Origin of the sequence: Arthrobacter sp. W4I7 (genome assembly GCF_030816215.1) — a bacterium.
Taxonomy (GTDB): Bacteria; Actinomycetota; Actinomycetes; order Actinomycetales; family Micrococcaceae; genus Arthrobacter; species Arthrobacter siccitolerans_A.
The window spans coordinates 2521681-2579351 of sequence record NZ_JAUSXU010000001.1 but is presented as its reverse complement, the minus strand read 5'-3'; the positions used below and the strand labels follow the sequence as shown (position 1 = coordinate 2579351).

General features: G+C 62.8%; 52 protein-coding genes and 3 pseudogenes (2 of these 55 only partly in view). 35 read left to right on the top strand and 20 right to left on the bottom strand.

What is annotated here, in order from left to right; genetic code table 11:
• On the bottom strand, positions 1 to 407 hold the start of the coding sequence (locus tag QF047_RS11770) for an alpha/beta fold hydrolase (RefSeq protein ID WP_307277164.1). Its footprint begins 901 nt before the window's first position; only the first 407 of its 1308 coding nucleotides appear in the window; the start codon lies at positions 405 to 407; its stop codon lies off the left edge, out of view.
• A gap of 667 nt (positions 408 to 1074) precedes the next feature.
• Between QF047_RS11770 and QF047_RS11765 the strand changes: the two genes are divergently transcribed.
• Positions 1075 to 1248: a hypothetical protein gene (locus QF047_RS11765; protein WP_307277160.1), complete on the top strand. Its 174-nt coding sequence runs from the start codon at positions 1075 to 1077 to the stop codon at positions 1246 to 1248.
• A gap of 169 nt (positions 1249 to 1417) precedes the next feature.
• Here QF047_RS11765 and QF047_RS11760 read toward each other — a convergent pair whose 3' ends face one another.
• Together QF047_RS11760 and QF047_RS11755 are read right to left on the bottom strand one after the other, a co-directional pair.
• Positions 1418 to 2032 (bottom strand): TetR/AcrR family transcriptional regulator, encoded by a 615-nt coding sequence (locus QF047_RS11760; RefSeq protein ID WP_307277157.1) that lies wholly within the window; start codon positions 2030 to 2032, stop codon positions 1418 to 1420.
• Between the two features lie 451 nt (positions 2033 to 2483).
• Positions 2484 to 3104 (bottom strand): TetR/AcrR family transcriptional regulator, encoded by a 621-nt coding sequence (locus QF047_RS11755; RefSeq protein WP_307277155.1) that lies wholly within the window; start codon positions 3102 to 3104, stop codon positions 2484 to 2486.
• Positions 3105 to 3253: 149 nt separating this feature from the next.
• Here QF047_RS11755 and QF047_RS11750 point away from each other — a divergent pair, with 149 nt between their 5' ends.
• The 3 genes from QF047_RS11750 to QF047_RS11740 all read left to right on the top strand — a co-directional run bounded on the left by QF047_RS11750 (position 3254) and on the right by QF047_RS11740 (position 7182).
• The gene (locus QF047_RS11750; RefSeq protein WP_307277153.1) at positions 3254 to 4564 is read left to right on the top strand and encodes an MFS transporter; all 1311 of its coding nucleotides are present in this window, start codon (positions 3254 to 3256) and stop codon (positions 4562 to 4564) included.
• A 108-nt stretch (positions 4565 to 4672) separates the two neighbouring features.
• Positions 4673 to 5971 (top strand): alpha/beta fold hydrolase, encoded by a 1299-nt coding sequence (locus QF047_RS11745; protein ID WP_307277152.1) that lies wholly within the window; start codon positions 4673 to 4675, stop codon positions 5969 to 5971.
• Positions 5968 to 7182 (top strand): cytochrome P450, encoded by a 1215-nt coding sequence (locus QF047_RS11740; RefSeq protein WP_307277150.1) that lies wholly within the window; start codon positions 5968 to 5970, stop codon positions 7180 to 7182. The genes QF047_RS11745 and QF047_RS11740 overlap by 4 nt, the downstream gene beginning before the upstream one ends.
• Before the next feature lie 261 nt (positions 7183 to 7443).
• Here QF047_RS11740 and QF047_RS11735 read toward each other — a convergent pair whose 3' ends face one another.
• Entirely contained in the window at positions 7444 to 7887 is a 444-nt protein-coding gene (locus QF047_RS11735; RefSeq protein WP_307277149.1) for a hypothetical protein, read from the bottom strand.
• A gap of 1065 nt (positions 7888 to 8952) precedes the next feature.
• Between QF047_RS11735 and QF047_RS11730 the strand changes: the two genes are divergently transcribed.
• Complete coding sequence (locus QF047_RS11730) at positions 8953 to 9804, top strand: MaoC/PaaZ C-terminal domain-containing protein (RefSeq protein ID WP_307277147.1); 852 nt, start codon at positions 8953 to 8955, stop codon at positions 9802 to 9804.
• Positions 9805 to 11394: 1590 nt separating this feature from the next.
• Here QF047_RS11730 and QF047_RS11725 read toward each other — a convergent pair.
• From QF047_RS11725 to QF047_RS22365, 6 genes are all read right to left on the bottom strand, one after another.
• Positions 11395 to 12501, bottom strand: coding sequence for a Zn-dependent alcohol dehydrogenase (locus QF047_RS11725; RefSeq protein ID WP_307277144.1), 1107 nt, complete (start codon positions 12499 to 12501; stop codon positions 11395 to 11397).
• Positions 12502 to 12597: 96 nt separating this feature from the next.
• Positions 12598 to 14259 (bottom strand): NAD(P)/FAD-dependent oxidoreductase, encoded by a 1662-nt coding sequence (locus QF047_RS11720; RefSeq protein WP_307277141.1) that lies wholly within the window; start codon positions 14257 to 14259, stop codon positions 12598 to 12600.
• Positions 14260 to 14267: 8 nt separating this feature from the next.
• Positions 14268 to 15200, bottom strand: a complete 933-nt coding sequence (locus QF047_RS11715; protein ID WP_307277138.1) for an alpha/beta hydrolase — start codon at positions 15198 to 15200, stop codon at positions 14268 to 14270.
• Between the two features lie 353 nt (positions 15201 to 15553).
• Positions 15554 to 16654 (bottom strand): helix-turn-helix domain-containing protein, encoded by a 1101-nt coding sequence (locus QF047_RS11710; RefSeq protein ID WP_307277134.1) that lies wholly within the window; start codon positions 16652 to 16654, stop codon positions 15554 to 15556.
• A gap of 249 nt (positions 16655 to 16903) precedes the next feature.
• A complete protein-coding gene (locus QF047_RS11705; RefSeq protein WP_307277131.1) occupies positions 16904 to 17140 on the bottom strand; it encodes a hypothetical protein in 237 nt (78 codons plus the stop codon).
• A 655-nt stretch (positions 17141 to 17795) separates the two neighbouring features.
• Positions 17796 to 18035, bottom strand: coding sequence for a transposase family protein (locus QF047_RS22365; RefSeq protein ID WP_373427765.1), 240 nt, complete (start codon positions 18033 to 18035; stop codon positions 17796 to 17798).
• Between QF047_RS22365 and QF047_RS11700 the strand changes: the two genes are divergently transcribed.
• From QF047_RS11700 to QF047_RS11685, 6 genes and pseudogenes are all read left to right on the top strand, one after another.
• Positions 18027 to 18206 (top strand): hypothetical protein, encoded by a 180-nt coding sequence (locus tag QF047_RS11700; RefSeq protein ID WP_307282135.1) that lies wholly within the window; start codon positions 18027 to 18029, stop codon positions 18204 to 18206. The two genes, QF047_RS22365 and QF047_RS11700, sit on opposite strands and share 9 nt — an antisense overlap.
• A 231-nt stretch (positions 18207 to 18437) precedes the next feature.
• Positions 18438 to 18596 (top strand): annotated as a pseudogene (locus QF047_RS22360) (helix-turn-helix domain-containing protein); the annotation flags it as partial.
• A 145-nt stretch (positions 18597 to 18741) separates the two neighbouring features.
• Positions 18742 to 18873, top strand: a pseudogene (locus tag QF047_RS22355) (IS256 family transposase); the annotation flags it as partial.
• Positions 18874 to 19035: 162 nt separating this feature from the next.
• Positions 19036 to 19920: an SMP-30/gluconolactonase/LRE family protein gene (locus tag QF047_RS11695; protein WP_307277128.1), complete on the top strand. Its 885-nt coding sequence runs from the start codon at positions 19036 to 19038 to the stop codon at positions 19918 to 19920.
• Positions 19921 to 20025: 105 nt separating this feature from the next.
• Positions 20026 to 20568, top strand: a complete 543-nt coding sequence (locus tag QF047_RS11690) for an alcohol dehydrogenase catalytic domain-containing protein (RefSeq protein WP_307281911.1) — start codon at positions 20026 to 20028, stop codon at positions 20566 to 20568.
• A gap of 18 nt (positions 20569 to 20586) precedes the next feature.
• Positions 20587 to 20964, top strand: coding sequence for a zinc-binding dehydrogenase (locus QF047_RS11685; protein WP_307281908.1), 378 nt, complete (start codon positions 20587 to 20589; stop codon positions 20962 to 20964).
• A gap of 821 nt (positions 20965 to 21785) precedes the next feature.
• Here QF047_RS11685 and QF047_RS11675 read toward each other — a convergent pair.
• The 3 genes and pseudogenes from QF047_RS11675 to QF047_RS11665 all read right to left on the bottom strand — a co-directional run bounded on the left by QF047_RS11675 (position 21786) and on the right by QF047_RS11665 (position 24442).
• A complete protein-coding gene (locus QF047_RS11675; RefSeq protein ID WP_307277125.1) occupies positions 21786 to 22253 on the bottom strand; it encodes a nuclear transport factor 2 family protein in 468 nt (155 codons plus the stop codon).
• Positions 22250 to 22708, bottom strand: a pseudogene (locus tag QF047_RS11670) (SDR family NAD(P)-dependent oxidoreductase); the annotation flags it as partial. The pseudogene QF047_RS11670 and the gene QF047_RS11675, both read right to left, overlap by 4 nt.
• A gap of 498 nt (positions 22709 to 23206) precedes the next feature.
• Positions 23207 to 24442: an ABC transporter substrate-binding protein gene (locus tag QF047_RS11665; protein ID WP_307277122.1), complete on the bottom strand. Its 1236-nt coding sequence runs from the start codon at positions 24440 to 24442 to the stop codon at positions 23207 to 23209.
• 556 nt (positions 24443 to 24998) lie between these two features.
• Between QF047_RS11665 and QF047_RS11660 the strand changes: the two genes are divergently transcribed.
• Both QF047_RS11660 and QF047_RS11655 read left to right on the top strand, forming a co-directional pair.
• On the top strand, positions 24999 to 27734 hold the full coding sequence (locus QF047_RS11660) for a branched-chain amino acid ABC transporter permease/ATP-binding protein (RefSeq protein WP_307277119.1): 2736 nt from the start codon (positions 24999 to 25001) through the stop codon (positions 27732 to 27734).
• Positions 27731 to 28414 (top strand): ABC transporter ATP-binding protein, encoded by a 684-nt coding sequence (locus QF047_RS11655; protein ID WP_307277117.1) that lies wholly within the window; start codon positions 27731 to 27733, stop codon positions 28412 to 28414. Before QF047_RS11660 ends, QF047_RS11655 begins: the two co-directional genes overlap by 4 nt.
• Positions 28415 to 29024: 610 nt before the next feature.
• Here QF047_RS11655 and QF047_RS11650 read toward each other — a convergent pair.
• From QF047_RS11650 to QF047_RS11640, 3 genes are all read right to left on the bottom strand, one after another.
• A complete protein-coding gene (locus QF047_RS11650; RefSeq protein WP_307277114.1) occupies positions 29025 to 29585 on the bottom strand; it encodes a hypothetical protein in 561 nt (186 codons plus the stop codon).
• A 30-nt stretch (positions 29586 to 29615) separates the two neighbouring features.
• Positions 29616 to 29891 carry a hypothetical protein gene (locus tag QF047_RS11645; RefSeq protein WP_307277111.1) on the bottom strand — a complete coding sequence of 92 codons (276 nt, stop codon included), beginning with the start codon at positions 29889 to 29891 and terminating at the stop codon, positions 29616 to 29618.
• Between the two features lie 99 nt (positions 29892 to 29990).
• The gene (locus QF047_RS11640; RefSeq protein ID WP_307277109.1) at positions 29991 to 30386 is read right to left on the bottom strand and encodes an NAD(P)-binding protein; all 396 of its coding nucleotides are present in this window, start codon (positions 30384 to 30386) and stop codon (positions 29991 to 29993) included.
• 611 nt (positions 30387 to 30997) lie between these two features.
• Between QF047_RS11640 and QF047_RS11635 the strand changes: the two genes are divergently transcribed.
• The 14 genes from QF047_RS11635 to QF047_RS11570 all read left to right on the top strand — a co-directional run bounded on the left by QF047_RS11635 (position 30998) and on the right by QF047_RS11570 (position 46731).
• Complete coding sequence (locus QF047_RS11635; RefSeq protein ID WP_307277104.1) at positions 30998 to 32236, top strand: ABC transporter substrate-binding protein; 1239 nt, start codon at positions 30998 to 31000, stop codon at positions 32234 to 32236.
• A 76-nt stretch (positions 32237 to 32312) separates the two neighbouring features.
• On the top strand, positions 32313 to 33155 hold the full coding sequence (locus QF047_RS11630; RefSeq protein ID WP_307277101.1) for an SDR family oxidoreductase: 843 nt from the start codon (positions 32313 to 32315) through the stop codon (positions 33153 to 33155).
• A 77-nt stretch (positions 33156 to 33232) separates the two neighbouring features.
• Positions 33233 to 33454 (top strand): tyrosine-type recombinase/integrase, encoded by a 222-nt coding sequence (locus QF047_RS11625; protein WP_307277098.1) that lies wholly within the window; start codon positions 33233 to 33235, stop codon positions 33452 to 33454.
• An 803-nt stretch (positions 33455 to 34257) separates the two neighbouring features.
• Positions 34258 to 34695: an SMP-30/gluconolactonase/LRE family protein gene (locus tag QF047_RS11620; protein WP_307281905.1), complete on the top strand. Its 438-nt coding sequence runs from the start codon at positions 34258 to 34260 to the stop codon at positions 34693 to 34695.
• Between the two features lie 22 nt (positions 34696 to 34717).
• Entirely contained in the window at positions 34718 to 35152 is a 435-nt protein-coding gene (locus QF047_RS11615; protein WP_307281902.1) for an SMP-30/gluconolactonase/LRE family protein, read from the top strand.
• Between the two features lie 111 nt (positions 35153 to 35263).
• Entirely contained in the window at positions 35264 to 36886 is a 1623-nt protein-coding gene (locus tag QF047_RS11610; RefSeq protein WP_307277095.1) for an NAD(P)/FAD-dependent oxidoreductase, read from the top strand.
• The gene (locus tag QF047_RS11605) at positions 36883 to 38103 is read left to right on the top strand and encodes a CaiB/BaiF CoA-transferase family protein (RefSeq protein WP_307277092.1); all 1221 of its coding nucleotides are present in this window, start codon (positions 36883 to 36885) and stop codon (positions 38101 to 38103) included. The genes QF047_RS11610 and QF047_RS11605 overlap by 4 nt, the downstream gene beginning before the upstream one ends.
• A gap of 223 nt (positions 38104 to 38326) precedes the next feature.
• Positions 38327 to 39100: an SDR family NAD(P)-dependent oxidoreductase gene (locus QF047_RS11600; RefSeq protein ID WP_307277089.1), complete on the top strand. Its 774-nt coding sequence runs from the start codon at positions 38327 to 38329 to the stop codon at positions 39098 to 39100.
• Positions 39093 to 40004 (top strand): alpha/beta fold hydrolase, encoded by a 912-nt coding sequence (locus tag QF047_RS11595; protein ID WP_307277086.1) that lies wholly within the window; start codon positions 39093 to 39095, stop codon positions 40002 to 40004. The genes QF047_RS11600 and QF047_RS11595 overlap by 8 nt, the downstream gene beginning before the upstream one ends.
• Positions 40005 to 40412: 408 nt before the next feature.
• Positions 40413 to 41966 (top strand): Re/Si-specific NAD(P)(+) transhydrogenase subunit alpha, encoded by a 1554-nt coding sequence (locus QF047_RS11590; protein ID WP_307277085.1) that lies wholly within the window; start codon positions 40413 to 40415, stop codon positions 41964 to 41966.
• A 47-nt stretch (positions 41967 to 42013) separates the two neighbouring features.
• A complete protein-coding gene (pntB, locus tag QF047_RS11585) occupies positions 42014 to 43441 on the top strand; it encodes a Re/Si-specific NAD(P)(+) transhydrogenase subunit beta (protein WP_373427764.1) in 1428 nt (475 codons plus the stop codon).
• Between the two features lie 424 nt (positions 43442 to 43865).
• Positions 43866 to 44054: a hypothetical protein gene (locus QF047_RS11580; RefSeq protein ID WP_307277083.1), complete on the top strand. Its 189-nt coding sequence runs from the start codon at positions 43866 to 43868 to the stop codon at positions 44052 to 44054.
• A 32-nt stretch (positions 44055 to 44086) separates the two neighbouring features.
• The gene (locus QF047_RS11575; protein WP_307277081.1) at positions 44087 to 45553 is read left to right on the top strand and encodes an aldehyde dehydrogenase family protein; all 1467 of its coding nucleotides are present in this window, start codon (positions 44087 to 44089) and stop codon (positions 45551 to 45553) included.
• Positions 45554 to 46065: 512 nt separating this feature from the next.
• A complete protein-coding gene (locus QF047_RS11570; RefSeq protein WP_307277079.1) occupies positions 46066 to 46731 on the top strand; it encodes a TetR/AcrR family transcriptional regulator in 666 nt (221 codons plus the stop codon).
• A 726-nt stretch (positions 46732 to 47457) separates the two neighbouring features.
• Here the strand turns inward: QF047_RS11570 and QF047_RS11565 are convergent.
• From QF047_RS11565 to QF047_RS11555, 3 genes are all read right to left on the bottom strand, one after another.
• Positions 47458 to 47727 carry a hypothetical protein gene (locus QF047_RS11565; protein WP_307277075.1) on the bottom strand — a complete coding sequence of 90 codons (270 nt, stop codon included), beginning with the start codon at positions 47725 to 47727 and terminating at the stop codon, positions 47458 to 47460.
• A gap of 132 nt (positions 47728 to 47859) precedes the next feature.
• Positions 47860 to 48579 carry a nitroreductase gene (locus QF047_RS11560; RefSeq protein ID WP_307277069.1) on the bottom strand — a complete coding sequence of 240 codons (720 nt, stop codon included), beginning with the start codon at positions 48577 to 48579 and terminating at the stop codon, positions 47860 to 47862.
• Complete coding sequence (locus QF047_RS11555; RefSeq protein ID WP_307277066.1) at positions 48579 to 48836, bottom strand: hypothetical protein; 258 nt, start codon at positions 48834 to 48836, stop codon at positions 48579 to 48581. Before QF047_RS11555 ends, QF047_RS11560 begins: the two co-directional genes overlap by 1 nt.
• Before the next feature lie 445 nt (positions 48837 to 49281).
• Between QF047_RS11555 and QF047_RS11550 the strand changes: the two genes are divergently transcribed.
• The 6 genes from QF047_RS11550 (at position 49282) to QF047_RS11525 (ending at position 55247) form a co-directional block, all read left to right on the top strand.
• Complete coding sequence (locus tag QF047_RS11550; RefSeq protein ID WP_307277065.1) at positions 49282 to 50157, top strand: enoyl-CoA hydratase/isomerase family protein; 876 nt, start codon at positions 49282 to 49284, stop codon at positions 50155 to 50157.
• A 56-nt stretch (positions 50158 to 50213) separates the two neighbouring features.
• The gene (locus QF047_RS11545; RefSeq protein ID WP_307277062.1) at positions 50214 to 51041 is read left to right on the top strand and encodes an enoyl-CoA hydratase/isomerase family protein; all 828 of its coding nucleotides are present in this window, start codon (positions 50214 to 50216) and stop codon (positions 51039 to 51041) included.
• 154 nt (positions 51042 to 51195) lie between these two features.
• Positions 51196 to 52341, top strand: coding sequence for an acetyl-CoA C-acyltransferase (locus tag QF047_RS11540; protein WP_307277060.1), 1146 nt, complete (start codon positions 51196 to 51198; stop codon positions 52339 to 52341).
• Positions 52338 to 53141: an enoyl-CoA hydratase-related protein gene (locus QF047_RS11535; RefSeq protein WP_307277057.1), complete on the top strand. Its 804-nt coding sequence runs from the start codon at positions 52338 to 52340 to the stop codon at positions 53139 to 53141. Before QF047_RS11540 ends, QF047_RS11535 begins: the two co-directional genes overlap by 4 nt.
• 122 nt (positions 53142 to 53263) lie before the next feature.
• Entirely contained in the window at positions 53264 to 54067 is an 804-nt protein-coding gene (locus tag QF047_RS11530) for an SDR family oxidoreductase (RefSeq protein WP_307277055.1), read from the top strand.
• A gap of 139 nt (positions 54068 to 54206) precedes the next feature.
• Positions 54207 to 55247 carry a ferredoxin--NADP reductase gene (locus QF047_RS11525; protein WP_307277053.1) on the top strand — a complete coding sequence of 347 codons (1041 nt, stop codon included), beginning with the start codon at positions 54207 to 54209 and terminating at the stop codon, positions 55245 to 55247.
• Positions 55248 to 55259: 12 nt separating this feature from the next.
• On the opposite strand, the gene QF047_RS11520 is transcribed toward QF047_RS11525, so the two are convergent.
• A complete protein-coding gene (locus QF047_RS11520; protein ID WP_307277050.1) occupies positions 55260 to 56147 on the bottom strand; it encodes an alpha/beta fold hydrolase in 888 nt (295 codons plus the stop codon).
• Positions 56148 to 56394: 247 nt separating this feature from the next.
• Between QF047_RS11520 and QF047_RS11515 the strand changes: the two genes are divergently transcribed.
• Positions 56395 to 57420 carry a phosphotransferase family protein gene (locus QF047_RS11515; RefSeq protein WP_307277047.1) on the top strand — a complete coding sequence of 342 codons (1026 nt, stop codon included), beginning with the start codon at positions 56395 to 56397 and terminating at the stop codon, positions 57418 to 57420.
• Positions 57417 to 57671, top strand: partial view of a TetR/AcrR family transcriptional regulator gene (locus QF047_RS11510; protein ID WP_307277044.1) — the 5' end (the start) only. The gene runs 351 nt beyond the window's last position; only the first 255 of its 606 coding nucleotides appear in the window; it begins with the start codon at positions 57417 to 57419; its stop codon lies beyond the right edge, outside the window. Before QF047_RS11515 ends, QF047_RS11510 begins: the two co-directional genes overlap by 4 nt.

The window sequence follows — 57671 nt, the reverse complement described above, 5'->3', positions numbered from 1 at the left end:
CCGCGGAAGGGCTCAGCCGGGGCTGAACGCCGGGTCGGGCCCGTTACGCTCTCAACCAGGACGCGGTAAAGCCGCTGCAAACCGCCCTGATATGCAGTGATGATTCCGGCAAAGTCACCGTCCACAGTCAAGCCACGGGTCCCAGCCATCGTCAGCGTCTCAAACCCCGGGGCCGGTGTGCTTGAGGCAAGGGCCTGGGCCCAAAAGTCCTCTCCAGCTGCCAGCGTCACTGCCGCATCTCCCTCGGCTTGCCGGACTTTGAGTCCGCTCGGGCTGAATTCGAAATCCAGGGACTGGGAGCCCACCTGGACCCGAATAACTGCCGACAGACCCCGCATCTTGTATGCCAGCTCATTATCGGCCAGCACCGCGGTACGAAGAGTTTCAATGTTGATTTCCGGGACCATGGTGTCCTCTCGCTTCCTTGCGTAGCGCGCCATCGCGCCGTGTCAGTATCAGACATTTCGCGTCACTGTGTGACAGAAATACTATATGACACAGCGCACATTTTCGTCAAGGACCGCGTCGTTCGAAAATCTCTGGCCTCACTTTTGGCAAGTACACCTTTGGAGTCGTGCAGACATCGCCCGTTAGTTTGACGCACATCATGGGCAACAAGCTTTTCGAGCAAGGAAGCGCTTTCCTGTCCGTATCAGCACCGGAGCCACGGCCGATGACCAAGCCTTTTTCAGGAGGCGGCCGGACCACACTTCCCAGGTGGCATGGCTTCGGACCGCCTTTGCGCTGGCGGGTGCGGTCACCGCGCCCATGACCGGCAATCTTGCCGAGCATTTCGGCAAGCGCCGCATCCTGCCCGTGACCACCGGAGTCGTCTACGTTGGTCTCCTCAAGCGGTTCCTAGACCCTGCCCGTCTTCCGTCCCTGGCGATCGAGGCCGGGATCATGGGTTTGGCTTCCGCGGCACTTTCCGGGTACCGGCACAGCAGGTGTGCTCCTCGGCCTCAGCCTCGGCCCCATCTGGGAATGGACAACGCGACGCATCCTCGGATTCATCGCTGTACGCCTGGCCCGGCTCGGGCCGTGGTGCATCCAGTCCTTGATACAAACCACTACATGGTCGACCTCAGGGAGCTCGCCACGTTCCTCCTGGCCGCCACTCTTGCCCTCGCCGGCATCGGCATAACCTGCCAGACATGGTTCTACGTCCTTGTCCCCATAGTCGGCATGACCCCGTCCTCGCTCCGCCGGGGGCACATCGGCATGGCCTGGGCATCGAAGTGCGTCTGAAGATTCGGAAGGAAGGCCGCTTTCAGGGGGCACCCGCGCCTGACAGTCAAAAACAGGGCCAATGAGCTCTGGCATTCAGTCCTGAGGCCCTTGGCCGTGCTCACATGTCCCTGCTAACCGTGGACTGCCCAAGGCAACAACTCCTATGTACAGCCTTGGAACTGGCGACTCAAATACTCCGCGTTTGGGTCTGAAATGAGTAAAAAACTTTCGCGAGGGCATCGGGATAGCTGAGGCCGCCGGCATTTTCTTCCGCGGTCAGCCTAAGCAAGACGAACGTCATAAGACCCCACAGGCGGGCGTCCTCCCGGGCAAGATGAACGAAGCGCGAGCCAATGGCACCGCTAATGCGGTCCTGCCAAATCTCCTGGCGGGCAGAAAGACCTGCACGCAAGTTCTCTGAGTCACTACTTAGCCGATTCACCAATGGCAGGAGCTCTGCAAACTCCGTGAACCACTGCAACAGGGCGGCCTTGATCGTATCCACAGGAGCCGCAGCCGGGGCGACCGTTTCAAGGAGCTTTATCAACCGAATATTTGTCTGGTCGGTAACATCCAGCAGGACCGTTTCCTTGGTAGGGAAGTGCCGGAAAAATGTGCGCGAGGTCACGCCCGCCTTCTCCGCGATCTCCGATACGGGTACTTGGTCATAGCCGCGCGAAAGGAACAGTTCCAACGCCGTAGCCCGCAGGCGCTCTGACATTTCAAGCTTCGCCCGCGCACGAGCTCCTAGTCGCGAGGTCTCAAGCGCAAGCTTCATCGGTGCCACCATCTCGGTTGTCACGATTCCTGACTCCTTCTTAAGCAAAGCCGCCAATACAGACGACTTATGTCAGTTTATGACACTTTCACGTCATCGGCGAGAACGTGTGCCCGGCGTGCTAAAAGGGACTTTCTCAACGTGGGGCTGCCGTACCGCGCCCCGCGGGACTCCGCTTTCCCGGTTTTGCCGCCAAAGCGGCCGGCGGCGACGCCGCGAAAGCAATCGCCCTAACTGCGATCGACGCCGCCAGCGGCCCCCTTGTCCGTGCCGGCCCTCTGGAAAACGCCGCCGTGAACCACTGCTAGCTTGCCGACGGCATTCTCGAGGTCTAGAGCGACCCGTACCTCTCGCTGCGCAACATATTGGCGAAACCTGCGGCCCGACGGGGCGTCGGTGAGCAATGACGCGTGAGCGACCTTGGCCGGCCTTCGGGCCTTAGGTTTTCACATCGTTGTCGTGGTTATTGCCCGGGTTATTTCACCTGGAGCTGCTGGATATGGGAAGAGAAGAGTGTGAAGACCTCTGGCACCGCAGTTGAGATGGGAATCTGGTGTCTTAGCGCATAATCCTCGGAACGGAGGAGTAATGCGTAGGCGAGTGACCCCCATAGGAGGACCGCATCGTGGTCGAGCTCAGGAAAATGAGCTGCCAGTGCGGTGGCCAGGTTTGGTTCCCATACAGTCTGCCGCAGGAGCACTGCGGCGCGAAGAGTGTCGGAGTTCTTGGTGAGTAGCTTGACGACGTCGAACAGGTCCGCGAACTCCTCGAACCACTCCGCCAGCGACTGCTGGAGTACGTCAAGAATGCTTGTCGACTCGCATTGGCGTACGATCCGGACGAGTCGATCGTTCGTCATGTCCGTCAGGTCGAGGACGATCGTTTCTTTTGTGGGGAAGTGCCGGAAGAAAGTCCGCGGGGTAACTCCTGCGCGGTCCGCAATCTCGTTCACCGTGACCGCGTCGTATCCCTTTTCCATGAACAGATCCAGCGCGGACGAACGCAGCCGGTCTCCGACGTCGCGTTTGGTCCGTGCGCGGGCGCCGAGCGCGGAGGCCTGTATGGCGCGCTCCAAGGTGCTTTGCAAGTCAGTCATCACTCTCCTTACGACCAACCTACAACGTCCGTGTCACTCTTTCCTCGAAATTTCGTTGAACATGCCATCTAAGCCATGTAGTGTCCCTTGCTAACAGTTACTGACAGTTGCTGACACTTTGGTTCACAAGCTGACAATCATCAAAGACGATGGAGATGAACATGGATAGTCACGGCGGCGCCTCGAAGCTATTAGAGGCACCTATCAGCAAGTCGGCTGATCTTCGAAAGAACTTCTGGGTGCTTTTCGCCTGCTTCCTCGGAACGGGAACTGGCGCCCTGTCGCTGGTGAACTTCACGGTAGGCGCAACGATTCCGATCCTAGAGGCTGAATATGGCTTCACTCGAGCCTCGGCGGCCGCTCTGGTCACCGTGAACGGTCTCGTCGCAGGTTTCATCGGCATCGGCGTTGGCATGGCTATTGATCGGGTCAATCTGCGCGCGGTCTTGGGTGTCAGCATCCCGCTCTTTGCGGCGGGCCAGGTGTTCATCAGCATCGCCTTCGCCAATGATGCCTCGGTCGGCCTCATCCAGTTCCTGTTCGGCCTTGCTGCGTTCCTTGGCGCAGGAACGACCACAGTCGCTTACACCACTGCTATTGCCGGCCGGTTCACCTCGGCCCGCGGACTTGCTTTGGGGCTGATGGGGCTGGGCGCTGGAATATGTTCCATTCTTCTGCCCCCGATGATCATCTCGCTGGAGCCGACGGTGGGCGTTCCTGGGCTGTATCTCATTTATGCTGCCCTGGTACTGCTGCCTTGGCCCTTTGTGCTGGCTACCTTCCGTGCGGATCATCAGGTACGGCTTCCGGACGAGGTCGCCGCTGCCAGCAAGACGAGTCAGTTCGGCGTCCTTCGCTCCTCGGTGTTCTGGCGGCTGTTGGCCGCATTCGCAATCCTTGGCGCCTTCTCCACGGTGCTCTTCGCACACACTTTCCCGGCGCTTGTAGGTCGCGGGATTGATCCGATCGTTGCCGCATCGGCGTTGTCGTTGCTTGGTCTGGGTAGTCTTTCCGGGCGCCTCATCTCGGGATATCTTCTCGACGTCTTCCAGGCGAGGTACGTTGCTGGAATCTTGATCGCGCTTGCGATACCTGGCCTGCCCGCGAGCGTGTGGGGACCCATCGGTCTGGTGTACGGTGCATGCCTCCTGGCGGGGGTGGCGATCGGCACCGAGATGGACTTCCTTGGTTACTACCTCAGCCGACACTTCGGCGTCGCTGGACTCGCCTTCAAGATGTCGCTGGTCTTCTTCGTTTTCACACTGGTGGGAGCGCCGGCGCCCTTTGTGGCTGGTCTGGTGTTTGAAGCAACCGGAAGCTACGACATCATCGCGGCTGTCGGCGGTGTCGCAGTGGCTATCGCGGCATTGCTCATCTTTTCTCTTCCCAAGACGACAACCGTCCGCCCCCGTCTCTCACGCCGAGATAGGGAAGAGGTTGGAGAACCCGTCAATGCCTAGTCGCCAGCGGTCCTACTTGGGGTCATGCAACCTGTATTCCGCAGGAAGCAGCTGAGATAATGTCACCTACTGACACAATGCATTACTACATGTCGCAAGGAGCGAAACGTGGATTCTTTCAGCACTACGGCAGCTGCCGCCCTCATCGAGGGTGATCGGGAGCTGAGATATCAGCTCCGCGGCTTTGACGAGCATGTCATTCGAGTTGAAGTGGGCCACGCGGGGTTCGATGTTTCGTTGACCGTCGACGGAGTGCGGGTGTTCCCGGTCGGTGACGATGCTCCAGCGGCCGTCATCACCGGTACGGAGGAGTTCTGGCTGGAGGCCTTCCAGCCCGGGATTCCACGTCCGGGGTTCGAGTCCCTCACGATGGCGCAGCGTTCGGGTCTAGTGGTTCGGGGGGATCTTCAACTCGTAGTAGCGCCGTATCAGGGGGCGCTGCAGCGCTTGTACCAGCTGGTCCGCGAGTCGGTAGCCGGCCCCCTTCCTCGCAAGGCCGGGGGTAACCCGTACAAGCTGACGGATAACGCCATCGGTCGATACGTCTATCTCCACACTGACGAGGGCGAGGCCCGGGTCTACTACGAGACCGCGGGAACGGGTTCCATTCCGTTGGTTCTTCAAGCAACTGCCGGCACAGATGGTCGGGAGTACCGACACCTGCTGGCTGATCCTCGGATGCAGGATCGGTTCACCATGTATGCGATCGATCTGCCATACCACGGCAAGTCGCTCCCAGTGGAAGGCGTTCGGTGGTGGGAGCAGGCCTACCGACCGACCCGAGACTCCCTCATCGCCTGGATCATCGCCTTCATTGACGACCTCGATCTGGAGCAGCCGTACTTCATGGGCACGTCCGTGGGAGGTCAGCTCGCGCTGGACCTCGCAGCGGAAGCCGGCGACCGCTTCGGTGCGTTCGTCAGCATCAACGGCTGGTACGACATCCCCGAGTCGGCGCGGTCGTTCGATAACGACCGATTCCGTACGCCGTCGATCTCGGCGGAGATGGTTCCTGCAATGATTCTCGGGGCGACAGCACCCAACGCTCCGGAGGCCGATGCGCGGGAGGTGTACTGGATCTACCGATCGAACTTCCCTGGAATCTACGCCGGGGATAATGACTATTTCATGACCGGTCATGACCTCAAGCAAAACGGACACAAAATCAACACAGACCAGAGCCCGGTATGGCTGATCGTGGGCGAGTACGACCCCGCGTCGCTGGATCCCGATCATGGTGCACCGGCCGTGGTGCGCAACATCCCCGGTACAGTCCTTCGCGTCGGTGAGGGCCTCGGGCACTTCGCGCCCTCGGATGATCCCGTGGGCTTCAATGACTTCATAGTTCCGGTACTCGATGAAATCATCAGTGAGGCGTCATACAAGCAGGGAGCGGTTACGCGATGACCAGGCCGACGATTGACTACAACAGCAACTCGCCCCATTACCGGGAGAACTGGGTGCAGATCGCAGAGGACTTCCACGCGTCCGGCAAACCCATTGCTTGGAGCGACAATTACGGTGGATTCTGGCTGGTCGCCTCTCATGCGGCGGTGAACCAAATCGGCTCGGACTGGGAAACCTTCACGAGCGTGAACGACCTCTCCGGTACCGAGAACGGCGGCCAGGGAATCGTGATTCCCCGCTCCACCTACCGACTTTTCCTGGGCGAGTCAGACCCCCCATTGCACACCGACCGGCGGCGTATCGAAGCGCCGTTCTTCACGCCGCGCTCGGTTCGACAGTGGGGGCCGGTTGCGCATGGCTACCTCAATGAGGCGGTGGACGCCTTGGATGGACGTGGCAGCGGAGACCTGGTCGACGACGTCATCATCCCCACGACGGCGCGTACCACGCTGCATGTCCTTGGTTACGATCCCGACGACTGGCGCGACGCCGCTTACTCGGCGCACGCGGCGGTTTTCCTAATGCCAGATGACCCCGGGTATCCCCGTGATGAGCAGGCCCGCCTGCGGCAGCGCTTCCGGGACATCATTCTCGAGCGCAGGACCAACCCCACAGGTGATCTGATCACGGCACTCGCCCAGGGGACTGTGCAGGGTGAACCGCTCTCACTTGATGAAGCAGAGAGCATGCTGAACATTCTTGTGTTCGGAGGATTTGACACCACCACTGCGCTTGTCGCGCATGCGCTGATCTGGTTGGACGACAAGCCTGAGCTGAAAGAGCGGCTGCGTGACCACGCAGCACTGCGTAAGAACGCAGTCGAGGAGTTCCTGCGTGTCGTCACGCCGGCGACGAACATCGCCCGGACCGCGGTAAAGGACACGGAAATCCTCGGACAGAAGATCGCCAAGGGAGAGCGAGTGTGGATGTGGCTCGCGGGCGCCAACCGGGACCCGCTGGTCTTCGAGTCTCCGAACGAGATCCGACTGGACCGCGAGAACGCACGCGACCACGTGGCGTTCAGCACGGGTAATCATCGGTGCCTCGGTTCACCGCTGGCCAAGGTCGAGGCAGAAGCCATGCTCGAGACCATCCTGCGTCGCCTTCCGGACATGCGTATCGATCACGAGGGCATCAAGAAGTATCCGAGGTTGGGAAGCATCAACGGTTTTTCCGCGGTGCCGTTCCGGCTGGACGCAACCGCCGCATAAAGGACGCTGCAGGACCGCATAAGACACCACAGGACGTTGACAGAGGCGGGGGGAGGAACTGCCCCGCCTCTGTCATGCGCCGGGATCACCATAGGTAAACGTTCTCGTGGGCCAGAGGTACGACCAAGAACAGCTGCACGTTCCCAATCGAGGCAGTTGCTGACGACTCGGGTTGCGCTCAAATCGCTAGCGATCCGTCGTGACCCCACTGCCAAGTACGTTGGCTGAGAGCGCCACGTCCGCGCTGCGGGCAGGACTATATCAGCGAGTCAAGACGACCGAGGGCTGAACTCGACGGACCCTCCGTCCAGCGGCAAATGCTTCAGCCTGTGCTCCACACGATGGGCTGGTTATTTGGCCTAGAAGGGAGATCCCGTGGGCGATGACGAGTGCCAGCAGCACGAAGCCGCCGAAGGCCTCCAGCCCCATCAGCGCTTTGGCACGGGCTGAAAGCGGCATTGTGTCCGTTGGGCTGAGTGCCAGGGAGTTGGAGAGGGAGAAGTAGAGATGGTCAATGAACGCCGCCGTCCAGCCGGTCTTTACCGAAGACCTGGCGGCGACTTCCTTCACGGCGTCGTGGTCTTCATCCTGGGGGAAGCGGAAGTCTGCTCTGGGCAGGTCAGGGCGCGGGGTGTGTCGGCGGGATACCGGGCCGCCCCGGTCCAGTTCCATGTAGACCATGGCAAAGGCGATCACGTTCGTCACCCATACCTGAAGTGCGGCGAGCAAAAGGGTTGGGCCGTCGCTGTTGTTGCGTTTGTGAGGGCAATAACCAGCTGTATCAGGGCGGTCTCGTTCGCCACGACCAACAGAAGTGCCTGGCCAACGGAAAGATATTTGAACCAGCAAGTTTCGCGGGTGAGACGGCGGGGATTCAGGGTCACGAGCGGAATCAGGAGTCCCAGTCCGACGATGACGACGGTGTAGCGAACACCCGGCAGGAATGTCGTCGGCAGCGTCCCGTACAGGCCAAGTGCGGCGAGCAGGCCAAGGACGGCAGGCCAGCGATGCTCCGCACCGCTCTGTTGCTCGTTCTCGGTGATCGTAGTCGGAATTTAGGCGCGGTTGTCCCGCCCGCGGCTGCCACGGCATTTGGCACGCGCCGCATCTGCTCAGCATCAGCCACCTCGTCGTCAAAAAGTGTCGGCGACCCTCCGCAAAAGGGCATAGATCACGGCACATGCTCGCTCGGAGATCACGGAAATTTCCGGAATCGCGCTGGTCCGCAATTAGCGGCGGAACCTTTTGGGCAGGGCCAGCTCGAAGCATCGACAGCTATGGGTTCGCCCCCATTCTTGTCGACGGCTGCCACCGGTCGGACAGTACGCAGTAAGGCAGCACTCGGCCAATTCCTGAATCTCCTTGCTGATGGCACACAACAGTGAAGCGCTCCGTCTGGTCAAGCGTTCAGCCCCTGAACCGGCGGTGGGGCACCGGATGATCACCCGGATCATCGACTAATCGCAACGCTTCGGCGCTCCGCCGCCATGTTCTCGCCTTCTCCGGTGTCACGGTAAGAACCGGGGGGAGAGTCCACGAGTTGTCCAGGGCCTTCGACCGGGAACCACAGTTTTGAATTGTCCGGCAAGTAATAAGAGAGATCCGCGTGAAATATGATTCCTTCATATGGACAGACCGTTATGTTTCCATGTGATGGAGCATCCATGTCCAGGGCGCGACGACAACACCTCGAACTGCGCCTGCCGGCTGTCCGAGAATTTCCCGGCTCAACGATTAACGGTGCAGCATCACAGAGAAAGGAGCGGCTGGATGACCATTGACCTTGACAGCATTGGCAAGAAATGGATCGTTGGCGAAAGGAGTTGGAGCGCCAGGGACGCCATGTTGTACGCCTTGGGTGTGGGCGCCGGAGCCAAGGACCCTTTTGACGAGCTTGCATTCACCACCGAGAATTCCCGCGACGTAGACCAATGCGTCCTGCCGACCTTCGGCGTTGTTCTGGGCTCCGGAAGCGGCAACCTGTCCAGATTCGGAGACTTCCCGCTCTCGTCGATCCTGCATGCCGAGCAGGCACTGACCCTGCATGCGCCCTTGCCCCAGGCGGGTACGGTCGTAACGACGGCGCGCGTCGTCGACATCCTCGACAAGGGAACCGGTGCCATGATCATCACGGAGGCAGCCCTGCGGGACAAAGCCAGCGGTCGGCTGCTGATCCAGAACCGCAACACGATTTTCGCCCGAGGCGAGGGCGGCTACGGCGGCTGGCGCGGCGAGTCGACCGTATGGGAGCAACCGGCGGGCGCACCGGACCATGTCGTTCAATACCAGACGCGCCGGGACCAAGCCCTTTTGTACAGGCTCAGCGGAGACGGGAACCCGCTCCATTCCGATCCAAGGATGGCCGCGGATTCCGGCTTCGACAGGCCCATCCTGCATGGCCTGTGCACGTTCGGCTTCACCGGCCGCGCCCTTCTCCACACCATGTGTGATTCGGACCCGTCCCGTTTTGGCAGCATCGCTGTTCGATTTGCATCGCCCGTAATACCCGGCGATGAGCTCACGGTCAGAATGTGGGACGCCGGCGACTCACTGAAATTCCAGACCCTCGTCGGGGACCGCGTGGTGCTGGACCGCGGCCTCTTTACCAGGAGAGAATCATGACCTTCAACGTTCCACAAGCTTCCCCAGAGCCCGAAACTACTGGAAGGAGGTAAGACCGGGCGGTGATTTTTCCTACTGCGTGGACAGGGAAAGGATCCCTCCTACCCGCCTTCGTTCTCTCCTTTCAAGGGGAAACGCAATATCGTATTATGCCAAGTCAGTGGCAAGACGACGCTACATTCCTACATCATTAATTACCGCACCCTGCCCGGTCGGACGGTGGCCAGTCTTGCCCGTCATAGCCCGAGTGAAACTTGCAGACCCACCCTGATGCTAACGGTCATCGATGCTGAACCAATCCCGTTGCCTGGGCGCTGGCCGTGCCCCTGACCGTGAGGTTTGTAAACGTCGAGGACATGGCCTGCCCGTCTTTGCTCCGGAGGTGGCGGCCGCATACAACATCAACACCCACGATGCATCCCGGCCACGCCGCAGTGGTCGGCGCATACCGACAGCAGCGACCTGTTGGGGGCCTTTTCGGCAGAGGTTAGCCGACCTTGGGCTCTCTCTTGAGCAGGTCCATGACACCTTGCTCTATGGTGCCGCTGAAAAATCCACCTATACAGATCTAGATGCGCCAGGAGCCGGCGAAGACGCTCGATGGTCACGGCACGTGCGCCGAATGAGTGAAACGCTCACCCGGCATGGTTGGGACTTAGGATCTTGTCCACAAGCCCGCATCTGATTCTTGTGCGTGGAACCATCCATTAGAAGCGGGAACGTCCTGCTTCAGCCGAGTGCAGCGCATCAGGATCACAGCAGCAATGACTCGCTTGCGGTACGCGCCGGTTCCGGCTGGAAAACCCTAGGATACCGTGGCTGCGGGCTCTCACAGCCACTTCCAATACCAAATCTAAAGAGCCCATAGCGGACCTTTCGTCAAGCTATAGGCTGCGCCGGGGGAGAGGTGACCCCGTCTTAGTAGTAGGGCAAGTGAGGCCTGTAAAAATGGGTGGCATGGACACATTTGAGGACGGGGCCGAGGTTGGACAGGATTTCGTCCTGAAGTGTACCGAAAACTGAATCGCGGCTGACTGGACATGACGAAGGCTCATCTAAAGCGGTCGACGGCGCGGGCGGCCGGTTTTCAGGCCTGTCCAACCTCATCGCGTCCGAGGCGTTCCATGTAGCCGTTCCCCCGCTCATCTTCGATGCGCCGATAACGGAAGGATGTTCTATAAAGCTGTAGTGATCCGATTGCAGAATCTGCAGAGGAGGACGCGGTGATACGTACTTCGCCCGCTGGCATCATTTGCGGCGCGTCCGGTCTCTCTCTGCAGATGGGAAACCCCCGGACCCGTGCACAGCGCGAAGCGGCTGCGGCAGCGAATGGTTGTTTCCTAGCTACCGGGCCGGGGCATCACATCCACCCCAACACGCTCATGCTGCGCCTAAGGGAGGCCGACATCGACCTTCGAGGCGCGCGCAACACATCCCTGGGCGCACTCGCCACGGAAGTGCCCGCGCCGCGAGGACCTCGTCAATTTCTACGTCAGTGGCGGTCGGGTAGGTCTTGAGAGTTTCGTTGGTGTAGGGGTTCACAGAGGCGTATGCCATCTGAGTGTCCTTTCGTTCGGTTTCTTGATTTGCTCAGAACACGATGACGCTGCGCGCGACCCTGCCCTTCTTGAGTTCCTCGAAGCCTGCGTTGATCTGCTCAAGGCTGATCGTCTGGGAGACGAGGTCGTCCAGGTTGAATCGGCCCTGCAGGTACAGGTCCGCGTAAAGAGCGATGTCTCGTTTGACGTTCACGGACCCGAATTTCACCCCGCGGATCGCCTGTTCCTTCATGAGCATGCCGGTGGGCACCATGGGATCGACGTTGAGCTGTAGTTTCGTTCCCGGCTTCTGCATGCCCACAATGTAGGCGGTGCCGAAGTGGTCGAGCATCTGTGTAGCCTGAACGAGCGTGGGCATGAGTCCGATCATCTCGAATGCGTGATCAACTCCGTGCCCACCCGTGAGATCGCGCACCTGCTCGACCGGATCGCCGTCGTCGGGATTGACGAGGTCCGTCGCGCCGAACGTCTTTGCTAGCTCCAGCTTGCCCGGCTGAAGATCCACGGCGATGATCCGGCCCGCACCGGTGAGCGCTGCGGCCTGCACGGCATTTAGACCCACACCACCACATCCGATCACCGCGACCGTCTCACCGGCCCGGACGTTCGCGCTGTTGAACACAGCGCCCGCGCCGGTAACAACACCGCACCCCAGAAGGGCAGCCCTGTCGAACGGGACACGCCGATCGATCGATACGAGCTGGTTCTCGTTGATGAGCGTCTGTTCCGCGAAGCCGCCGATTGCACCGAGCTGCATGACGAACCTGCCGTCCGGCATGGTGAAGCGGGCGTTCCCACCCTTCTCCCGATCACGCTTGGCGGCTTCGCGGCACGAGGTGTTCCTTCCCTGCAGGCACTGGTCGCAGTGCCCGCAGAAGTACACGGGGCAGGCGACAACGTGATCGCCCACCTTGACCGACTCAACGTCCGGCCCCACTGCAATCGCAACTCCAGCGACCTCGTGGCCTTGTACGAGGGGTAGCGGAATGCCGTAGTCGTTTTCCGCGATACCCAGATCGCTGTGGCAGAGGCCGGAACCCTTCACCTCGACGAGGACTTCGTGACCGATAGGGTCGTCGACCCTAATGTCGTCGAGCACGTAGGGCTCGCCGGTCTTCTTGATCAGCGCTGCCTTCATTATGTTGTCTCCTGCTCTTTACCCGCTGTGACTGTGCTTGAGATGAGATACCGTCGCAATCTGCTTCCCGACTGCGACGGGACCGGAGGTTTGTGTTTACGCGAGGCTTCCCACGAGTACTTCGGAGTTTTGGTGGGAGAAGCCCTCGTAGTCGTCAGCCGCAACCTGATCGCACTTCTTGCGATACGTCACATGGCCGCCTGGGTAGGGCATGAACACTCGCGGCTTGCCCGGGATGTTCGCACCCAGGTACCACGAGGCAGCCTTAGTGTAGATCGTGGCATCCGCCAAGGCGTTCACGTGGTCGACCCACTCGTCCTCCGCTTCCATCGTGGGCTCGGTTACGGGAATGTCGTGGTCGCGCAAGTAATTCAGGTAGTCGGTGATCCATTCGACGTGTTGTTCAATGGCGGCTACCACGTTGCCGAGGACCGAGGGGCTGCCCGGCGCGGTGATCATGAAGAGGTTGGGATACTTTGCGGTAGCGATACCCAAGTAGGTCCGGGGTCCGGCCTCCCACTTCTCCTGTAGGGTCAAACCACCACGACCTCGAATGTCCATCTTGAGGTACGGCCCTGTCATCGCGTCGTAGCCTGTAGCGAAAACGATGGCATCGGCTTCGATGTCGCGGCCTCCCGCACGAATGCCAGTTGCAGTGATCAGCTCGATCGGCGAGTCCTTGACGCTGACGAGCTCGACGTTGTACCTGTTGTAGGTTGCGAAGTAGTCCGTGTCCACGCACAGGCGCTTCGCTCCAACGGGAAAGCCGCTGGGACAAAGAAGCTCGGCAGTCTTCGGGTCGTCGACGATTTCCCGGATGCGCGCCCTGAAGAACTCCGCGACCGCCTCGTTCGTGTTCTCGTCCACCATCAGGTCGTCGAACGTGCGGAGTATGCTCGCTCCGCCTGCCTCCCAGCCCTTTGCCAGAGCGGCGTTGAATTCCTCAGCCGATAGCTCGGACCCCTTGCCCTCCGAGGGCGGGGCGGGCACTCCTCCGGCCGTAGCTCTCGCTGCCTCGCGCAGCTTCCGGTAGTTCGCCTTGATCTCCGTGATTTCTTCCTCGGTGAACGGGCGGTTCCACGCCGGGACGGAGAAACTCGGGGTGCGCTGCAGGACGGTGAGATGCTCAGCCTGCAACGCGATCTGAGGAATCACCTGCAATCCCGAGGAGCCAGTCCCGATCACGACGACGCGCTTACCGGTGAAGTCCACGCCCTCGCGTGGCCATTCCCCGGTGTGGTAGATGTCCCCGACGAAGTCGTCGAGCCCGGGGACGCCCGGGAGGTTCGACGCCGACAGGCAACCGACGGCAGTGACGACGAACTGTGCCTCGACCGTCTCACCCTTGTCCGTGGTGACGACCCAACGGTTGCGCTCCTCATCGTAGCGGGCGCCCGTGACAGCGGTGGAGAAGTCGATGTCCTTGTAGAGATCAAACCGCCCGGCGGCGTGCTGGAGGTAGGCGAGGATCTCCGGCTGGGTCGCGTACTTCTCCGTCCAAGTCCACTCCTGCTCGAGCGCCTCATCCCACGAGTACGAGTAGAATGTCGAGGGGACGTCGCAACGAGCACCGGGGTATTGGTTCCAGTACCACGTTCCGCCGACGTCATTGCCCTTTTCGAAGGCGCGGACCCTCATACCCAAGTCGTCGCGGAAGCGGCGGAGTGCGTAGAGACCTGCGAAACCGGCACCAACGACGACGACGTCAGCGGTGCTAATTGTGGTCGGTTCAGCTGATTTAGCGTATGGCGTCATCATAGTCCTCCTCAGTTCGAGTTCAGGTAGGGGGCGAGCCTCTCGGACACGTGCGCCACTCCTGCGGCTGAGCCAGGCAGAAGGTTGGCCATCGTGAAGAAGCCATGCATCTGTCCCTTGAAGACGCGGACGTCAGTGGGCACACCGGCCTCCTCGAGTCGATTCGCATAGGCCGAGCCCTCGTCGTGGAGTACATCGTGTTCGGCGAGAAGAATGATCGCCGGTGGAAGTCCGGAGAAGTCTGACGCTCTCAACGGGCTCACATCCGGATGATCACGATCTTCTGGAGGGCAGTAATGCCCCCAGTACCACTCCATCGCCCTTGCATTGAGCAGGAGCTGATTCTCTGTGGCGCGATACGATGTAGTGGTGAAGACGGCATCCGTGACCGGGTAGACGAGCACCTGGGCGTCTAGCTTGGGGCCGTCCTTGTCGCGGGCCCACCTGGCGATGACTGCTGCCAGATTCCCGCCGGCGCTGTCGCCGGCGATGATCAGCGGGGCATCAGCCCCCGCGAGCTCCGTTCGGTGTTGGTCCGCCCAGTTGAGTGCAGTCCAGACGTCGTTGACGGCTGCCGGGTAGGGATTCTCCGGCGACTTGCGGTAGTCGACGAGAATCACGGCCGCCCCGGACTTCTTCGCAAGTTGGCGTCCCAAGGTATCGAACTCGTCGATATTGCCGGTCACCCAACCACCCCCGTGGGAGTAGGCGATCACCCCTGTGGGGTTCTCCGACGGTACGAGGACACGCACCCGGAAGGTCCCGCCATCAGCGGAGGTCAGGGTCGCCTCATCCACGCGCTCCATGTCGGGCCCCGGCCCACACATCTGCTTGAGGGTTTCACCCGACTTTCTGACGACTGTCGGTTCAAGCTCCCACATTGGAGGTCCGCCCCGGGAGGAGAGTTGCTCAACGAATGCTTGTGTAGCTTGGTTCAATGCCATGGTGTCTCCATTGATCTACGGCAGTTGCTGAGGTCAAGGGCGCAAGCCGTGACCGATACGTGATTTGGCTCTACTGGTGCACGCGGGCAGCCAAGGACGGTCCGCTTTTCCACCCGTTATGCACCATTTCCGCGGGTCCTCCAACGTTACGAGATAAAGTGCCCTGTTTCACTCGTCACCCGTCGGTGATTCCCACCATTTGTCGGTGTGCTTTCGACCTCGACCACTTATGGCTATCCGGGTGTGTGGGGCGCACTGATCGCGAGAAGCATCCGCTGCGCAGAAACAACGTGTGGGAACGCGCGCTCGAGCTCACCAGCGAGGGCCAGCTGGGCGCCACCAGGATCTTAACCTCAAACCAGATCCATTGACTCGCAGAGTCTTCGCAGCATGAGAGAGAGGAAGAGCCTGTTGCGCCCGTAGACGTCTGTGAGTTGGTACCCGAGCGCACGCTCTGCCCGCGAGAGCCGGGCGACCACCGTGCTGTGGTGGGCATGGAGTTGGCGGCCCGCCTCGCGCAACGAGTCCGTCGCGGCGATGTAGTCCAAGGTGGTGAGCATTTCGACGCCATCTGCGCGGATGAGCGACTGCAGCCGTTGCACGTCGCCGATCTCCGCGATTTTCTCCGCCTGCAGGCTCTCGGCAAGTATAGTGTACGCATTGAGCCTCTGCATACAAAGGAGCGATGCCTCGACGAGCGAATACGGCCCGGAATCATGGGTGCTCGGCTGAGTGAACCGCAGAGTGAGCTTTGCCCCGCGCCACGCCTCGGGCGCTTCGCGGGCGGGCAGGAGGGCACTCACTCCTACGTGGTTGCCGGTGGGGACGTTGAGAGTCATGGGATCGCAGGCCTCATTCACCATCACCGCGGTAAGCCTGCCAACTTCCGCAGCAAGTGCATCCGGGTGATGTTCGCGAACCTGCTCGACGATCCGGCCTCGTCCTCCATGCGGGCCAGCGACCGCGAGCAGCCAGATGGAAGACGAAGGCGCGATGCCCAATTCTCGCAGGGCTCTTTGGCGTTCTGTACTAGGAGCGTTGACATTGATGGCCACGCGCATCAAATAGGCGGGCGACTGCTGCGACCCTCTTATGAGTGAGACCTTCGCGGTGATCGCGAAATTCTCGAGAATGTGGTATTCAGTCTCCGGCGAGAGATTCCCGCTGGCCACCCAGACGTTCTCTCCCCCTGTAAGCGTGCGGTGGCGGGCATCCGCTGGGGGAACAGCGGGAATGAGGTCGCCTTCTGGCGAGGCTGCGTAGCACACTCCCGCCCGATCTCGGATTCCTGCCGAGGTCCCGGTCCGGGCTGCCACCTGCCTGCACAGGGCCTGAGGAGACACATCGGATTCAAGGAACCCGTCGAAGAATCGTTGGAGCTGGATATTCGCGCAGACATCTCGGGCGTTCTCCGCTCGCTCCACGTCGTCATGGAGGTTTGGTCCTGTCACCATGAGCGAACCTTACCAAAAGTGCTCGGAGAACGGCGATCCAGCACATGAGGGCCAGTGTCCGGAATCTCGTAGCCTCTGATTCCTAAGAGTTCCATCGGACCTAAGGGTTACCGCATACCAGGTATGCTCTAGTTCAACTCGGAGCCCTATTAAGCAGCTGCAAGCCGACGAATACCGGGAACAGCCCTGAGGTCGACAAATGCTTCTCTACAGCATCGACGCGCGGACCAGTCGCCTAGTAGTACTTGGTTAGGTTGGTTCGGCGGAAGACCATAGCAGGTACTGAAAACGCGACGGTATGCACTTGGCACGGATCCATGTCTCGAGCCTCTCCGGGTTAGTCTCGTCAGACTTCAGGAGGCCGGCGAAATCCCGGATCAGGCCGAAGGGAGCGGTCATCTCCGAGCATGAGGCGGCGAGCTGATTACGACGCCCGCTCTGCCGATAGATCAGATTCTCCGGCTTGGTCAGCAGCAGTCGGGTCACACGGCGAGGCGACAGATGCGCCCGGTCCTCATCGGCCCGGCCCTGGTTCAGATAGCGATGCAGCAGCTTCGCACTACCGGGATAGCCGAGCTCATGAATCTCGTCCAGCAGCTGCGTGACCGGCGCCCCGGGCTCTTCGGCTCGCCGACGTCGCAGATAATCGCGGTAGGGTTCCGCGCGCGTAGGCCGGTACTGCGGAACACGTCGAAGGCGTTCTGGCTCGCTCGCGGGCGTAGCGCTTGACCGTTTTCAGACCCAGGTTCAACCGCCGGCAGCAGCCCGGCGCCCTGGTCGGGCAGCTCCTTGCACCTGCCGCCAGCGCCCGGCAGTCGTGCGGGCGCGGGGCCGTCCTGCAGACCTGTTGCGCCGTCCCGGCACACGGTCTGCACTCCTGGATGAGCGCGAAGCCACTGAGGTGATGGCTGGGGCGCCCCGACCGGCCAGCACGTTGATCCTCTGGCCGGTGTCGGCATCGATAAGCACGGTGGCATAGTCCCGGCCGCAGCCAGCGCGTGCTGGACCGGACGTTCCGGCAGCGCGGTGCCCAGCAGCGTTCGCACCGCGGTGTCCCGCCCTGCGGCGATCCCAAGGAGCGGCAGCAGCCGGGCCGACGCCCGGCCGGCCAGCTCGTGAACGACCCCGCGCAGTTGTCCGGTCAACCGGGCCGTGCGCCGCTGATAGCGCTCCAGCGACCCCGGGACCTGCTCCCGGAAGGTCTGCCGCGCGCAGCCAGATGACCGCAACGCATCCGGCGTACTAGCACCCGCAGCAGCACGCGACGCCCATCAACCGGCACGTCCGCCAGCATCCGCCCCTGGAAGGCATGGACCCTCCGGGTCAGCGTCCCACACGCCGGGCACTCCAACGCCCCGCCACGCGTCGACGCGTGAACCACGACCCCTCGCCAGTGTCCACGATCCCCTCGATCACCAACGCAGACAACCCCGAGAACACCATCCTGACCAGCATTTCCGCATCAACCATGCCCCATCATGAGAAGCCCGGAAGCACGAACCAGCCCTCGACGCGCCGCACCACCACCGAAAGCGCGACAGAGCCCGTTTAACGGCGGGTCCACGGTTGGCATTAGTTGATTCTTCCTTCGAAGGGGAAAAGCGAAGGCGTTCAGCGCCAGCTTCCATCGTGTGGCCCAACTTGCCCTGCCTTTGCCGGTGGGGTCCAGTTCCCGGGTGGCCAGGTAGAGGCATTTCAGGCGGAGGGAGAAAGGCTGCGGCGGATCGTGCGCTGCGGGGAATCGAAACAGGGCGGCAAGGTCATCCTGTGGCGGCGGGCAGTGATGATCCTGGCCTCGGCCGGGGGGAATTCCGTGCCGGTCATTGCCCGGCTGGTCGCCGCGGACGAGGACACCGTCCGGGAGGTGATCCACCGGTTCAACGAGATCGGGCTGGACTGCCTGGACCCTGAGTGGGCGGAATGCCGTCCACGCCTGCTTGATCCCGGCAACGAGGAGTTCGTCGCCGCGGCGGCCACCGCCCGTCCTCGCACCTGGGGCTGCCCAACACCGACTGGTCCATCCGCATGCTGGCCGTCTATCGCGCCGGATGAGGACCGGCCGGTCCTCATCCGGCGCGAAGCGTGCACTAGTCGGCGCAGTTCTGGCCGAGCAGCACGACGGATGGGCCCAAGATCGCCGATACATCGGACTCGAGGTCCTCGATCCTGTCCGTCGCACATTTAACGGCGAGAAGGTGCCAGACGAGTTAACCCTGTAGGAAATGGTCGCCCGGCCTGAAGGAACGAAGGATTAGAGCTCGGACACCACATCACAGGATTAGAGACCTTGCTGTTTTGGCATATAAGTAGGTCACCCTATAGGTACTGCAGGGGGTACTTCTCGTGGACGCGCGTAGCAAAACATGATAAAGAGTATACTTATGATAATTCCCACGGTCCCGTCCCTGTCAGACGTAACCCCTTCAGTCCGCCGCACGGACGGTGTCTTCTTCACGGGGCTCGGCTTCGCCGAGGGCATCCGCTGGCGGGAGGGCATGGTGTATGTCTCGGACATTCCGGCTGGCACGGTTCACCGCATTGGCGCAGACGGGAGCGATGAGATCGTCGCCGAGATACCGGGCTCGCCGTCAGGGCTCGGTTTCTTGCCCGACGGCGACCTGCTCGTGGTTTCGATGCGTGAGCGCGTGGTCTATAGACGTAGCGGCACTCAACTGCACGTCCACGCTGACCTTGGACACCTTGTAGGGTCGCGGCTTAACGACATGGTGGTCGCGCCCGATGGGCACGCCTACGTCTCCAGCTTCGGGTATGAGGAACCTCCCCGACGGTCGACGTCCGTCGTTCACGTCCGGCCCGATGGCAGTGCGGAGATGGCCGTCGGGGACTTGTGGCGGCCAAACGGTTTGGCGATCACCCCTGATCGACGTCTGGTGGTCGCAGAGACCCGGATCCATCAACTGAGCGAGTTTACACTCCGCGCTGACGGGACTCCCGTGGAGCCTCGCGTTCTCGCCCGCCTGCCGAAGGGATCCTGGGCGGACGGCATCACTGCGGACGTCGAGGGTGGCGTGTGGGTTGCTGACCCCAAGGGTCTTCGCTGCGTTCGCGTCAATCGACAGGGCCAGCTCACCGACGTCATCGACACCTCACCACTCTCGAGCATCACCTGTGCCCTAGGGGGGCCGGATAAGCGGACGCTCTACATCGTTGTCAGTGAGTTGGGCGACCCGTCCGCGCTGCTTGCACGGCGCCAGGCGCGCATCGAGCACGTCGAGGTGGCGGTCCCGGGTGCAGACAGCCCGTGAGAACGGCGCCCACATGCGTGCGGTCATCTGCCCGCGCTATGGTTCACCCGACGTGCTCGAGGTCGCTGAGATCCCGATCCCGACCGCAGGTGTGCAGACGGCGTCCTGATCCGCGTCGACGCGGCCGCAGTCAATTACACCGACGTATTCTTGGTGGCCAATGCCTACCAGAACTCGATTCCGGTTCCCTTCGTCCCGGGAAGTGACTTCGCCGGCACCGTTGTTGAGGTAGGAGATCGTGTATTGATGTGGTCCCCGGGGGACCGCGTTTTCGGGTCGCATCCCTCGGGTGCGTTTGCCGAGTTTGTGCGCGTTGGGCCAGACGAGCTCTTTCGGAGCCCCACCGGCATGCACCCACGGAATGCTGCAGGGCTCCGCGTGGCGTATGCGACGGCGATGGACGTCCTGCGCTGGGTGCTCGAAGTCCAAGCCGGTCAGTGGCTCGTCGTGACAGGGGCGGCCGGTGGCGTTGGACTTGCTGCCATCGACCTCGCGACCCGGTTGGGTGTGCGCATTATCGCCTGCGCCCGCGGCATCGACCGGCTGGCCCTGTGCGGCGAGCGGGGTGCCGAAGTGCTGGTGGACCCCAGCACGAGGATACGAGGGCAGTCGTTCGGGAGGTCACTGGTGAGGGCGCGGACGCCGTAATGGACATCGTCGGGGCCCCTGGGCACAAGTTTAGTCCGAGCCCTTCGGCCCGACGGAGTGTTCGCCACGGTGGGATTCACCGAGGGTATACCGCAAGTGCCCCTCAATCTGGTCCTGCTGAAAGAGATCTCGATCCGCGGGTTTCAGCTAGGCTCATTCGTGGTGCGCCATCCCGACCGCTACGCTCAAGCGATGCGAAAGGTCGCAGCGTTTGCCGAGGCCGGTATGGTCCCCTACGTCGCCGCGGTCCACACACTTGACGACGTGGTGCTCGCCGTACAACAAGTCGGGGAGCGGCGGGCGACCGGCAAGGTAGTGCTCGACGTTAGCGGCCAAAACCGATTTTCGTTGGTAACGCGAGTGCCGTCCCCCGCGGCTTCGCGGTCAATCGCCTAATGTGGCCTCATCCCGTCCTAGTTGCGCTCGCCGCGACCGTCGCCGGGCGTCCGATCTGCACCGAACCATACCGCTGCGCCAGTATGGTTCCTACTACCATGCGCTTATTCCCGTAGAGGTTTGCCACCGGGAGATCACCGTCGCCGGGCGCAGCGGCGACGGTGCGCGGCGAGGTCATCAACCAGGATGCAATTACCCCGTCTACCCGAGCGCGGTGGGCCGGTCGGAGTGGCGATGATATGCGCGATGCCGGGCTTCGCGGGATAAACCCGTTGACGACCGGTGCTTTCGCAAACCTCCTCGGTTAGCGGGTCTCCGTCTCGACGGATTAGTGAAGTGTGCTCAAATCGCATCTCCGTAGACGTGCGCGGGAGGGACGCTCTACTTGGGTGACCTCGTGCTCTTCACGTTCCCGATCGTCTGCGCGGTGATTCTTCCGTGTGCGGGGCACACTTCACTTCGTCGTCGATGCAGACCTCGTGCGTCGAGGACTCCCTAGTTCCGCGACCCTCACATCGACTGTGCGCAGGAACTCGAGCCGCTGACGCTACTTGACCGCGTCTCATGGGCCGGGCGGGTCGCGAAGACGCTGCTTGCTCGGCGACGCCCACCACCGACGAAAGCGTTATGACGGCCCCCTCCTGGGGCATGCTTCCTCTCCGCCCAGTCCGCCACCGTCCACTGCCCGTATCCCGGACCTTCTACACCCGTAAACGCGCCGAGGGAACGAACCAAAAACAAGCAGTCCTTATCCTCGCCCGGCGCCACATCAACGCCATCTGGGCACTGCTCGACACGGAAACCCTTCGAGCAACGCGGAATCAAAGCTGCTCAAGCGGCTTGACAACTTCACTGAAACTCCTTTCGCAGACCTGTCGCTTCGAGTTGGGCCAGTGACGCATCCGTCGTGAAACAAACAGCCACGCTGCCTCGTCAACCCTGACGTACTCGTCCAGGTACCGATGCGTGCTCTGCACTTCCCAACCATCCTCAGTGAGGGCCACGACGACCATGTCGACACTACCGCCCGCTCGGTCCGGTTCGCGGACCTCGATGACGTGATTGGTCATGACGTGTCGCAGGACGCGGTTGTCCGTCACGCTTGCTATGAAGCGCTTCACCGCTTCCGGACCCTGGTGTACCACGCCCTTGGCATATAGCCACCCGTCCGGGATGAAGAGCTGCGCAATCCCGGCGCAATTTCCGTCGTCGTCCATTTGTGCGTACTGAGCGATCAGTCGCCGAATTTCCCCCTCTGCGACGAGCTCATTCAGAGCGTCCGCGTTCATGTCAGCGACAGCCCCCCGTCGACCGGTACCAAGGCTCCGTTCGCGTACGAGCCATCATCGGAAACCAAGAAGCGGACTGCTCGTGCTACGGCCTCGGGCGGGCACACGTAGCCAAGGGGAAACCGCTCTATAAGAGCGTCGTGCTTAGCCACCTCCTCGGGCCCGTTTCGCTCCCCGGAAGCAAACATGGGGGTGGCAATGGGGCCGGCACACACCGCATTTACGCGAAGACCGCGTGGTCCATGGGTGAGGGCGGCCGCCTTTACGAAGCCGTTGAGAGCATGCTTTGACATGGTGTAGGATGCGACGGCGGGGTTGCCCCGAACTCCGTCCACTGAAGAGACGGCGACGAATGCCCCGCGATCCGTCCCCGACACGACCTGATCGGCCACGAGCACCTCGAACAGATTGATGGCACCGATCACGTTCACAAGCATGATGCGTTCGAACGCGGTGCGGTCGAGAGCCCCGCGCGATCCAGAGCCACGACGCCAGCGCTAAAAATGGCAGAACCGATCACCCTGAGCCCGCCCGCACCCGTTCGTGAGTGCCTCTTGGTGGGAGAACACGATGAGGCACCACCTGCCGCCACTAAGTCGTCGATTGGGTTCACGTCGAGGAGGATCAGGTTGACACCCAACGTGCCAGTGTCTTCGGCGCGTAGCCTGCCGACACCGGAAGCGGCGCCGGTGATCACGCAGGCGCCGGGTGGGAATGAAATACCTGAGGCTTGGCGTGAGGGCATCACTGGTTCTCATCATCTTGGTCACGTGGCATGCCTCACGACACCTTGAATCCGCGGTATCTATGTGAAGCGACTTCCTCAAACAGCGGCCGGAGTGCCACGTGCGTGCGCTGGCGAAAAGCGTGGGCCTGACAGTCATTGGGAAAACCTCCCGGTATGCGTCGAGTTCGAGCAGGGAGAAGGCCCACGCCTTCTCCCTGCTCGAGGGTCACTTAGTCAAGGCGCTGCTTGCGTCGAGTGCCTGGTCGACAGTGAGGACGTAGTTTTCGTCCTTGGGACTCCACTTCGACAGGTAGCCCTTGAGGTTGCGGATGCTGGGCATAAGCTTCCCCGGGCTTGCGAAGTCGATGGTGCCGAACATATCGACGTCGAGTGCAGTTTCGGTCCTCAGGGACTTCAGGAACGATTCGGACGTCAGCTCTCCGTCAATAGAGGATGCAACCCGCTCAACGATGCGTGGCCCGACCCAACCGCGCATCGCCGAGGGGCGCTTCCGCGCGGTCTCGGCCCACTGATCCCCCGCCGTGATCGATGCCTCGACATCCTTGACGAACTGGGCAACACCCGGGACAGAGGAAGAAGGGTCAATGGGAGGCAGTCCCACGGTGTAGAAGCGGTCGGCTGCCGCCCCCAACTGCGCCAACGTTTCCGGGCTCATGTTCCCGGTGTCGGCGCACACCTTCATGTCGCTGCCTAGGGTCTCCGCCGTTTGGAGCAACTGAACTTGCGTCGTTTGGGACACCGCGGACGTCACGCCGGTAACTCCGGCGTCCTTGAGTTGGCGGATGTAGCCCGAGTAGTCAGTTGCAGAGGCGGGGATTTTGAGCACGACCTTGGAGTCCTCTGCACGGTCGGCTGCGTCGATACCCTTGGCGACCAGCGGTTCCAGCCCGGCTGCAACATCCAAATCGGCGCGGACCATGGCCTGCTTCGTCGCACCACCCATAGCCAGGTTTGTGGGGCACAGCGTGAAGGCCACCATCGCACCGCCGTCCACATTGAAGGCGACCGGGCTGGTGTAGTCGGCCGTAGAGAGGGCTGTCGCCCCCAGCACCGGGATGTCTGCTGCCTCGAGAACGTGATAGATCTGTGCGGCGCCTCGACTCGAGGTCATGGCGACCACGGCGAGGACGTCCTCCTTCACTGCCTCTCGGGCACACTGCTCGGCAGCGGCCGCCTCACTCCGCTCGTTGCAGTATAGGAGTTCGAGCGGACGTCCGTGGATCCCCCCGCGTGCGTTGATGGCGCGCACGGAGGCGCGTGCCCCAGCAACGTCGGACTCATAGGTGGTCCCAGTGCCCCCGGTCGCCGTGATGGCCATGAGCTTGATCGGTTCAGCGCTGAGGCCGCCGGCGAGGTCGGAGCTCTGGTTTGAAACGGAGCATGCGGTCAGGCTGAGACCAGCGGAGAGGGCGACGAGGCCGGCCGCGATTAGGTTCTTCACGGGGTGGATGGGTCCTTTCTAGGGAAAGGTAGGGCTGAATGCACTCGGCGCTCACGGCACCCGGCAATGCCCTACCACTGATAGCGGAGTCCGCGTCCGGGACCCAGATAAGCGGCTTGGATGGCGGATTGGTTAACCCGGGCTACGGCGCCAGTCGCCGAGAAAACGCTTCGGTCGCCTAAGGCCTAAGAGGAGCCACTCCGGAGTGTATAGGATACTTTTCTCAGCGGCAAGGCCTATCGCATATTAACACCGCTACAGCCTGCCCTGTTTAGTCTTCTGTATTGCCCGTCGCGTTAGAGCTGCGCCGCTCGTCGTAAACGCGGGGTCGCTGCGCGGCGGCACGCCGATCAGTGGTGGACCCTGGTTGCCGCAAGTTTGCCGCCCGCGGCGTGCCGGATGGCTACGGTCGGCTATTGACTCTGCAACCGTGTCGACTTAGGCTTGCGGCAATCAGGATACTCTTTCGACGTATCCCCCGGGATGGGAGTTTACGAATGCTCTGTCGCTATGACGCACATCACGGCACCGCCGTTGACCTCAAGGGGCCACTTGCATGTCTGAACTGATCTCCTTCGCACTGCTGGGACTAGGTGCCGCTGGTGTCTACACGCTGCTGGCGCAGGGGGTCGTAGTGATCTTCCGCGGGTCGGGCATCCTCAACTTCGCACTCGGCGCCTACGCCATGCTGGGTTCCTACCTCTTCGTCGAGCTGCAGGACAACGGGCTCGGGATGGTGCCGGCGGTAATCGCGACGGTGCTGGCGGTCGCGACGCTTGGCGCCTTGACCTATCTCATCGTGATGCGGCCGCTCCGGAACAGCGCACCCATCACCAAGGTCATCACCACCCTCGGTCTGATGATCCTGATCAACGCCGGAGTCACTATCTGGTCCGGCGGCGCCGTGCGCGCTTACCTGATGCCAGTGTTGCCGCGGACGCCCGTTGAACTGCTGGGAACGACGATGAGCGGTGACCGCCTCTACCTGTTCTCGGTCTCAGTGGCGGTGTCGCTGCTCCTATGGGCGCTGTACCGCTTGACCCCCTTTGGCCTCGCCACGACGGCGTCTGCGGAGAACCCGATTGCTGCTTCGACCCTGGGCTGGTCGCCGGACCTGATCGCCACCGCAAACTGGGCGATCGGCACCGGGCTCGCTGCACTGGGCGGAATTCTGTTTCTGCCGATCTTCGGATCACTGGATGTCACCCGGCTGTCGTTCATCATCATCTACGCCCTGGCGGTCGCACTCATCGGACAGTTCCGCTCATTCCCCCTGGTCCTGCTCGGCGGTTTGCTCGTGGGTCTAGTCGAGTCCTTAGTCTCCCGGTACGTCGATGCTGAGATTCAGGGCAGCTCGGTGACCGTGCCGCTGGTCATCATCGTGCTGGTACTGGTGTTCCGTGGACGTGCCCTCCCGGACCGATCGGCATCGGCTCAGAGGCTTCCGGTTCTCGGCACGGGACGGCTCTCATGGGGAGGCACGGCCGTTGCGGCAGCGATCGCCCTCTCGCTCGTGTCGTTCGTTTTCGATGACTCATGGAATGCCGCGCTCATCATCACTTTTGCCAGCGCGATCATCATGCTGTCGCTCGTACTTCTAACCGGATACTCCGGCCAACTCTCCCTCGGCCAGTTTGCAATTGCCGGTTTCGGTGGCTTCGTGGCCGCCCGGCTGGTGCGCGATGTCGGCCTGCCCTTCGAGTTGGCGTTCGCAGCCGGGGTCGTCGCTGCTGTGGCCCTGGGAATAGTTTTCGCGTTAACCTCACTCCGTACCCGGGGACTCAATCTCGCGGTCGTGACCCTCGCGCTGGGCGTCGCCTGTCAAAACATCCTTTTCAACAACCACGAGTACTCAGGCGGCACCGAGGGCATCGTTGTCGGCGGGCAAACGCTGTTCGGGATCTCCATCGACCCGGCGCAGCATGTGGCGCGCTACGCGACGCTCGCTGTCGTAGCGTTCGTACTGTGCGCTGTCGTGGTGACCAACCTGCGGCGTTCCACCCTCGGGCGTCGCTTGATCGCGGTCCGTACGAACGAGCGGGCTGCCGCCGCACTCGGGATCAATCTGGCCTCAACGAAGTTGTTTGCCTTCGCGGCCTCGTCGGCGATTGCAGCTGTCGGCGGCATCCTGCTCGCGTTTCAGACCACCACCGCACAGTTCATTGGCTTCACGCCGCAGCAGTCCATCAATGCGGTCGCCTTTGCCATCGTCGGTGGGCTTGGTTTCACCGTCGGTCCCATCTTCGGCGCGTTCTTCCTGGCTGGTGGCATCGGGACCCTCGTGGGGGACGGGATCGTGCATGCGCTGGGATTCGATCCCAATCTGACCACGCAGTACGTGACACTCATCGGTGGGCTCGTTGTCATCGCCACGATCATCGCGCAACCGGACGGCATCGCGCCGGACCTTGCTAGCAAGCTACGCCCGCTCCTGGCCCGCCTCCGAAAGGGCACCGGTAGGGTCCCGGCACTCAACGCCGTCGGACCAGTCGAAAGGGTCGACCCGCACGTGCTCCGGGTCGATGACCTGCAGGTGCGGTTCGGCGGGGTCGTGGCAGTCGACGGCGTTTCGTTCTCGGTCCGGCCCGGCCAGATCCTGGGCCTCATAGGCCCCAACGGTGCGGGAAAGACAACGGTGATCGATGCGATCACCGGCTTCGTGAAGCCCAGCCGTGGCTCCGTCCGGATCGACGACGTCCCCATGGACCGGTTGCTGGTCCACGCGCGGGCGCGTCTTGGCGTGTCACGCTCGTTTCAGAGTCTCGAACTCTTCGAGGACATCTCCGTACGGGAGAACATTCTGGCAGCGACGGACGACCATCGGGCGGCCCGGATGGTGACGGACCTCGTCGTACCCGGTCCTGCCATCCTGCCTCCTCGCGCGGTGACTGCCGTCCGCATCTTCGAGTTGGAGGCAGACCTGGAGAAGCTCCCGTCGGAGCTCTCGTACGGTCGCCGGCGTCTGGTGGCGATCGCACGGGCCGTGGCGGCCGCACCGTCGATCCTCCTGCTCGACGAGCCCGCGGCCGGCCTGGACGAGGACGAGAGCGCTGAACTGGCCGCCCTGGTTCGCAAGCTCGCCGAAGAATGGGGCGTCGGTGTACTGCTGATCGAGCACGACATGCAGTTTGTGATGGGCACCTGCGACGAGATCGTCGTGTTGGAGTTCGGCCGCACCATCGCGACCGGCGATCCCGATCACGTCCGTACCCATCCCGACGTGCTGCGGGCCTACCTCGGCGAGGACGACACGACAAGCTCTGAGCCTGTCACAGAAGGGGTTCAAAAATGACCACGCTGACTGCGGAGAGCATCACAACTGGCTATGGCTCGGTTCCCGCCATCAAGGGCATCTCGCTGAGCGTGTCCTCCGGTGAGGTCGTTGCCGTCGTGGGGCCGAATGGTGCGGGCAAGACCACGACCCTAAGGTCTCTGGCCGGTGCGCTCACCCCCCGCGCGGGGCGCATCACGATCGACGGCAGGCCTGCAAAGGATTCTCTCCACCGTCGGTGTCGGTCGGGTCTGGCGTTCGTGACCGAGGAGCGCTCGGTCATCGCGAGCATGTCGGCACGCGACAACCTGCGAGTCGGGAGGTGCGACATCCGTCTTGCTCTTGAGCTCTTCCCGGAACTGAAGCCGCTCCTCGGTCGGCGGGCCGGCCTGCTGTCCGGCGGCGAGCAGCAGATGCTTACGCTCGCCCGCGCCCTGGCGCGCCGCCCGAAGATTCTGCTCGCCGATGAACTTTCTCTCGGACTGGCTCCTTTGATCGTGGCCAGACTGCTCAGTGCGGTACGCGCGGCGGCGGACGACGGATGCGCGGTCGTCTTGGTGGAGCAGCATGTGCGAAAGGCGCTCCAGATCGCCGACCGCGTCTACGTCCTCAACCAGGGGCGGGTCGAGTTCGAGGGAACCGGCGCGGAGGCGCGCAGCAATATGAGCGCGATCGAAGACGCATACCTGGCTCGGTCCTGATCGTTCAGCCCGGGCTCAAATCTTCCGGGCGCTCGGCGCCGGCCGAAGGAAAGGAAGTACTGCATGAAGCAGGTGAGACGCGCCTGCGCGGTCGACACGGTAGTGACTCTTTCACCTCCCGCTCACCGCTGCTGACTTCACGGGCTCGCTCGCCTACAACGTTGATGGGGGCTGCTCGTTATTCCCGTTGTGCCCGGTGAATCTGCCGGGGTGCGGAGAATCTGGGCATGACACGTGCGGATCTGGATGCCTTCGCGCCCTCGAGCCACTGGTGGCGGGTAACGAGACAACAGGGGCGGAGGACTCCGACGTCGTCATCAAGGTCCCGTTGTCGACAACCGACTGCTCGAGGATCGCCAGGCAGTTCGACGACGAAGGAGCGCCAACGGAGTGACCTCCACGGTCGAGGAGACTGCGCAGGCGCAGTTGGTACAGACCGCTATTACGTAGTGGGCATCACCCGGGCCGGGCGTGGGCGGCCAGCCCTCTACCGGTGCTGGAAAACAAGGGACCGTTACTTGGGGATGCATGATGCGTTCGGCCACATCGGCGGCTGGACCCCGGATCCCGCCGTGGTGACCTGCTACTGCTTGCGCAGCGATGTGAACGGTTACTTCGGTCGGCGGAGCGGGAAGCTGCTGAGATTCGCCATCCAGCGGCAGATGGTCTCGGAATCAGCGACAAATATTTGTGAGCGCGCTTCGAGTAGGGCAGGCGGATTCCGATCATGAACGTCGTCGGTGGCGGAACCGCTGATGTCCAGCGCAAACTCATTGGGGCCGCCCGCAAAATATGTACACTGCGATGAGGGGCCCCAGGTCTCCGGGAGCATGAACGCTTTACGTGAAAGGGGTCTTGGCCCGTCCGTGGAGTTGCAAGATCCACTTGTCGCGAAGGGACAGGCCCGCCGGCCGCGGATATCCATCCTCAGCAGCGGGCCTGTCGGCGCGTCAAACCCGGTGCAGAAGATGACGTGGTCGAAGGCGCTTTCGGCGCGCGCGGTCTTGATCCCGGTTTCGGTAAAGCCGACGATCGGATCCTCGTTCAGGTTAACCGGGAAGACATTGTCCCGGTTGTAGGTCTCGAAGTAGTCGGTACCTACGCAGGCACGCTTCGCACCGAACGGGTACGACGTGGGGCATAGCTTGTCGGCGGTCGCAGGGTTCTTCACGTCTCCGGATGCTCATGCGCACGAGTTCCTTCAGCAGGTTATTAGCTTCGTCGCTGACCATGATGTCCTGAACCGGCGGATGATCATTGTTCCGCCCTGTTGCCAGGCAGCCTCCCAAGCCTCCTCGCGTTCCTCCTGAGAAACCTCGAGTGCATTCCGGGTACCGCCGGAGGTCGATGAGCCGCCCGGGGTGAGCTTTGCGTTGGCACGCCGTTCCGGGTACGTCGCCTTTACTTCGTCGAGTTCTTCCCGGTTGAGCGGCTGATTGCGCGCGGGGAGGACAAAGTTCGGGGTCCGCTGGAACACTGTCAGGCTCCTGGCGGTGCGTGCAACGATCGGAATGGTCTGGACCCCCAGGATCCGGTCCCAATGACCGCAACGTTTCGGCCGGTAAGATCCACTCCCTCAGCCGGCCAGGAACCGGTGTGCTGGGTCTGCCCTCGGTAGGACTGCAGTCCCTCGAACGACGGGATCTGCCCCAAAGAAAGCGAGCCCGAGGCCATCACCACATATTTGGCGTCCCACTGAACGGCCGTCCTGTGCCGTTGGCAGCCAGCGCTCGGTACAGACCCACTCCTGTTCCAACTCAGGGGAGAAGGAGTAGGAATCGTCCGCGCTTTCGACGTCGCACGTGGCGCCGGGATACTTGTTCCAGTACCGATTGCCGCCGACGTCCTCGCCGCGTTCGGCCGCTGCTACGTCGAGGCCGGCTTCCCTCAGTCGAAGGACCATGTGAAGGCGGGCGAAGCCGGCCCCCACCACAAAGGCGTCGACGCTCGTTGCGTCCGAGGGTGCGCTCATGGATTCTCCTCAAAATTAGTAGCCGCTGTCCGGACACATCAGACAGCTATGCCGGTCAGGACTCGTGAAGCTGATCACCCTAGAGGTCGGTCTGGCGTCGGTATATCGGCTTTTGCGCATCGGTATTTTGCTATGCGAGCAAGGTGGCGGACATGTCGATAAAGCATCCTGTAAAGGTGGCCTGGTGACATTGCCCCCAAGGTGGTCCGAAGCGCGAACGCCTATAAGTAATGACGGATGATGCAGATTGCAAGGGACAGCAAATGACGTCGCCGGTGGAAGGAGGGGCGCCGGCCGAACTTCCATTCCGTTGCAGCGAACACGACGGCGTGCTGGAGGTGGGACTGAACAGGCGGGCCCGGCTGAAGGTCTAGGGATGATCCCGCGCTGCAGTGCGTAATCATCACAGGCAGCAGACGAGCCGGGAGTTCCAGGATACTGAAATGCATTGGGATCCTACTATTCCTGACCACTCCGGGTCTCCCAGAAAGCATACGGTGGCACACTGCTGAATTAAGTAGCCTTAATCCCGATCGGACGTGTATCGTCGGCTTTGTTGCCGATCGTATTCATGGACGCGATGGTGGCTTGGTTCAACAAGAGGAGCTTCGATGAAGAAGAAACAGTTCTGGGGCGTGATGGGGGCTGCCACCAGCGCGGCCCTGATGCTCACTGCCTGCGCCGGCGGTTCCGCTGCTGAGGAGTCCAGTGGAGGGCTTAAGGGCGAGCCCATCAAGTTAATGTCAATAACTCCCACTGACACGTCCGGGGCCAATTTTCCTGCGGAGCTGAACGCAGCCCGCGCTTCGGTGCGTGCGATCAATGCACGAGGCGGCATCGACGGGCGACCGCTCGAGCTGCTCTATTGCAACCAGAAGAACGAAGCGACCGCCAGCGAAGCGTGCGCTCGGAAGGCCGTCGATGAGGGCGTACTCGCCATCGTCGCTTATTTTGCGAGCCGTGGAGCCACTCAGGTTCACGATATCCTTGAAGCTGCCGGTATCCCGATTCTGGCCGGCAACCCGGTCGGGTCGGAGGACTTCACCAGTCCCATAGCATTCAACGTGGACGGCGGTACGCTCAGCGGTTACGCGCTCTGCCCCACCAACCTGAAACTCGATGGCGCCACCACCCACGCCATGGTCAGGGCTGACGTCGACGCGGCTGCGGGACAGGAGCCGGTTGTTGCAGCTGGCGTCAAAGGCGCCAACCTCCACGATTCAGGCATGATTGTCAAGATCCCGCAGACGGCCACGGACTTTTCGGGGTATGTCCGCCAACTTCAGGCTGCCGGTGTCGACGCCGTGACGGCTGCCCTGGCCGAGCCACAGGCGATTCAGTTGATTCAAACCGCTGAGAGCCTCGGCACGAACCTGATGGTGTGTGGCAGCACGCAATCCATGAGCACCGATTCTCTGAAGAAACTGGGAAAAGCCGCCGACCGCTTCCATTCGGCGGATTTCCCGCCCCTGACATCTGACTCTAAAGACGAGCATGTTCAGGCCTTCATCAAGGACCTTGCCGCGGAAGAGGCAGCCGGCAATAAGGCGGCGGCCCTCGAGAAGTCCGGGGCGCCCGCCTTTAGAGGCTGGGAAGGCCCACGGATCGTGGAGCGCGTTGCGCCCAAGGTCAAAGGGGAGCTCAACGCCAAAAGTTTCATGGAGGCGTTAAGGACCGAGACCGCCCTGGACGCTGACATGTTCGGGACAGTGGACTTCTCGACACCTGGACTCGCTCAGCCTTCAGTCCGGAATTATCACGGTTGGTTGACCCGCTGGGACAGCGGGGCCGGAAGTACGAAGCTTGTCTCTCCGGAGCCGGCCGACGCGCTACCAATGCTGCGCAAGTAGCCAACTGCCAGCAGCCAAGTGTGGGCGCCGGACACTGATCCGGCGCCCACACTGCACAGCGAAGTGAGGGAATTTGATGAACAACATCGACTACAGCGGCAAGACCGTTGTCGTTACCGGAGCAGCCTCTGGCATGGGACGAGAAGTGGCAGAGCAGCTCGTTGCTCTCGGTGCTGAGGTTCACGGGCTAGATATCCAACAGGTCGAGAACGACATGGCCAGCTTCACCATGGTGAACCTGGCCGAAGAGAGCTCGATCGACGAAGCACTAACGCACCTCCCCACACATGTCGACTCTGTGTTCGCCTGCGCTGGAGTCTCTGGGAAGGGAATGCCAGCTCTTTTGACGGCGACGATCAACTTCGTGGGCCACCGCCACCTCATCGAGTCTTTAGTGCCGCGAATGAGTGCCGGTGGCTCCATCGGGCTTATCGCTTCGATGGGTGGAATGGGGTGGATCGGTAACATTCCCGCGGTGATTCCCTTGCTGCAGACGTCTTCGTTCAGTGAGGCCGTCGCCTACCTCCAAGAACATGAGGAAGATCCGGCGGTTCTCGGCGGCCCGGTAGAAGCTAACCGCGGCTATACCTTCTCGAAGGAAGCGACTGTGCTCTATGCCAAATACAGGTCCTGGTCGCTCGCGGCCCAGCAAATCCGGATCAACACCGTCAGTCCCGGTGCGACTCAGACGCCGATGCTGAGCCAGTTCGGTTCGTCCCCGGACGCCGGCGCGAAAAGTGTCTCGCCCATTGGTGCTCCGTCCACTCCTCGCAACCAAGCAGACGCTCTGCTCTACCTCAACAGCACGGAAGCCGAATACATCAGTGGCACGGACCTCGTGGTCGATTACGGCTTCTCCGGTGGGATCTACACCGGTCAAGGCGCCCTCAACGTCGAGCGCCGTCCAAGTATCCATTAGGGCGGGATATCATTTCCGTGTCTGGACGGCGGCGGAGCTAGCGCACCGGGCGCCGTCGTCGCCCTAAATTGGTTTGTATGCGGCGGCGGACCGGCCCAGATTTCGACCCGCATTGGTTCCGGCACACAGCCGCGACAAGGATGTTGCGGGACTCGGTGCCACTGGAGGCCGTCTCGACCCTCCTACGGCATGCTTCGGTCACTACGACAATGGACATCTACGGTCACTGCACTGCCGAGGACGCCTGCCCGGCGCTGGAGGAGGTTGGCTGGGTCGCGGGCGCCGCGGTGATCCTGTGATGTCGGCGGCCCGGACAGCCCGCACGAGACCATCGAGGCGGGGCTTCTTAAATTGACTCGTGGGCGTCGTGACCGGGGAGTTCCGTTCCGACATCCTCGTCTTCCCTGCCGACGATTCGATTTGCAGTTCCGGTTTTTGCCGTGTCAGTGGGTGCGGACGTGTGGGGCGTGCAGGATATGGACTTTGCTCAGGTCACCGCCGGCGGTGGCAGAACGCCGGGCTGCCGATCTGGCGGCCTTCGTCGTCGCGACCCACCCGCGGTGACCGACGGCAGCAGCCGAACATGGTCTGCCGGGCGATGGGTGTGGTTATGATTCCGCACGGTCCGGGATGTGTGCCTTGCATGCTCAGGGTTAGCCATATAGCGTGACGAGGTCCTACGCCTTGTTTATCGACAGCCGACATGACAGGTCTGCCCATGCGTGCAGCTTGTCGATGATCCACGCAGCCTTGGCGACGGGGGAATCCGCCATGCCGTACCCGATTGTGTTGGGCGCCGTGGACTGCGCTACCACGTGTGCGCTCTGGGCGGGCAAACGGCCGACGAGGGTGACCTCGAATTCCGTGAGCGGCCCCAGCGAATTGATTATTGCCGGACGTCCGAGACCGCTTCGGGCTCAAAGGAAATATCCATCCGTCGTGGCTGGCCGGGGTGCGTCTCGGACAAGTCCTAATCTCCTTCGTGCTGATCTTCGCTCTAACAGCTTGAGGATACTGAATAGCTAAGTATTAACTCTCGAAGCGGAGCGGGAAGCGATGAGCCACACAACACTCGGGGTTCCGGACGTTCGAATGCCGCAAGCTGACGGGCGCCCGCGGTTGCGGAAGGTCTCATGTTTCCCCAGGGGCCGGTGGTGTTTTCGGATGGAGACCTCGCCGTCGTGGGGCTGCACGGCCAGGGCGTCACGCGCATCGCGGGGAACGGTGCACGGCCATCGCGGAGACTACAGGCATGCCGAACGGTGCGGCATTGGGTCCAGATGGCGCGCTGTACGTCGCCAACAACGGCGGCCGGGACGAGACGGGTGAGTGGTGCGCGGGGTGGGTCGACCGAATCGATGTAGAGACCGGAAAGGTCGAACGGTGGTACGAGACCGCTGCCGACGGAGTGGCACTGGCCGGGCCGAACGATCTGGTGTTCGACCGCCAGGGTGGCTTCTGGCTGACCGACTATTGCGCACGCGAAAATCCTGTATGGCGCTGCAGATGGATCCAACCTGGAGCCGGTTGTCATTGGTGAAGGAGCACGGTAGTGCAATGGGATCGGCCTCGGGCCCGACGAGGAGTGGCTGTACTGGGCGGAGACCAAAACGCGGCAGGTCCGGCGCCTGCGTGTCTTGTCCCCAGGACGGCTCGAGCCGTCCACCGGAGTAACCGTCAGCACACTGTCGGAGGGCCCTACACACTGGGACAGCCTGGTGGTTGGCCTGCCGGGAGCGCAAGAACTGGACTCCCTGGCCGTGCAGGCAGACGGGGCAATCTGCGTCGGGACGCTGGTGGACCCGGGCATCACAGTCGTGCACCCGGCGGGCGGGCCAGCGGTGCTGTGGACCCTTCCAGCCGCGTTTGCCGACGACAAGCCGACCAACCTCTGCTTCGGCGGCGACGACCTCACCAACGCCTACATCGTACTCTCGGGCACTGGTCGCGTCGTGGCCTGCCCGTGGCCAGCCGCGGGTCTGGCGCTGGCCTTCTGACGAGCGTTGCAAGTGCCTCACGTCTCGACGTGATGGCCAATTCCGGATACTCTATTCTCCGTAGCGCGTAACCTCCGCGTAGCCAGTCAGCAGTCCGAAAGGAACCCAGTCGTGCCAGACTCCGCCATTCCCCTCCCAAATCGTCCGGTCGATGTCGTGATCGTCGGCGCCGGCTTCGCCGGCATGTACGCGCTTCACCGCTTCCGGGAGATCGGTCTCAACGCGATCGCGGTGGAGTCCGGAGAGGAAGTGGGCGGGGTATGGTTCTGGAACCGGTATCCCGGCGCGCGCTGCGACATACCAAGCCTCGAGTACTCCTACTCCTTCTCCCGCGAGCTTTATGCCGACTGGAACTGGACAGAGCGCTATGCGACGCAACCGGAAATCCTTGACTACGCGCGCCACGTCGCCGACCGGTTCGACCTACGCCGCTCAATCCACTTCCACACGACGGTGACTGCTGCCCGATACGACGAGTCCGCCGACCGCTGGACCGTCCAGACGTCTAGCGGGACCATCAATTCGCGGTACTTGATCCTCGCGGTCGGCCAGGTCTCCGCGCCGAACATTCCGGACATCAACGGCCTCGACACCTTCGGGGGCGACATTTACCACACTTCCTCCTGGCCGGAGGTCGACGTCGACCTCACTGACCGACGAGTCGCGCTCATTGGCACCGGCTCCACCGGCATTCAGGTGCTGCCGAAGATCGCACCCGCCGCTGCTGCCACCACTGTCTTCCAGCGCACGCCCACCTTCGCCGTGCCTATGGTGAATTACCCTTATGGCCCCGACGGCGAAGACATCGACGTTCACAAGAAAGCCGTCATCGAGGATTTGGAGAAGGCCCGCACGTCGAGATTCGGCAACAACCGCGTGGTAGGCGAGGAGTCCGCGCTCGACGTCGACTCTCAGGTGCGCCAGGCGAAGTTCGAGGCCGCATGGGACTCTGGCAACACCGCGTCCATCCTCCTGGCCTACCGGGACATCTTGACCGACCTGAAGGCCAACGGGGTCGCGGCGGACTTCCTCCGCGACAAGATCCGGGAAATGGTGACGGACCCGGCGAAGGCCGAGAGATTGATTCCCCGCGGCTACCCGGTCGGAGCCAAGCGACCCAGCCTGGAGCAGGGATACTATGAAGCCTTCAACCGCGATGACGTCAAGCTTGTCGACGTGCGAGAGGAGCCGATCCTGGAGGTGGAGCCGGCCGGAATCCGCACCAGCGAGAGGCTCTACGAGCTGGACACGATCATCTTCGCTACGGGTTTTGACACGCTCACCGGCGCCATCCTCAAGATCGATATCCGCGGGCGCGGCGATCTCGCCCTGCGCGAGAAGTGGGCAGCTGGACCGCAGACCTACATGGGTCTTGGGGTGCACGGCTTCCCCAACCTGCTCATCGTCGCCGGTCCAGGCAGCCCCTCGCTGCTGAGCAACGTGATTGGCTCGATCGAGCACCACGTCGACTGGGTTGCTGACCTCATGCTCCACGTCCGCGATCGCGGGGCAAGCACGGTTGAGGCCACCGCCGACGCCGAGCGGGCATGGCGCGAACACAGCGACGAGGTAGCATCTGGCACGCTCTACCCCTTGGCCGACACCGCCTACACCGGCGCCAACGTGCCCGGGAAGCCGCGCGTCCTGCTGCCATATGTCGGTGGCGTCGGCGCATACCGGGACTGCTGCAGCAAGGTGGCCGCCAACGACTATGACGGCTTCGAGATCCGATGAGCGGCAGTGGACCCCAACCTCTAACGGGGCTGCGCGTGCTCGACTTCACGCACGTCCTGTCTGGACCGGTCTGCACTCAGATTCTGGGTGACCTCGGCGCCGACGTCATCAAAGTGGAGCCGCCGGGCACCGGTGAATCGATGCGTTCGAACCCGCCGTTCTACCCCGGAGGAACCAGCCACTACTTCATCGCAAGCAACCGCAACAAGCGGAGCATCGCACTGGACCTCAAGTCCGCCCCTGGTCGGGACATCGCCCTAGAGCTAGTCCGTAAGTCCGACGTGGTCATCGAAAACTTCAGGCCAGGGGTGATGGACCGCCTTGGCCTCGGGTTCGACGACGTACGGGCGGTCAACGACTCCATCGTCATGCTGTCCATCAGCGCGTACGGACAGGACGGTCCCTGGGCGGAACGGCCCGGCTATGACCTTGTGACCCAGGCCCGTAGCGGTTTGCTGGCCCTGACGGGGGAGCCAGATGGTCCGCCTACCAAGCTCGGCGTCCCGATGGCAGACATCGGCGCGGGCCTGTGGGGCGTGATCGCAGTCCTCGCTGCGCTGCGCTCGCGCGATGCCGGCGCAGCTGCGCAGCATCTCGACTTGAGCCTGCTCGACGGCTCGCTGTCGCTGCTCAGCTACTTGGGCCAGATAGCGCTGCTGACGGGGGAGACACCGCCGAGGGTAGGTACGTCCCACCACCGGGTGGTGCCCTACGGACGGTACCCGGCAAAGGACGGCTACGTCATCCTTACGTTGCACCAGCCCGGCGCTTGGGAAGCGTTCTGCGCTGCTGCCTGCTTTGACGACCTGGCCGCGGACCCTCGTTTCGCAGACGCCGAGCAACGCCTCGCCCATCGCGACGAGCTTGAAGCCGAGCTCACTGCGCTGCTGCGTCTGCGCACGCGCGCGGAGTGGGATGAGGTCCTCACGCAGGCCGGTGTGCCGTTCGGCCCTGTCCTCGACATCGGAGAAGCGCTGGCGCAGGAACAGGTGGTGGCGCGAGGGATCCTCCAGACCCTCAATCACCCGGCGGCCGGGACGGTGGCTGTCATTGGCAGCCCACTCCGGGTCAACGGTGAGCGGGGCCCGGCGTCGCGGCACCCGCCCTTGTTGGGCGAGCACACCAACGAGATCCTCACCGATCTCGGCCTCTCGGCCGAGGAGCGCGCAAGACTCCTGAGTGAGGGCGTCGTCGCCGTGGCGGAAGACGGCACGTGACGGGCCCCACTGCGGTGCTGTCCTGCGCTGTGGATGACTATCGAGCGCTGCAAGGTCTGGGCGTTCGCCCGCACGAGGGGAGCGAACGGCTGGCCTACATGGAAGCACTGGTACCGCCCGCCGTGACTCACCGAGTATGGGATCGAAGGCCCTTGGGCTTTCGCTGAGGAGCGGCCCCGGTGGAGATCCCATTGAGGGCCCCGATATCGAATAAAGGAGTCATATGAACATCGCAGACAAGGTGGCCCTAGTAACTGGGGGCGCCGGGGGGTTCGGCGAGGCGACCGCCCGCCGAGTCGTCGCGGACGGCGGCCGTGTGGTCATCGCCGACCTCGCTCGTGAGCCGGGCGAGCTGCTTGCCAAGGAGCTGGGCAAGGCAGCCATCTACGTCAGCACTGACGTCACCGACGAGGACTCCGTGTCAGCAGCGGTCGCGGCCGCGGGCGAGCTCGGAGAGCTCCGTGTGATGGTGAGTGCGCACGGTGGGCCGACGGCGCTTGCCAAGATTGTCGACCGTCAAGGGAAGGCCATGCCGCAGGCAGCGTTCGACCGTACCGTCGCGCTGTATCTCAGCGGCGTCTTCAACGTTATGCGGCAGGCCGCAGCTGCGATGGCAGCGCTCCCGGAGGTGGGCAGTTCGGGGCGCGGTGTCATCGTGAATACCGCCAGCATCGCCGCGTATGAGGCACAGGTCGGCCAGGCCGACTACGCTGCTGCCAAGGGCGGCGTTGTCGGGCTCAACCTGGCTGCGGCGCGTGACCTGGCCTCGCACGGCATTCGGGTCATGACCATTGCACCGGGCACCTTCTTCACCCCCGCCTACGGCATGGACGAGGACCAGGCGCAGGAGGCGTTCGGCACGAAGGTGCCGTTTCCGTCGCGAATGGGCCGCGCCCAGGAGTACGCCGACCTGGTGGCATCCATCGTGGCCAACGACTATCTCAACGGCGAGGTCATCCGGATCGACGGCGCCCTCCGCTTCCCGCCCCGTGGGTGAGAGGGTGCCAGCTCCCTGCCTGAAGGAGTCGACGCCTGAACGCATCAACCTGAGGGGAGATGGCCTTGTCCTCGCAGCGGACCGGTGGCGAGGAGTGCCGGATCAGCGTGGTGTCATCGTCCTGCTCCCCGGGGGCGGACAGACTCGCCACTCGTGGAACCGCGCGGCGAGGGCCTTGAGTAGCCGCGGCTGGACAGCCTACACCGTCGACGCCCGGGGCCACGGCGAGAGTGAATGGGCGCCGCGGCCTATGGCGGACTACGGAATCCGCGCGCAAGCAGCGGATCTGGAAAGCGCGCTGCGGGACATCCGTGACCGCGATCCGGGCTGGACGGTGCTGGTCGGTGCGTCGATGGGAGGAATGGCTGCGATGGCGTTCGCGGCAGCGCACCCCGACGATGTCGGTGGACTCGTTTTGGTCGACATCGCCCCCACTACCGAGAGCGCTGGGACCAACCGGATCAAGGCCTTTATGAGCGCCGGCAAGCGAGGGTTCGACACGATCGGGGACGCCATCGACGCCGTCGCCGAGTACCGGCCCGGAGCACCCCGGCGCGACGCGGCATCGCTGCGGCACAACCTCCGGCGCGGGCGAGACGGACGGGTGTATTGGCACTGGGACCCGGAGTTCCACCGTCCGGACAACGGTCTCGGCGACCGGGCACGGAATCGACAGATGCTCCTGACTGCTGCGGAGCAGATCACCACGCCGACGCTGGTCGTCCGCGGCGCGGAGTCCGACGTGGTGAGCGCGGCTGGGGTGACCGAGCTGCTTGGCATCATGCCGCACGCCGAGGTCGTTACCATCGCCAATGCGGGACACATGGTAATGGGTGACGACAACGCCAACTTTGTCGATGCGGCCTTGGCATTCATCGAAAATCACGTGCCGGACGAGCAGTGATGAAGTCGGCCGGGCGGCTGGTGGAGGACGCCCGGCTTGGGAGCCGAGCACCTGGTCAGACAAATTGTCACCCGGTCACCCGGCGACGTCGATCTTGTGGGGCAAAACAAGATCATGGAGTTGCCCCCTGGTGCCTGCCATCGCGACCGGCCCTGCCCGCACCCAACTGGCCGGGAATAGGAAATCGAGATGAGCGAAGACAGGGTTACTTCCTCACGGTGAAGAGGGTGTTCGAAGAGACCGCTGGCGCGCTATCGCCGCTGGTGCTGAAACTGTCGGACAGCAATAGATGCTGAGTTTGAAATGCATGAAGCGCCGGACCTAGCTCCTTCGCAAATGAGCATATGCCCCTTGCGCTGGTCGCGGAATCCCGCACGGGCGCCTTTAAAACGGAAAAGAGAGTGAAACGTGACACGTATTGGCATTGTGGCCGAGTTAGGTCGCGAGACACGGGTGGCGGCGACGCCTGTCACCGTGAAGCAGTTGTTGGGGTTGGGTTACGAGGTTGTGGTCGAGAAGGGTGCGGGTGAGTCGGCATCCTTCCGTGATGAGGCTTATGCCGAAGCGGGCGCACTGATCGTTGGTGGGGATGAGGCGTGGGGCAGTGAAGTGGTGTTGCGGATTAATCCACCTACCGAGGAGGAGATTGGCCGCCTGGCTGAGGGGGCGACGTTGATCGGGTCGCTGAGCCCGGGACTGCGGCCGGAACTGGTGGAGGTGCTGGCTTCGCGTCCGATCACGGCGCTGGCCCTGGATGCTGTGCCGCGGATTTCGCGGGCGCAGTCCATGGACGTGCTCAGTTCGATGGCGAACATTGCCGGGTACCGCGCCGTGATCGAGGCGGCTCACGAGTTCGGCCGGTTTTTCACGGGACAGGTGACGGCGGCGGGCAAGGTCCCGCCCGCCAAGGTCCTGGTCGCGGGCGCCGGCGTCGCCGGATTGGCTGCTATCGGCGCTGCGAGCAGCCTGGGCGCGATTGTCCGGGCGACGGACCCGCGGCCCGAGGTCGCCGATCAGGTGAAGTCCATCGGCGGAACCTATCTCAAGGTCGAGGTCGCCGAAGAGATGAAGTCTTCCGACGGATACGCGAAGGCCACCTCTGAGGCGTATAACGCCCGGGCTGCGGAAATCTACTCGGAGCAGGCAGCCGATGTGGACATCATCATCACCACGGCCCTGATCCCGGGGCGTCCGGCGCCGAAGCTGCTCACGGCCTCCGATGTGGCAGGCATGAAGGCCGGCAGCGTGATCGTTGACATGGCCGCGGGCCAGGGCGGGAACGTCGAAGGCTCCGTGGCGGGGGAGCGTGTGGTGACGGAGAACGGTGTAGTGATCCTGGGCTACACGGATCTGCCGGCCCGGCTCCCGGCCCAGGCATCGCAGCTGTACGGGACGAACATGGTGAACCTGCTCAAGCTCCTGACCCCGGACAAGGACGGGGTCCTGAGGATCGATTTCGACGACGTGGTGCAGCGTTCGGTGACGGTGGTGCGCGAGGGTGAGAAGACGTGGCCGCCGCCCCCCGTCCAGGTCTCAGCCGCACCCGCAGCAACGACCCAGGGCCCGGCCGCCGAAAATACGACACCGAAAAAGAAACAGGGCCTCAGCACGGCCGGCAAGGCAGGACTCTTCGCCGCGGGCATCGCTGCGCTGTTCCTGGTCAACGCGGTTGCCCCGGCGCCGTTGCCGCAGCACTTCACGGTCCTGATGCTCTCGGTCGTGGTCGGCTTTTACGTCATCGGGAAGGTCCATCACGCCCTGCACACCCCGCTGATGTCCGTCACGAACGCGATCTCCGGGATCATCGTCGTCGGGGCCCTGCTACAGGTCACCTCGGAAAACCCGGTGATGCAGGTCCTCGCCGCCGTCGCGGTACTGCTGGCCAGCATCAACATCTTCGGCGGCTTCGCTGTCACCAGGCGCATGCTCGCCATGTTCTCCGCCGGGAAGGCCCGTTCATGAGCGCCGCTACCGCAACAGCAGCAGGACTTATTTCAAGGAGCTTTACCGTGACTGACGCCGTCTCCGGTCCGTTGACCGCCGACTCCATCGCGGGAGCGGCCTACATCGTCGCGGCCCTGCTGTTCATCCTCAGCCTCGCCGGGCTGAGCAAGCACGAGAAAGCACGCGCCGGGGTCATCTACGGCATCACCGGCATGGTCATCGCCCTCGCCGCAACGATCTGGCTTACACTCCAGGGCGCCTGGGGTACCGGCCACGCCCTGACCGGCCTGGGCCTGCTGGTCGCCGCGGTGGCCGTCGGCGGTGCTATCGGGCTCTGGCGCGCCCGCGTGGTTGAAATGACCGGGATGCCCGAGCTGATTGCCCTGCTGCACAGCTTCGTAGGCCTCGCCGCGGTCCTGGTGGGCTGGAACGGACACCTCGAAGCTCCTGCGTTGTCTTCAGACCTGATGGCGATCCACCACGCCGAGGTGTTCATCGGCGTGTTCATCGGAGCGGTGACCTTCACCGGCTCGATCGTGGCGTTCCTGAAACTCTCCGCCCGGATGAAGTCCTCACCCCTGATGCTGCCCGGCAAGAACGTCATCAACCTCGGCGCCCTCGCCGCGTTCATTGCCCTGACCGTCTGGTACGTCAACGACTCCCAGCTCTGGCTCCTGGTCGTCGTCACTGTCCTCGCCCTCGGGCTGGGCTGGCACCTGGTGGCCTCCATCGGGGGCGGCGACATGCCCGTGGTCGTGTCCATGCTCAACAGCTACTCCGGCTGGGCAGCAGCCGCCGCCGGCTTCCTGCTCAACAACGACCTGCTCATCATCACCGGCGCACTGGTCGGCTCCTCCGGTGCATACCTTTCCTACATCATGTGCAAGGCCATGAACCGGTCCTTTATCTCCGTGATCGCCGGCGGGTTCGGCATCGCCGCCCCCGCGAGCACGGGGGACACTGACCAGGGTGAGCACCGTGAAATCACCGCCGAGGCAACAGCGGAAATGCTGACCAACGCTTCAAGCGTGGTCATCACTCCCGGTTACGGCATGGCCGTCGCCCAAGCGCAATACCCCGTCGCCGAACTGGCCCACCAGCTGCGCGAACGCGGCGTGAACGTCAGGTTCGGCATCCACCCCGTCGCCGGACGCCTTCCCGGGCACATGAACGTCCTCCTCGCCGAAGCCAAAGTCCCCTACGACATCGTCCTGGAAATGGACGAAATCAACGACGACCTCAGCGACACCTCCGTCGTCCTGGTCATCGGCGCGAACGACACCGTCAACCCCGCCGCCGCCGAAGACCCAGGCAGCCCCATCGCCGGCATGCCAGTCCTCAAAGTCTGGGAAGCCGAAAACGTCATCGTATTCAAACGCTCCATGGCCGCCGGCTACGCAGGCGTCCAAAACCCACTCTTCTACCGCGACAACTCCCAAATGCTCTTCGGCGACGCCAAACAACGCGTCGAAGACATCCTCCGCGCCTTCTAACGAGGGGACACCACCTACGCAGCAGCCCGATCGTCGGGCCCTTCCATTGCACATCAACCCCGATTATTTAAGAGACGAGAAGACACCGTGCGCAGACGCCCAGTTAGTCCAGAAAGATCCGCTCTGAAGCGGCGCCGGCTCCTCACGTTGGAGCCGACCGTTCCGGCGGAAGCACCAGGTCACAGAGACCCTCATAACCTAGACGAATTTTGTGCGGCACCCTGGATTGGGCTCCACTACAGGCACGAACTGCTCCTCCACCACCGGCACGAAACGTTGGAGCCACACGTCGACGACGGCTATACGGACCCCAATGCTGCGGGGCCGAAACGGCACCAGAATGGAACGGCGTCACCGCAGTAAGCAATGCCATTGTCGGCCACGGAAACCAGCAAATCCAGCACCGGACGGCAAAAGCACACCCTTGAATCACCACAGCCAGATGGCAGCGGAATGGAAGGAATTGACCGACAAATTCCTCTCACTGACAACCGATGTCACCGGCGATGAGCAAGCGCATGCCCTGGTCGAACAGGTTCCAACTCTCGACAAAGCTGTTTCGCTGGCTCCGTTACTTGAACTGGTGCGCACCATCCCTCATATCAATCCCTAGTCCGTCATATCAATCCATAGAAGGAAACCAGGATGACTTACTCAACGATTAACCCGTTCACCAATGAACTCATCAAGGAATTTCTATATAGCACTGATGCCGAGATCGATGCAGCGCTCGACAGGGCCTCCGAGGCGTTCAAGAGCTGGAGCCGCACGCCACTGGCCGACAGGGCAGCCATTTTCATACGTGCCGCGCAACTCCTGCGGGAGCGCGCAGTGGAACTCGGAGAGCTTGCCACCATCGAGATGGGCAAACTGAGTGCCGAGGCGACGATGGAGCCTCGTCTCATGGCGGCGCCGCTGCTCGAATGGGTCGCCGAGAATGCCAACGACGTGTTGCGTCCGCGCCCGCTATCGCCTGACGGGCCGGTTCCGTCTCTGCGTAATCCCGCCATCACGCAGGAGGTCTTGATGACCTACCAGCCGCAGGGGATTGTCTATGAAATCGAACCGTGGAACGTGCCTTACTACCAGGCCGTTCGGGGCTTCGCGCCGGCTGCGATCTCGGGGAATGTCGTCATACTCAAACACGCATCGAACGTTCCGCAGTGCGCCGCAGCTGTCGTCGCAATTCTGCGGGAGGCCGGCCTTCCTGAAGGCGTCTGGCAGAACGTGTATGCAACCCACGCGCAGTCCGATCGCATCATCGCTGACGAGCGTGTACGCGCGGTCACAATGACCGGAAGTGCTGCCGTCGGGTCAAAGGTCGCTGCGGCGGCGGGCAAGGCCCTACGGAAGTCAGTGCTTGAACTCGGGGGGTCCGACGCAATGATCGTGCTCCCCGATGCTGACCTCGACGCGGCGATAAATGGGGCCTCAGGGCGGTTCTTCAACTGCGGTCAGACTTGCGTCTCTCCTAAGCGGATGATCGTGACGGACGGGGTGTATGAAGAGTTCATTGCCCGCCTTTCCAAGAAGTTTGACCACTTGAAGCCAGGGGATCCTGCTGATCCCGAAACGACCCTGGGCCCGCTGTCCTCGCAGGATGCAGCGGACGGACTAAAGGCGCAGATCGCTGCGGCTGTCGCTGGTGGTGCGACGGCTACCCCGGTGGGCCCGCCAGTTCCAACAACCGGAGCGTTCGTGCAGCCTACGATTCTGACGGGAGTCACGACTGGCAATCCCGCATTCTATGAAGAGTTCTTCGGCCCGGTATTGATTGTCTTTCGGGTAGCTGATGTTGACTCAGCCATAGAGCTGGCCAACGATTCGCTGTATGGTCTCGCCGGCTCGGTTTGGAGTCAAAACATTAATGCAGCCCTCGACATCGCAGCGCAACTGGACACAGGTAACGTCGCCATCAATCAGACGTCACCGTCCGGTTCCGCAATGCAACCCTTTGGCGGAGTCAAGTCTTCCGGATTCGGGCGCGAGATGGGTGCTGAAGGAATTCTTGAGTTCTGCAATATCAAGTCTATTACCTTTCCTCCAGGTATGAGCGTTGACTTGGGTCCAGCCCTTCAGAGCGGGGCCGGAGCACACGCAACTTCGGCGTGACTCAGTGATGCAAACACAGGATGCGCTCGGGTGCCTCGGTTTATCCGATCTGATCTGCGCAGAGTCGGAACCGTCGATCTCGGGCGCATCCTGGTTGTCGGTTAGCGTCAGCGGTCTGCGACTCTACGTGGGCGCCCAGGTAGCCGGTACGCCCCGTTCTTGGACGAAGTGAAGGTCGCATGGTCTTTCTGGATAGCCAAGATGTCGTCCCAACGCGTAACGGCCCAAATCCTCCGTTGCGAGTGCCGACGTCGGTCCGGTTCCAGTGCAGTCCGGGCAGTCCCTGCATCGCTCAAAAGGCATTGTGAGGAACGCCGGGGACGAATGTGGCCGGATTCGCGAGGTTCGGAGAGGACAGGTTTCTGAGTATGTGCCCGTCATCCGAGGGGCCCTTCAGTGTGACTGCGTTCCATCTGGTAGCACTTCAATGTTTGCAATGTTGAAGTGCGTGAAATCCAGTACCAACCAACGCGTTGGTCAAACCAAGCATCCGGACCCATATGAATGGTTCAATGGATCTCATGGACAGCAACTCGTCGCAACCGGTCGACCCAGATAGCGCATCACGAAAGGATCGCATCCTCGATGTCGCAATCGACGAGTTTTCCAGCAAGGGATTCGCTGCAACGCGGGTCGACACCATCGCGAGACGAGCCAACGCAAACAAACAACTCATCTATTACTACTTCACTTCGAAGTCGGGGCTCTATGAGGCCGTACTGAGTCGCTTGGTCGAAGCCTACAAACCGGGTTGGAAAGCGATGGAGGGCGGCACTGTCGAGCAAATGATCCAGCTCCGCGCAAGGAACGACGTAAGCATGAGACCGTGGCAGCGACTGCTCGCGTGGGAGGGTACGGAGTACTGGGCCGACGAGAACCGCACAATCCACATGGAAGACGTCCGCGCACGTGCCTACCGTGCGCAGACCGACATCATCGCCAACGCGCAGAGGGCGGGCAACTTCCCGCCAGATATTGAGCCGGAGTACGCGTCTCTTATTCTCCTATACGCGTACCTTGGTCCAATTGTCCTCCCGCAGATCACGAAGATGGTCACCGGCCTCGATCCTGATGATCCTGGAATTCGGCTTGGAATCACACGCGCACTTGAGGCATACCTCCACGGCTACGTCCAGAACCCTGCCTCGAGCACTGATGAGCCATCTTCCCGATCTTGACTCGGCAGGCACGGCCCCAACGGTGATGCCTTAGCGCGCTAGGTAGGCGACCCGGCAGGGATCTACCTGGTGTTTACTGCACGCCGATGAACCTCGCGGCCATCGCGCCGGTCTTTGTCGCTCAGAGCGGTCGTTCGGCCCACAGGATTGCCTGGTCGGGGACAATCAGCCCTTCGTGGGTTTCATTTTTGTGACGGGGGAGTACAACCACACGATTTCGTCAGTTCTGCTCTACACGCACAGCTATCTCTGCAACGAGTGGAACAACAAAGCTGCGACCTTCGTTAGCCGCGGGAGGGGAGTTCTCACTAACACTTTTCCTCCCGAACTTTAACCGCCCAACGGACCTCCTGTAAGGCAAAACTACAGTTGAAGATTGCACTGATCGGCTCATTAACTCACGGAGTGACACAACCCGTGTCGCGGGCAGTTTGGGACATGGCAGCCTTGGACGCGTCGATCTGGATACGGACGATTGCTCCGTAGTGCCCCACGAGTTCGTCAACGTCCCAGCTGTCAGGCCCAGGGTGCGAATTGCCTCGCCGAGTCCAGTCATCAGGGCAATCACGGTGGAGGCGAAACGGCGGTCCTGGGTTGCGTCCCCGATGAGCTGGGTGATGTATCAAGGTAACGTTCGTGGATGTCTGCCCGCGCGTCGGGGTTGGGGAGTTTAGTACGCCAGGGGATGTTAGCCCAGGGCTCCTGCATTCTGCGGTTCGCGTCGCATCAGCACGCGGAACACGAGGGCCTGCCAAGTTCTGAAGGCGGGACGTCCGGCTCGGCGAGCAGCGAATCGTCAGGCTGCACGGCGGCATAGAGCTTCACGGGATGAAGCATAGTGACGACGTAGCGGCCGATGCCTGGCAGCAGGACGCGTCCCTGCACCACGAGTTCGGCGGCGGAAACCGGCGGGCAGGGGACCCTGGCGGCGCGGGGGATGAAAACCGCGGCCAGCATCGCTGCTGCGGAGGCCGCGGCTGCCACCGAACAGGTCATAAGTCGAGCCGTGGTCCGCGTAGGTGAACGTCGAGTGCCTAAGCGCCTCGAGTAGTACTCATGGGTGCACAGACCCGAGCCTCATTGGAACTCCTGGGTTACTTCGGGTACGGCTAAGTATTGTCCAATTCTTCATGGCTCTGCACCATCGACCCACTGGACTGATTGAGCCAGGTCAGCCCTTGAAGTACGGAAATTATTGGCCGGATGGGATTTGTCCTCATAGCCAAAGGACACGGCACATACGATCTGGCGGTCCTCGGAAATCTGCAATTCCTCCCGCACTGCGGGTGCGCACATCGCGATGGCGGCTTGGGCCACAGTGGCGATTCCGAGGCTCTCAGCCACCAGCAGGAGGGTTGCGACGTAGGCGCCGCAGTCCACAGCCCCGTACGCGCCCAAGTACCGGTCGGTGGTAATGATTGCCGCATGGGGCGCACCGAAGAAACGGAAATTCTCCAGCATCTGTTCCTGCCGGCCCGGGATGTCATCGCGGCTGATGCCTAGGCTGTTGTACAGGGCGTAGCCTGATGCCCTGCGCCGATCCTGGTAAACCCCGCGGTAATCAAGCGGCGGCTGCAGATCCGGCTGTTGCTGGCCGGCGCGGGCATGATCGGTCAGCGCAGCCGCCAGACGGTGCTTGGCCTGTCCGCTGACAATGATGGTCTGCCACGGCTGTACGTTGCACCAGGAAGCGGTCTTTTGGGCTGCCTGGAGCATCCGCTCAATATCCGGGCGTGGAATCTCTTCCGGGCGGAACGACCGACAGCTATAGCGGCTGCTGAGGAGTCGTTCCAAGACGTCAGCAGGCCCGGATACGGGGGTCTGCGCGTGGCCGATCTGGTTGGCCATCAGGGTCTTGGGGCAGGGATGGACGTGGCCACACCGGCGAACTGCCCAGCGCCGTGGAACAGTCGCGGCACTCCGGCTTCCAGTGAGGGGCGGATCTTGAGCACGGCTTCCAGGTCTAGCTGGATCAGCGGGCGGTAAACATTGGCGCCTTCCGCGACCAGGCGGGGGGGAAGGGCGAGTCGACTTTCCCGGTTGGCACCCGTCACTATGGCAACGGTGTCGCCAGGACTCTGCCCGTTCACCTGCTCAGCATTCATAGAGGGTCCTTCCCGATTCGGTTCTAGGGCTGGAACTAGTAGCAGACTGGTTCTACCCGAGACAGTTCCTCTGGATCCTTGCCAGACGGCATCCGTTGGCCATCAGTTACCTCCACAAAGAGTATACGGAAATTCCATTAGCGCCTAAGATTGAATCTGACGGTTATGGGACAAGATTCTGCTTGTCCGGTCGAAACGAGTACCGGCTTGACCCTAATTAGCACTCCGCCTCCTCCTTCCCCCTGGTACGGGTCTTTTTGCTACCGATCGGGCAAGGTTCCGACACCAGCGGCGGTTCGGTCGTCATTCTGAGCACATAAAGGACGGCTACGGAGGGTAGATCGGCATCTTGGCGCAAGTATCTTGCGGTGTGAGAAAGGTTCAGCTTTTGAGATAGAGTATCCTTTAAAACCTTCCGAGTGAGATTGCCCACAAGAACGCAGTGGTGGTCCGAAGTATGGGAACGCGTATAAGGATGGCAGATGATTCAGACGGCAAGGGGCAACAAATGACGCGCCCGATGGAAGAAGGGGACGGCGCCGAACTTCCGTTCCTTTTCAGCGAACACAACGGAGTGTTGGAGGTGACGCTGAACCGACCGGAACGGCTGAATGCGTTCGACGCCGATATGCGGTCCCAGCTGAAAGACCTCTGGATATCGCGGCAGGATGATCCCGCGCTGCGGTGCGTAATCATCACAGGCAGCGGACGGGCCTTCTCGGCGGGCGCCGATGTGGGCGATATGGCGGCTGGGGAGTATGCCGAAGGTGCGAGTTACGCGGCCGGACTGGACTTTCTGCCCGGAGAATTTCTATCCGTGCCGGTGATCGCCGCGGTGAACGGGCTCTGCGCCGGGGGTGGGCTGCATTTCGTCGCCGACGCGGACCTGGTGCTTGCTGCAGATACCGCGTGGTTCAATGACCCGCACGTATCAGTGGGCCAGGTCTCCGGGCTTGAACCAGTGACGCTGCTCGGCCGGGTGGGCTGGAGCGAGATTGCCCGGCTGGTGCTTCTGGGCCGGGAGCTTCGCATCCACGCGGCGGAGGCGCTTCGGATCGGACTGGTCAACGAGGTGGTTGTACCAGAACAGCTGATGGAACGAGCACGCGAGATGGCCCGGACCATCGCCGCTCAGTCTCCGGAAGCGGTGCGCCGGTCGCTCGGGATCTTGCGCCGGGCCCGCCGGTCGGCGGTCGAGGCCGATCTTCAATCTGCCTGGTCCGAAATTCTCGAACACCGTAAACACCCTGATGCCACGGAAGGCTCCCTGGCGTTTGCCGAGCGGCGGCAACCTCGGTGGACCGTGAACGACAAGCTCTAGCCCTGCGGCGCTCGTGGAGACAAGCACAAGGACAATGAAAATGAAGGAGAAGGACTTTGGCTGATTCGATTAGGCTCGAAATGCGCGGCAGCGCAGCAGTGGTGACCATGACCCGGGAAAAGGTGCGCAACGCACTGCGCGCCGAAGACGCCCGGGCATTGAGCGAGACGATCGACGAGGCAGCAGCCAACCCTGATTGTTTGGGAATCGTGCTTACTGGCGGCGCGTCGTTCAGCTCCGGGGGCCATCTAGGGGCCATTCTTGCCATGGTCGAGGGACGCAGTGCCGAGGAAGTCAGCACCGCCGTGTACCGCGACTTCCAGGCGATGGCACGCAGCCTGCGGGACTGTGCGGTGCCCACCATTGCAGCGGTGGACGGGCCGGCCATCGGGCTAGGACTGGATCTGGCGCTGTGGTGCGACATGCGCTATCTGGGCCCGACCGCTCGACTTGGTCAGGGGTGGGCCGCGCTGGGGCTCATCCCCGGTACGGGGGGCGCGGCCCTGCTGCAGCAACTGCGCCCAGGGGCGATTTGGTCCCTGATGGGCGAACGGCCGATGACGGCGAATGATGCTGCGGTGCTCGGCTTGGGGACTGCCGTTGAGAACACGATGGCGGCAGCTCTCGAGCGGATCGAGGGCTGGACAGCGATCGGCCGGGCAGCATTGGAAGGTTATGCCCGGCTCACCCGCGGCACGCTGCCCGACGATGAAGCCCTCAGGCAGTGCGCCCTTGTCCAGGGCCAACTGCTTACGTCCGAGCGATTTCGGGCTACGGCGGAGAAGTTGCTGGGCGGCGTCGGCCAGAAACCTTCTGCTCCGTTCGCGGCGCCGGACCCACGGAGAACAGTGCTTGCGCCCCTCTCGGGCGGCACGGCACACTAGTATAGTGTACTTAATTCTAGGGTAGTTCCTTATCGAGAGGCCGGTAAGGCGCGCTCAATCTTTATCAGTCCCGGATCCCCGGGCGGGAAGGCTCCGGCAGGGACTGCAGGAGCCGGAAACCAGCGGCCGTTGTGAACAGCGAAGTGGGAATGTTATGCGTGACGCAGTAATAGTGAATGCCGTACGGACCCCGGTGGGGAAACGGAACGGCGGACTGGCCCAGGTGCATCCGGCCGACCTGTCCGCCCACGTCCTGCGCGCCCTGGCTGCGCGCACCGACCTGGATCCCGGACTCGTCGATGACGTCGTCTGGGGATGCGTGCAAGGCGTTGATGAACAGTCAGCCTGCATCGCGCGGACGGCGGTACTCTCGGCCGGTTGGCCAGAGACTGTGCCGGGGGTAACCCTCGACCGGCAGTGCGGTTCCTCCCAGCAGTCGGTGCATTTTGCTGCGGCGGGATTGATTGCCGGGCACTACGACGTCGTGGTTGCCGGCGGCGTGGAGTCTATGTCCCGCATTCCCCTCGGGTCCGGGTCGGCAGGGGGGAACCCCTGGGGCGGCGAAGGCTGGGCGGCGCGATACGGCGAGATGCCCAACCAGGGCCTCGCCGCGGAGCTGATTGCGGATAAGTGGCAACTCTCGCGCCAGCAGCTTGATGAATTTGCAGTCCTGAGCCATGCGAAGGCCGATGCAGCGCAAGCCGCCGGAGCATTTGACGCCGAGATTGTCCCGGTCCAGGCTCCGGGCGGCCTGGTCAGGGCTGATGAGGGAATCCGGCCGGGAAGCACCGTCGAGAAACTCGGCACGCTCACACCGGCTTTCAAGGAAGACGGGAAGATCCATGCCGGAAACTCCTCGCAGATTTCTGACGCTGCGGCAGGCCTGTTGATGATGACAACTGAAAAAGCCCGCCAGCTCGGGCTGACCCCACTCGCACGGGTCCATACCGCCACCGTCGCGGCGGCGAACCCGATCGAGATGCTGACTGCACCCATCCCGGCCACCGAAAAGGCTCTTAAACGCGCCGGACTGACAATCAGCGACATTGACTTGTTCGAGGTCAACGAGGCCTTCGCCTCGGTCCCGATGGCATGGCTAGCGGAAACCGGAGCCGATCCTGCCCGACTGAACATCCACGGCGGCGCCATCGCGCTGGGACATCCGCTTGGCGGCTCAGGGGCACGGCTGATGACGACGCTGTTGAGCAGCCTCCAGCAAACCGGGGGGCGCTTCGGATTGCAGACCATGTGTGAAGGTGGCGGACAGGCCAACGCCACGATCATAGAGATGATCCGATGATTGACGGAGCGGAGCCGAAGGTTCGCGTCGAGCGCGAGGGTCACGTCCTGATCATCACGCTGAACCGTCCTGAGGTGCGCAATGCCGTCGACGGTGAGGTCTGCGACTTGGTCGGGAACGCCGTTCGTGACGCCGACGCCGATCCCGAGGTGCGCGTGATCGTGATAACCGGCGCGGGCACCCAGTCGTTCTGCGCCGGCGCCGATCTCAAGGCCCTGGCCCGGGGCGACCGGGTCATGGCCGAGGGCGAGGAGAAGTTGAAGTGGAGTTTTGCGGGCTTCGCCAATAACATCACCGACAAGCCGACCATTGCAGCCGTCAACGGCACGGCACTCGGCGGCGGCTTCGAGCTGGCCCTTGCGTGCGACATGGTCGTCGCGGAGGAGCATGCGATCTTCGGTCTTCCCGAGGTCAAGCGCGGCTTGATCGCTGGCGCGGGGGGCGCCTTCCGCATCCTGGCTCAGACCAGCCCTAAGATCGCCATGGAGGCGTTGTTGACCGGTCGATCATTCGACGCGGCGCAGGCTCAGGCGTGGGGACTTGTCAACAGGGTGGTGCCCACCGGGTCTTCGCGCACTGCTGCACTCGACCTGGGCCAGGAGATCGCGCAGAACGCACCACTGGCCGTCCAGGCGTCCAAGCGTCTCGCGTACGGCCTGGTCGACCGCACTCGTCCGTCCGAGGCCTTCGCTTGGGAGCGCACCGACGCAGAGAACCTGGCGATCATCCAGACCGAGGACGCGCAGGAGGGCCCGCGCGCCTTTGCAGAGAAGCGTCAGCCCGTTTGGCTGGCCCGTTGACCCGCGCTCCGCAGGGACCGAGATGAAGGAGGCAGCTGAATGGACATCACCGACAAGACCCCTTTGATCGCCCGTGGCTTCGGTGAGGATGGCGTCGACGCCCACCCCCTTGGGAAGGCCTCGTGAGGATCAAGGACCGCATCGTCGCGGTCACTGGCGGCGGGCAGGGCCTCGGCCGTGCAATGGTCGAGGACGTGCTGGCGCGCGGTGCTCGCGTCGTGGCGGTGCTCGACGTCGATGGGGCCGCCGCCCGGGGCACCGCGGCGGAGATGAGTGGGACCGTGATCGCCGTGGAGGCCGACGTGGCCTCCGAGGAGTCGCTGCGCGCGGCGATTGACCACATCCGGTCGGAGGCCGGCCCAATCGATGTGTTCATCTCCAACGCGGGCATCGCCGACATCCACACCAGCCCGTTCACGGATGACGCTGTCTGGGAGCGCAATTGGCGGGTCAACGCGATGTCGAACGTCTATGCCGCGCGTATCCTATTGCCCGAGATGCTCGAGCGTGGGTCGGGTCATCTGGTGGCGACCGCATCGTCGAACGCCCTCACCTCCAACCCGCTCGACATGGCCTACGCCGTGAGCAAGCACGCCCAGCTCGCGGTCGCCGAGTGGCTCGCAATGACCTACGGCGAAGCCGGCATCGGTGTCACCTGCTTCTGCCCGAAGGGCATGAGCACGCCCATGCTCCGGGCGACTGCAGCCAGCGGAGACCCCTACGCGATGAAGGCACTCAAGAGCGCGGTAACGCCAGCCGAGGCAGCCACCATCTGCCTCGACGCCGTCGAGGCGGACCGCTTCATGGCGGTGACCTATCTGCCGGTGGTCGAGGAGTTCGCCCTCAAGGGACGAGACTACGAGGCTTGGATAGCCTCGGCCCAGGCGATGCACCGGGAGCTCGCACCGGGAGCGGGTCGTGCTTGAGCAACTTCGAGGCGACACGAGCACTGACATCGGCTGTACAAGATGGGTATACTGAATGCAGTCTTTGGTTGTGGTCCCTCGTGGAGCATGACCGTCCGACCACGACGGGCCGCTTGCCGGCCGGAAGCACGAGTTCGAGATGATGAGCAACAATGGACGCCCGGGAATCGTCGTCACGGTGCGGCGCGTGATCGAGGAGACTGCCGACGCCCGCTCCCTGGTGATCGAGGTGCCCGATGAGCACCTCGATCACTTCGAGTACGAGCCCGGCCAGTTTCTGACATTGAACGTCCCGAGTCGGCTGGAGCCGACAGCGCGGTGCTACTCGCTGGCCTCCTCGCCGTACGTAGACGAACCGCTCAAGGTAACGGTCAAACGAACGGCGGGAGGATACGCGTCCAATCTGCTGTGTGACTACCCGCAGGTCCCTTTTAACATTGAGGTGCTCAAGCCTTCGGGCACGTTTACGCCCAAAAGTCTCGACGGCGACTTCGTGCTGTTGGCGGGCGGCAGCGGCGTTACGCCGATCATGTCAATCCTGAAGTCGGTACTACACGGCGGCGAGGGCAGGTGCCACATGTTCTACGCCAACCGTGACGAAGCGTCGACCATCTTTGCCCAGGAGCTTGCCAGCCTGGAAAAACAATTCCCTGACCGGTGCTCGATTCAGTGGTGGCACGAGGACGAGCGAGGTGGGGTGCCGACGGCTGAGGCGGTCAAGTCTGCACTCGTTTCGTATTCCGGCGCCCAGGTGTTCACGTGCGGGCCCGGCCGCTTTATGGAGCTGGTGCGCAGTGTGACCCACACACTGGAAATCCCGCACCACCAGGTGCACTTCGAGGAATTTACCTCACTCGGGGGCGATCCGTTCGCCCCAGTGGAGGCGATCGATCTCGGGAACGATGCCGACGTGTCCACCGTCGAGATCGAGCTCGACGGTTCCGAGTACACGCTGTCTTGGCCCCCCAACCGCACACTGGTCGACGTTATGCTCAACGCCGGCATCGACGTGCCCTACTCCTGCCGTTCGGGGGAGTGCGGCTCCTGCGTTTGCACCCTCGTGAAGGGAACGGTCGACCCAGGCGAGAACGACTTGCTCGACGCCGAAGACATCGAGGACGGAGTGATCCTGGGCTGTCAGGCGAAGCCCACGAGCCCACAGCTCAAGGTCGAGTTCTGACGTCCAAGGGCCTCAGGAACGCTGCGTTGTGGCCGCGGCGAGGAACTTCAGGACTGCTTGGTGAAAACTCGCTGCGGCTCCGCCCAACGAAAGGTTGTGTGCCCCGCCAGGGATGATGAACGCCTCGTGCCGGGGATTGCCCGCAAGCGCGCGCCGTGCCACGTCTAGAATCAGGTCGGCCGGCGCGGTGGATTGCTCGTGCTCGCCAACGCACAGCTGCACCGGCACGGTTATCTCGGCCAGCCGTCCCGGAAGCGCCTGCGGACCCATGCGAGCGTCCTCGAACTCTCCGCTCGGGGTCGCGGACATGACCTCGCGGAAGTGGTCCAGCACGCTGCGGTCCCAGGTGCCAGCAGGACCAAACCAACTATCCATGTCGAGCGACCGACCTCCACCTGGGTGCCGGATAAATGACCCGCTGACGTCGACGGCCCTGAAGTTCACGAGGTGCTCCTCGGTGTAGGCCAGTGGCACGCCGTGCAACGCCAGTGCGTCGAGGCGCCCCTGCCAGCGCCCTGCACCAGCTTCGATCGCCACGATAGAGCCCAGGGAGTGAGCAACAAGCGCCACGGGGCCCTCGGCGAGGTGAGGCCGCACGGCGTCCTCGATGATCGCGACCTGGTCGGCCGCGCGTAGTCGTTGCTCTGCCAGGGCCCTCGAGGCGCCGTACCCCGGTCGGTCGACCAGGATGACCTGCCAACCGGCAGCCGTCGCAGCGCGCATGAACGACGCGCCGGCGTCGTGAGGGGCGTCCCAGTATCGAGCCCGCGTGCCGCCACCGTGGAGGGCGACGATCGTGCCGCGAGGGTTTGGCAGGGTGGTCAGCAGAGCAGAGAGGGGACCATGGTGCGGCGTGGCCAACTCGCTCTCGACGACGGCCGGAGTGATCTTCGGAGACATCCTCACAGTGTACTGAATGGCTTGATGGGGAGTCGATCGATCGCCGCTCGCCGCGCCGAGCGGGTAGCGTGACTCCTCATCGGTTCGCGTGTGCGTGCGTCTTCGAGAGTGTGCTGGCTCCTGCTGCTGCTGACCTCGCCCGATCTCGCTGAGCGCGCGGAAAGGAATGCCCGCCCCTCCTGCCAGTCAGCGAGTGACATAACCGTCAGTCCTTGACGCTGATCAACAGAATGCATAGAGTGCACTCATGAATGCTTCTGCGGTTCTCAATGCCTGGATCGGGGAGCGGCTGCCCGGGCACGGGGAGCCGCTGACGCTGCGGCCGATCGGCGCCGCCACGGGTGCCGCCAACGAGCTCTCGTGGATGGAGCGAGGGGAGCACACCTGGGTGCTACGGCGTGCGCCCAACATCCGGGTGACCGCCAGTGCCAACAACATGCTGCGCGAATGGCGGATCCTCACGGCGCTCGACCGGACCGACGTGCCGCACCCCACTCCGCTGTTGGTGGCCGGCTCCGAGGAGTCGCCCTTCGGGACGCCGTTCATCGTGCTCGAAAAAGTGGACGGGTTCACGCCGGTGGGCGTCCTGCCGGCCCCGTACGACACGGCTAATGGCCGCCGGAACCTCGCTTTCGCAATGGTTGACGCGCTCGCCCTCCTCGCGCAGGTGGACTGCAACGTGCCCGAACTGCAGGGTCTCGGCCGACCCGAGGGCTTCCTCGAGCGGCAGGTCGACCGGTGGCTCGGCCAATGGTCGAGCTATCGCACGCGTGGGCTGCCTGTCGCCGATGAGCTGGCCGTCTGGCTGGGGGAGCGGATTCCCGGGCACTGGCCGGTCGGCCTGATGCACGGTGACTACAGCGCGTTCAACGTGATGGCCTCGCCGACGCAGACGACCCGCCTGGCTGCAGTCATCGACTGGGACACCGGTACGGTCGGTTGCCCCCTGCTCGACATCGGCCACCTGCTCGCGCGGTGGACCGAGCCCGGTGAGGACCCGGTGGTCGTCAACTGGGACATCGGCGACGGGTCCCTAGCCTCTCGGTCCGGTCTGCCGTCGCGCGCCGAGCTAGCCGAGAGGTACGTCCAGCAGTCCGGGCTGAACCTCGAGGACCTGGTCTTCTTTGAGGTGCTGTCGCTGTTCAAGCTCGCCCTCATCCTCGAAGGGCGGGTGGCCCAGGCGGCCTCGCCGGAGGAGGGCTCGGGCTGGGTGCAAATGGTCGACCGGCTCCTCCTCGGCGCCCTTGAGTTCGCCAGGGGGGAGCGCATATGAGCGGCCCCGCCACGACTGAGTTCGCCAGGCGCCGGATAGAGCTGGTCCGGGACGACCTGGTGCGCATCGCCCTCGGCCTCTTCGTCGAGCACGGCTATGACAGCGTGTCCGTCGAGGACATCGCAGAGCAGGCAGGAGTCGCGCAGCGAACCGTCTTCCGCTACTTCGCGGGCAAGGACGAGCTCCTCCTCCGCCACGAGCACCGCTTGGGCGAGCGATTGCTGCGGACACTGACCGACCGCCCGTCCGAG

Excerpts from the sequence above, each read along its gene's own strand:
- QF047_RS11765 (WP_307277160.1), top strand. The coding sequence starts at position 1,075 with ATGGTCGACCTCAGGGAGCTCGCCACGTTCCTCCTGGCCGCCACTCTT.
- QF047_RS11755 (WP_307277155.1), bottom strand. The coding sequence starts at position 3,104 with ATGACTGACTTGCAAAGCACCTTGGAGCGCGCCATACAGGCCTCCGCG.
- QF047_RS11750 (WP_307277153.1), top strand. The coding sequence starts at position 3,254 with ATGGAGATGAACATGGATAGTCACGGCGGCGCCTCGAAGCTATTAGAG.
- QF047_RS11740 (WP_307277150.1), top strand. The coding sequence starts at position 5,968 with ATGACCAGGCCGACGATTGACTACAACAGCAACTCGCCCCATTACCGG.
- QF047_RS11730 (WP_307277147.1), top strand. The coding sequence starts at position 8,953 with ATGACCATTGACCTTGACAGCATTGGCAAGAAATGGATCGTTGGCGAA.
- QF047_RS11725 (WP_307277144.1), bottom strand. The coding sequence starts at position 12,501 with ATGAAGGCAGCGCTGATCAAGAAGACCGGCGAGCCCTACGTGCTCGAC.
- QF047_RS11720 (WP_307277141.1), bottom strand. The coding sequence starts at position 14,259 with ATGATGACGCCATACGCTAAATCAGCTGAACCGACCACAATTAGCACC.
- QF047_RS11715 (WP_307277138.1), bottom strand. The coding sequence starts at position 15,200 with ATGGCATTGAACCAAGCTACACAAGCATTCGTTGAGCAACTCTCCTCC.
- QF047_RS11710 (WP_307277134.1), bottom strand. The coding sequence starts at position 16,654 with ATGGTGACAGGACCAAACCTCCATGACGACGTGGAGCGAGCGGAGAAC.
- QF047_RS11695 (WP_307277128.1), top strand. The coding sequence starts at position 19,036 with ATGATAATTCCCACGGTCCCGTCCCTGTCAGACGTAACCCCTTCAGTC.
- QF047_RS11675 (WP_307277125.1), bottom strand. The coding sequence starts at position 22,253 with ATGAACGCGGACGCTCTGAATGAGCTCGTCGCAGAGGGGGAAATTCGG.
- QF047_RS11660 (WP_307277119.1), top strand. The coding sequence starts at position 24,999 with ATGTCTGAACTGATCTCCTTCGCACTGCTGGGACTAGGTGCCGCTGGT.
- QF047_RS11655 (WP_307277117.1), top strand. The coding sequence starts at position 27,731 with ATGACCACGCTGACTGCGGAGAGCATCACAACTGGCTATGGCTCGGTT.
- QF047_RS11640 (WP_307277109.1), bottom strand. The coding sequence starts at position 30,386 with ATGAGCGCACCCTCGGACGCAACGAGCGTCGACGCCTTTGTGGTGGGG.
- QF047_RS11635 (WP_307277104.1), top strand. The coding sequence starts at position 30,998 with ATGAAGAAGAAACAGTTCTGGGGCGTGATGGGGGCTGCCACCAGCGCG.
- QF047_RS11630 (WP_307277101.1), top strand. The coding sequence starts at position 32,313 with ATGAACAACATCGACTACAGCGGCAAGACCGTTGTCGTTACCGGAGCA.
- QF047_RS11625 (WP_307277098.1), top strand. The coding sequence starts at position 33,233 with ATGCGGCGGCGGACCGGCCCAGATTTCGACCCGCATTGGTTCCGGCAC.
- QF047_RS11605 (WP_307277092.1), top strand. The coding sequence starts at position 36,883 with ATGAGCGGCAGTGGACCCCAACCTCTAACGGGGCTGCGCGTGCTCGAC.
- QF047_RS11600 (WP_307277089.1), top strand. The coding sequence starts at position 38,327 with ATGAACATCGCAGACAAGGTGGCCCTAGTAACTGGGGGCGCCGGGGGG.
- QF047_RS11575 (WP_307277081.1), top strand. The coding sequence starts at position 44,087 with ATGACTTACTCAACGATTAACCCGTTCACCAATGAACTCATCAAGGAA.
- QF047_RS11570 (WP_307277079.1), top strand. The coding sequence starts at position 46,066 with ATGGATCTCATGGACAGCAACTCGTCGCAACCGGTCGACCCAGATAGC.
- QF047_RS11565 (WP_307277075.1), bottom strand. The coding sequence starts at position 47,727 with ATGACCTGTTCGGTGGCAGCCGCGGCCTCCGCAGCAGCGATGCTGGCC.
- QF047_RS11560 (WP_307277069.1), bottom strand. The coding sequence starts at position 48,579 with ATGGCCAACCAGATCGGCCACGCGCAGACCCCCGTATCCGGGCCTGCT.
- QF047_RS11555 (WP_307277066.1), bottom strand. The coding sequence starts at position 48,836 with ATGAATGCTGAGCAGGTGAACGGGCAGAGTCCTGGCGACACCGTTGCC.
- QF047_RS11540 (WP_307277060.1), top strand. The coding sequence starts at position 51,196 with ATGCGTGACGCAGTAATAGTGAATGCCGTACGGACCCCGGTGGGGAAA.
- QF047_RS11535 (WP_307277057.1), top strand. The coding sequence starts at position 52,338 with ATGATTGACGGAGCGGAGCCGAAGGTTCGCGTCGAGCGCGAGGGTCAC.
- QF047_RS11525 (WP_307277053.1), top strand. The coding sequence starts at position 54,207 with ATGATGAGCAACAATGGACGCCCGGGAATCGTCGTCACGGTGCGGCGC.
- QF047_RS11520 (WP_307277050.1), bottom strand. The coding sequence starts at position 56,147 with ATGTCTCCGAAGATCACTCCGGCCGTCGTCGAGAGCGAGTTGGCCACG.
- QF047_RS11515 (WP_307277047.1), top strand. The coding sequence starts at position 56,395 with ATGAATGCTTCTGCGGTTCTCAATGCCTGGATCGGGGAGCGGCTGCCC.